Here is a 55,230-nt window from a genome sequence, read left to right on the forward strand (position 1 = left end):
GGTACTGCAGGGGGGACCCTGTGGGAGAGTAGGACGCCGCCGAACAATCATTGTGGGAAAGCCCCGCACCTCTGGTGCGGGGCTTTTCTGCGTTTAGGGTGACGTCATGCGCTATGACCTCGTCATCTTCGACAACGACGGTGTGCTCGTCGACAGCGAGTCGATTTCCAACACGATCCTGGCCGGCTACCTCACGGAGCTCGGGCACCCCACCACGTACGAGGAATCGATCCGCGACTACATGGGATCGGCCATGCACCGCGTGCACGAGCTGATCGAGGCCAGGACCGGCCGGCCGCTGCCCGACGACTTCGACGCGCGTTTCCACGAGCGCGTCTTCGCCGGTTTCCAGCGGGAGTTGGAGGCGGTCGAAGGCGTCGAGGACGTCCTCAAGAAGCTGCACGAGGCCGGAGTGCCGTACTGCGTCGCGTCGTCCGGGAGCCATGAGCGGATCCGGGTCGGGCACCGCAAGACCGGGCTCGACGTGTGGTTCCCGGAGGAGATCGTGTTCAGCGCGGAGGACGTCGGCCGCGGGAAGCCGGCGCCCGACCTCTTCCTGCATGCCGCCGCCCGCATGGGCGTGGCGCCCGAGCGGTGCGTGGTGGTCGAGGACAGCGTCCTCGGAGTCCAGGCGGCGATCGCGGCCGGCATGGACGTGTACGGCTTCACCGCCATGATGCCCAGGGAGCGGCTCGCGGGCGCGCGCGGCTACTTCGACCGGATGGACGCGCTGCCCGCCACATTGGGGATGTGATCCATCTACCGCTCGGTAGGTCCCGGCCCTACTGTGCCGCCATGACAGATGCGCGGTTGCGGCGTGGGCGGGGATCCCTGGCGGTCAGTTTCTTCGTGCAGGGCGTCACCTTCGCCCTGCTCGTGACCCGAATACCGGCGATCCAGGACCGGTACGGGATATCCGACGGGCTGCTGCCGGTCTTCCTGGCGGCCGTGCCCGTTCTCGCCGGCGTGTCCAGCGTGGTCACCGAGAAGCTGGTGGCCCGCGTGGGCCCGTCGGCGGTGCTGCGCTGGGCGCAGCCCGTGGTGCTGCTGGCGCTGCTGGGTGTCGGCGCCGGGTCGGAGCTGTGGGCGGCGGCCGTGGCGCTCGGCGTGTTCGGGCTCGCGGTCGGTGCGCTGGACGCGTCGATGAACATGCTGGGCGTGAGCCTCCAGCGGGCGTACGGCCGGAGCATCATGCTCGGTTTCCACGCCTCGTACAGCCTCGGCGGCATCGCCGGTGCCTCGCTCGCCTGGGCCGGGGCGCACTGGCATCTGCCGCTGTTCGTGTCGTACCTGCCGGTCGTCGCCGTGCTGCTGCCGGTCGCGTTCGCCGGGAGCCGCTGGTACGTGGACGGGCAGCCGCCACGGAGCCGGGCGGCGGACGCGGCCGAAGGAGCGCAGGAGGGCGGCGGGATCGCGTTCCGGTTGCTGCTGCCGCTGTGCCTGGTGATGACCTTCGCCTACATCGGCGACTCGACCGTCTCCAACTGGTCGGCGAAGTACCTCCAGGACGTGCTGCACAGCTCGGAGGAGCTGGCGACCGTGCCGTACAACGCGTACATGGTGACGACGCTGCTCGGCCGGTCGGTCGGGGACTTCGGCGTGCGGCGTTTCGGGGCGGTCCTGGTGGTGCGGTGCGGGGCGGTGCTCGCGGCGCTCGGGTTCGCGGTGGTGGCGGCGGCGCCGGGGGCCTGGGCGGGCATGGCCGGCTTCACGCTGCTTGGGTTCGGGCTGAGCGTGATCGTGCCGCAGACCTTCGCCGCGGCGGGCCGCCTCTTCCCCGGGGCGAGCGACGCGGCCGTGGCGCGGCTGAACGTCTTCAACTACGTGGGCTTCCTGATCGGCTCGCCGCTGGTCGGCGCGCTGGGTGACGCGTGGACGTATCGCGGGGCCATGCTGGTGCCGATGGTGCTGGTCCTGGTGACGGTGGTGTATGCCACGTCGTTCGGTTCTCGGCCGGCCCGATACGGTGGCGGGCATGAGCGGCCGCGCACTGTTGATGTGGGATGAAGCTGTCACGGGTTACGACTTCGGGTCCGAGCACCCGATGGATCCGGTGCGGCTCGCGCTGACCATGGGGCTGGTGCGGGCGTACGGGCTCGACCGGGCGGTGGACGTGGTGGCGGCGAAGCCGGCCGGGGACTCGACGCTCCGGCTCGTGCACCGCGAGGACTACGTGGCGGCGGTGCGGGCGGCGTCTGCGGATCCGCGGTCGGCGGACCAGGCGTACGGGCTCGGCACGGTCGACGATCCGGCGTTCGCGGGCATGCACGAGGTGTCGGCGCTGATCGCCGGGCAGTCGGTGGGCGCTGCGGAGGCGGTGTGGCGCGGGGACGCGGCGCACGCGGTGAACTTCGCGGGCGGGCTGCACCACGCGATGCCGGGCGCCGCGTCGGGCTTCTGCATCTACAACGACGCCTCTCTCGCGATCGCGCGGCTTCTGGAGCTGGGCGCGGAGCGGGTGGCGTACGTGGATGTGGACGTGCACCACGGCGACGGTGTGCAGGCGGCGTTCTGGGACGATCCGCGGGTCCTGACGATCTCGCTGCACGAGCATCCGCGGACGCTGTTCCCGCAGACGGGCTGGCCGGAGGAGACGGGCGCGGCCGGCGCGGGCGAGGGCGGGGCGGTCAATCTGGCGCTGCCGGCGGGGACCGGGGACGCGGGCTGGGTGCGGGCGTTCCACGCGGTGGTGCCGGAGCTGATCGCCGATTTCCGGCCGCAGGTGCTGGTGACGCAGCACGGCGCGGACACGCACTTCGAGGATCCGCTGGCGCATCTGGCGGTGTCGCTGGACGCGCAGCGGGCGGTGCAGGAGGCGTGTCACGAGCTGGCGCACGCCCATGTGGAGGGCGGCAGGTGGCTGGCGCTCGGCGGCGGTGGTTACGCGGTGGTGGACGTCGTACCGCGGTCGTGGACGCATCTGGTGGGCATCGCGGCGCACGCGCCGGTGGATCCGGAGTCGGTGATCCCGTCCTCGTGGCGGGACGAGGTGTACGCGCGGACGCGGCAGCTGGGGCCGGGCCGGATGACGGACGGGCGGTGGCCGGTGACCTGGCGGGACTGGGCGGAGGGCTACGACCCGGCCGACCGGCTCGACCAGGCGGTCCTGGCGACGCGGCGGGCGGTGTTCCCGCTGCGCGGGCTGCTGGCCTGAGCCCTGGCTTGAAGCGTTCGTACGGGCCGTGCGGCCGTTACGCCGACTGTGCGGTCCCCACCGGGTTTTGACTCCTCGTCGGGGGCCGTCGGGGAGCATCGGAGGGTGCTGAGTACCGGGGCGCTGCGGGCGCATCTGTTGGCGGCGGGGTTGGCCGGGACGGTGACGACCTCGCGCGAGGCGAGTCTGCGGAGCTACCGGCTGTTCGCCCTGCGCGACCCGCGGGTGACGCTGGGGCTCGACCCGGCCTGGGCCTGGGACGAGGGCGAACTGCTGCGTCTGATGGCGGACAAGTGCGGGGTCTCGGGTGATCCGGCGCACCGCTCGGGCCTCGACGTGATCGATCCGGAGCGGACGCTGAGCGGGCTCGCGGCGTTCGCGGAGCGGCTCGGGGCGGCGGCGGCGCGGCGGGCTCCGGTGCTCCTCGGGACGGGGCATCCGCACCGGCTGCTCGGTTTCTACGCCGCTCTCGCAGACGCTTTGTCGGCGGCGGGATGTCTTGTTCTCACCCCGGCGCAGGGGCGATGTGTCGACATAACGACCCGGTTCGGCGTACGCACGTACCTCCTGGACTACGTACGGGGTGTCGCGCTGGTGCGAGAACCGGACCTGCCGGCTGCGGGGCGCGAGCCCGGGGCGCACTCGCATTCGCCGCTGCCGGTCAGGGCGGCGCTCGAGAGCGCGGCGGAGGGCGGCTGGCCGCTTCCGGAGCTGGTGGTCGGGGACCACGGCTGGGTCTGCGGGGCAGGTCAGCTGGGTATCGAGGCGATCGGGCTCGCCGACACGGACGATCCTGCGCTGTTCGTCGGGGAGGCGGAGGGGCAGGTGTCGGTGGCCGTTCCGCTTGATGACGGCGTCCGGGCGGACTACTACCGTCCACTCACGCGCTATGTACTCAATCGAGCCCGTCTGTCACGGTAAACGGCCGATCGCAGCTCCTCTTCCCCACTCGTACCACCCGCCCCTACTCTGGGCGTGAGCGCTCAGCGACGAAGAGTCACCGGAGGGGAAGCCGGTGGGCGTCGCGTGCGGAAGGTACAGGTGGGTCATGGCTGCTGGCGACAGGCCTCTCAACGAGGTGAAGTTTCTGACCGTGGCGGAGGTCGCCTCGGTGATGCGCGTCTCGAAGATGACCGTGTACCGGCTGGTGCACAGCGGTCATCTGCCGGCGATCCGGGTGGGCAGGTCCTTCCGGGTGCCGGAACAGGCGGTTCACGAGTACCTGAAGGAGTCCTTCGTGGGGGTGGCGACCGCGTAGCGAGCGCGGAGCCGGGAGCCCGGGCCGCGTGCGGCCGGCCCTTCGCCCACCCTTCGCCGGAACCTTCGGTGGACCTCGGATTACAAGCGCGTCGCTCGGGGCGGTAGGCTAGCCCCTCGTAGGTCGTGTGGGCCCAGACGCCCCGCACCGATCCCCGCTGGCGCGGGGATGTTCCGAGAAGTGAGCGAGGGTAGTCGTGGGCTCTGTTATCAAGAAGCGGCGTAAGCGGATGGCGAAGAAGAAGCACCGCAAGCTGCTCAAGCGCACGCGCGTTCAGCGTCGCAACAAGAAGTAAGCGACGCCGGAACGACAGCGTTCCGCGTGAGGCGTGGCCCGTCACCGTTCTTTCGGTGGCGGGCCGCGCTTTTTGTTGCGCCGTCATGCGGAGGCGCTACGGTGGCGGGCAGCGGAACACCGATCGAAGACCGACGGACCGACGGAAGGCGCTTCTCTTGGGCAAGGTCGTGCTCGTCACCGGTGCGGCCCGGCATCTCGGTGCCCGTTTCGTGCGCCGCGTGCAGCGGGACCCGGACGTCGATCGGGTGATCGCCGTGGACGCGGTGGAGTCTCCGCATCCGCTCGGCGCGGCGGTGTTCGTCCGCGCGGACATCCGGCAGCCGGCGGTCGCCAAGATCCTGGCCCGGCACGACGTGGACACGGTCGTCCACATGGACGTCACCGGGACGGCGCTCGGCTCCGGCGGCCGCACGTCGGTCAAGGAGACCAACGTCATCGGCACCATGCAGCTGCTCGGCGCCTGCCAGAAGTCGCCGCGGATCAAGCGGCTCGTGGTGAAGTCCAGTACGAGCGTGTACGGCTCCGCGCCGCGCGACCCGGCCGTCTTCACCGAGACGACGCCCGCCAAGTCGCTGCCGAGCGGCGGCTTCGCGAAGGACGCGGTCGAGGTCGAGGGCTATGTACGGGGCTTCGCCCGGCGCCGGCCGGACGTGGCGGTGTGCGTGCTGCGCTTCGCGAACATCCTCGGGCCCCGCGTGGACTCCCCGCTCGCCGAGTACCTGGCGCTGCCGGTGCTGCCGACCGTCCTCGGCTACGACCCGCGGCTGCAGTTCGTCCACGAGGACGACGTGATGGACGTCCTGGAGCTCGCGGCGCGCGAGCCGCGCCGGGCCACCCTCAACAGCGGCACGTTCAACGTGGCCGGGGACGGGGTGCTGCTGCTGTCGCAGTGCGCGCGGCGGCTCGGGCGGCCGACGGTGCCGGTGCTGCTGCCGGCGGTCACCTGGGTGGGTCAGGCGCTGCGTACGGTCGGGGTGACGGACTTCGCGCCGGAGCAGATCCGGCTGCTGACCCACGGCCGGGTGGTGTCCACCGTGCAGATGCGCGAGACGCTCGGCTTCGAGCCCCGCTACACGACCGCGGAGGCCTTCGCGGACTTCGCGCGCAGCCAGGGCCCTGGGCTGCTGCCGCCGGAGCTGCTCGCGGGAGCCGTCGACCGGCTCGCCGGGCGGCTCGCTTCCTCATCGACCTCACAGCCGGCTGGATAGGAGCCCAGATCGCGATGGCGGACGCCAAGGTCATTCCGTTCGACGACGACCGGTCCCGGGCACGCCGCAGGCCCGCCGTGGACGGCCGTGAGGCCGCCGTACGGGCCCTGCCGGCCCAGCAGGCGCCCGAGGGGCCCGCCACGCCGCCCAGGCCCCCGGCCGAGGCGGCCGGCAACGGCAACTGGGAGCGGCGGCTGGCGGGCGGGCTGGCCTTCCTGCGGCGGCGGGTCACGGGCGACTACGAGGTCGACGAGTTCGGCTACGACGAGGAGCTCACCGACCAGGTCCTGATGTCGCTGCTCCGCCCGCTGTTCGAGAAGTACTTCCGGGTGGAGGTGAAGGGCGTCGACAACATCCCGAAGGAGGGCGGCGCCCTGGTGGTCGCCAACCACTCCGGGACGCTGCCGCTGGACGGCCTGATGATGCAGGTCGCGGTGCACGACCATCACCCGGCCGGTCGTCATCTGCGGCTGCTCGCCGCCGATCTGGTCTTCATGCTGCCGGTGGTCAACGAGCTGGCGCGCAAGGCGGGTCACACGCTGGCCTGCGCGGAGGACGCGGAGCGGCTGCTGCGGGCCGGTGAGATCGTCGGCGTGATGCCGGAGGGCTTCAAGGGCATCGGGAAGCCGTTCGCCGAGCGCTACAAGCTCCAGCGGTTCGGGCGCGGCGGTTTCGTGTCGACGGCGCTGCGGGCGGGAGTGCCGATCGTGCCGTGCTCGATCGTGGGCGCGGAGGAGATCTATCCGATGCTGGGCAACGCCAAGACGCTGGCCCGGGTCCTCGGTCTGCCGTACTTCCCGCTGACGCCGACCTTCCCGTGGCTGGGGCCGCTGGGCGCGCTGCCGCTGCCGACGAAGTGGACCATCCAGTTCGGCGAGCCGATCCCGACGGACGGCTATCCGCTGGAGGCGGCGGAGGACCCGATGCTGATGTTCAACCTGACCGATCAGGTCCGCGAGCAGATCCAGCACACGCTGTACAAGCTGCTGGTGCAGCGCCGGTCGGTGTTCTTCTGACGGCACGGGGCTTTCCGGCTGAACAGCGCTTTACGGCCGTACGGGACTTTCCGGCCGTACGGGAAGGGGGCGCCGCCCAGGCGGGTGGCGCCCCCTTCCCGTGACCGGGTCAGCTCGCGTCGCTGCTGTCGATGCCGAGGCCCGGCAGCAGGCCCGGGAGGATCGGCGGGATCGTGACGTCCGGGACCGGCGGGGCCGACTCGTCGCCGGACGGGCCGGTGCTCGGGCCCGTGTGGGGCGGGTTGAGCAGGTCGGCCGTGCCGCCGAGGAGGCCGTCGTCCTTCGGTGTGCCCGAGCCCGAGCCGGAGGGCCTGGGCTGGGTGGGATCGCCGCCCTGGGAAGGAGCGGCGGGCGGGGTGTGGGAGTGCTTCGGGTCGGCCGACGGGGTGTTTCGCGGCGTGCTCGGGCCGCCGGAACCGAGGGGGCCGCGCTCGGGGGTGCGCGGAAGCACGGACTGCAGCGGCTCGACCTCTTCGTCTATGGCGTCGAAGACGTCGTTCACCGCGTTGCCCACGTCGGACAGCTGGACCGGAAGCCGGCCGCGCAGTCCGTCCCAGGTGGCCCGGTGGGCCTGGGCGAACGAGTTCAGCCGGGCCATGGGGCCGATCTCGCCGTCCCGCTCGTAGGCCTGGCGGAGCAGCCGGTGGCCTTCGGCGGCGTCGTGCTTCATGCCGTCGAGGACGCGTCGGATCTCGCCGAGCGACTCGTGGTCGAGGTCGCCGGCCCGGCCGCGCTCCATCAGTCTGCGGGCCTCGCTCAGCCGGGTGGAGGCCTGGTCGAGATAGATCCCGCCCCGGTCGGCGTCGTCGTCCGCCATCCCGAGCTTGATGTCCTCCATGCCGCGCTTCAGCCCGTAGAGCGAGTCACCGGGCAGGGCGTCGGAGCTGGCAGCGGCCACGCCGCTGAACGCTCCGGCGGCCACACCGACGGTCAGACCGCCGGCGGCGAGGCCCTTGGTCCAGCGGGAGCGCGGCCGCAACTTCCTCAGCGGGGAGGCCCGGTGGGCCCCCTTGCCGCCGGAGGCCCGTTGCTCCGGCACGGTAGGGCCCGCTCCGGCGCTCCCCTCCGCGAGCATCGCTTCCATGGCGGCGACGAGCTGTGCCCGCTGCACCACCTTGACCTCGGGGTCCATCTGCGGCTTCGGCAGTTCGCCGAGACCGTTCGCCAGGGCCAACAGCCGTGTCTGATCGGCTGGTTCGGCCGACGCCTCGGGCTGCTCGGCCGCCGCGCCCTCGGACGTCCGATCCTCCAGGGCCTGGGCGAAGGCGTTCGCCCGCCGGTGCGCCGAAACGTTCGCGATCACTGGCGGCACCTCCTCTCGTCATGACGGTCGACTCCCCGGGGGGTTCGGAAGGTTGCACACCTTGAACGCATCCACACGAAAGAGTGAGTGGAAGTGGACATGGCGTGACCACAGGGAGCCTGCATTTCGCACAACGAGCGGCGCGGCACTTGGGTTACGCGCGAAAGATGATCGGACCAGTGCGTCATCGAGGCGTCACCGACTGTGAGTTGGACTGATGTGGTGGGGACGTGGGGGGAGAGGGGGAACGGGGAGCGCGGGAGGCGAGCGGATCGCGGGGACGGCGTGGACGGCGGGACGGTCGGCGGCGGCGCGTGTGGGGGGCGCGGAGCGCTCAGCGGGCGTCGTCCGGGAGGAGCCGGGCCAAGGTGCGGACGGCCCGGTACTGGAGGGTCTTGATCGCACCCTCGTTCTTGCCCATGACCCGGGCGGTCTCGGCGACCGACAGGCCCTGCAGGAAGCGCAGGGTCACGCACTCCTGCTGCTGGGGGTTGAGGCGGCGGACGGCGTCGAGGAGGGCGGCGTTGGAGAGCGACTCGAGGACGGAGTCCTCGGGGCTGCGCTCGACCTCGTTGGCGTCGAGCATCTCGCCGGTGGTGACCTCGAGGCGGAAGCGGCTGGACTTGAAGTGGTCGGCGACCAGGTTGCGCGCGATCGTCACGAGCCAGGCGCCGAAGTCGCGGCCCTGCCAGGTGAAGGTGGAGATGCGGCGCAGGGCGCGCAGGAAGGTCTCGCTGGTGAGGTCCTCCGCGGTCGCCTTCCCGCCCACCCGGTAGTAGATGTAGCGGTAGACCGTGTCGCTGTACTGGTCGTAGAGGCGGCCGAAGGCCTCGGCCTCCCCGGCCTGGGCGCGTTCGACCAGGTCCATCATGCGGGCGCTGTCGCTGTCGGCGGTGGGCCGGCGGGCGGCGGCGGTCGAGGTCCCGGCGCCGCCCCGAGTGCCGCGTCTGCCGACGGCGGCACCGCTCTCGGCAAGGGCGTAGCAGGGACCGGCGGGTGCCGGTCCGGCGAAGGCGGGTGCGAGGCCGGCGTACGCGGTGGGGACGAAGCCGCGCAAGTGGTCGAGGACCGTTGCGCGCAGCGTAGCCAGGCCCGAGGCGTCAACCCCGACGTGTGGGTACACGGGACTCCCAGAGGCAGAGCTTCCATCACGTGCAGTGCGGGACCGTTCACTCATGGTGGCGAAGTGTGGGTCCGTTGTGCGTCTGAGGAGAATAACGCTTCGTACAGGCAGCGCTACACCCAGTTGCTCAAATCATCGATTCCGTCGCATCTGTTACCGCTTGCGGGCGGAACAAGTCGCACTTCGTGACCGATTGCTGATCGGTTTACTTCCGAGTGTGATCAGCGGCAGGCTGGGTTGTGCTCAAGTGCGGGGCGGGGGAGTGATCGGGGCCGCTGTCGGGTAGGGAGTGCGGAATGCCCGTGAGTCGTGGTCCGCGAGGTGTTCGACCACGTAAGGGTGAGGGCCGCCGGTCCCGGGTTGTCGCAGACGGTCGCGGCCGAAACGTATCGCCATGATCCGCGCACGGCGTGCGGCCTGCGGCTGCGGCGTGCGCCGACGCCCCGGCGCCGCCCGGCCGGGAGAGGTCAGCGGCGGCGGCGGTGCAGGGCGAGCGCGGCGGCGGTGCCGCCGGCCAGCGCGCCGACGCCCGCGGCGGCCGGGATGCCGACCTTGGCCGCCTTGCGGCCGGTCCGGTAGTCGCGCAGCCGCCACTCGCGTTCCCTGGCGTGCTTGCGCAGCTTGGCGTCCGGGTTCACCGCGTAGGGATGCCCGACCAGCGAGAGCATCGGGATGTCGTTGTGCGAGTCGCTGTAGGCGGCGCAGCGCGCGAGGTCGAGGCCCTCGGCGGCGGCCAGCGCGCGCACCGCCTCGGCCTTGGCCGGCCCGTGCAGCAGCTCGCCGACCAGCTTGCCGGTGTAGACGCCGTCGACGGACTCGGCGACCGTGCCGAGCGCGCCCGTCAGGCCCAGGCGCCGGGCGATGATCGTGGCGGTCTCGACCGGGGCCGCGGTCACCAGCCACACCTTCTGCCCGGCGTCCAGGTGCGCCTGGGCGAGCGCGCGGGTGCCGGGCCAGATCCGGTCGGCCATGTACTCGTCGTAGATCTCCTCGCCGATCGACATCAGCTCGGAGACGCGGTGGCCCTTGACGATGGACAGGGCGCTGTCGCGGGCGTCCTGCATGTGCTCGGGGTCCTCGACGCCGGCGAGCCGGAACCAGATCTGGGCCCAGGCGAAGCGGGCCAGTTCGCGGCGCTGGAAGAACTTCCGCTTGTACAGGCCGCGGCCGAAGTGGAAGATCGCGGCGCCCTGCATCACGGTGTTGTCGAGGTCGAAGAAGGCGGCGGCCTCGGTGTCGCCGTGGACGGGGAAGTCCGGTTCCGCGGGCTCCGCCTCGACGGCGGCCTCCTCCCGCTCCCGTTCGAGCTGTCGCGAGGTCTTGCGCGCCGCCTCGGCGGCGGCCTCGCCTGCCAGGACGCTGCGCGCGGTGGCGGAGCGCCTACGGGTGGTGAGCCATCCCAGAGCGGCCATGTGGTGAGCATAGCCAGTCTGTTCGGTCCTTCCCGACGGCGTGAGGATGCCGTGGTGTGAACAGCGGGCGACGCACTCGTGGCCGGCCCTGCCGCGCGGGCCGCGCAGAATGGACGGCATGTTCGGACGTACGAGGAAGAAGAGCGGCCCGCGCACGGTCACGCTGATCGGCAGGCCGGGGTGTCATCTGTGCGACGACGCCAGGGCGGTGATCGAGTCCGTGTGCGCCGAGACCGGGGCGGTGTGGGAGGAGAAGGACATCACCCGGGACGAGGAGCTGTACCGCGCCTACTGGGAGCAGATCCCGGTCGTCCTGGTCGACGGAGAGCAGCACACCTTCTGGCGGGTGGACGCCGGGCGGCTGCGGCGCGAACTGGGTGCGTGACCGAAAGACGGCTACCATCGTCGACGTTTTGTTGGGTTTCGGGGGCGAAGCGACGAGGAGTGTGTGCGGCTTTGCCCCCTTCGGGTTTTCAACGCGTCGACGCGCTCCGCGGTTCCGTTCCGGTGCGAACCAGCCGCGTGACCCCGGTCACTTTGGCCAGACAAAACGGACACCATCTTTGTGCACGCGTTCACAAAGACATAGCCTGCATTCGACGGGGCGGTCCTGGGACACACGGCCGCCTGCAGCCCCGCTCATCCCGCAGGAGCACCGTGGCAACTGGCCGAACTCACCGACCGGCGACCCGTAGCCGAGGAATTCCCGAGGCCACCGTCGCCCGACTTCCGCTGTATCTGCGTGCCCTCACGGCACTCTCGGAGCGGTCCGTTCCCACGGTCTCCTCCGAAGAGCTCGCGGCCGCCGCGGGAGTCAACTCCGCGAAGCTGCGCAAGGACTTCAGCTACCTCGGCTCCTACGGCACGCGCGGCGTCGGCTACGACGTCGAGTACCTCGTCTACCAGATCTCCCGCGAACTCGGCCTGACCCAGGACTGGCCGGTCGTGATCGTCGGTATCGGTAACCTCGGCGCCGCACTCGCCGGCTACGGCGGCTTCGCCTCCCGAGGCTTCCGCGTCGCCGCGCTGATCGACGCCGACCCCGCCGTGACCGGCAAGCCGGTCGCCGGGATCCCCGTCCAGCACAGCGACGACCTCGAGAAGATCATCAACGAGGACGGCGTCTCCATCGGCGTCATCGCCACCCCGGCCGGCGTCGCCCAGCAGGTCTGCGACCGCCTCGTGGCCGCCGGCGTCACCTCGATCCTGAACTTCGCCCCGACCGTGCTCTCCGTGCCCGACGGCGTGGACGTGCGCAAGGTCGACCTCTCCATCGAGCTGCAGATCCTCGCCTTCCACGAGCAGCGCAAGGCCGGCGAGGAGCCGGGCGCCGAGACCGCCGCCGACACCGGCGCGGCCACCGCCGCCCTCGCCGCCGACCGGGCCGCCGGCGCCGAGCCGGGCGCCGACAGCGCCGTCGTACCCTCCGCCTCCCGAGGCGTCGAGGACGGCGGCCGCAAGGGACCTGACGGGGACATGCCCGCCGTGATGCCCGCATGAGCCTCCTCGTCGTCGGCCTCAGCCACCGCAGCGCCCCCGTCAGCGTCCTGGAGCGGGCCTCCCTCTCCGCCGACGCCCGCACCAAGCTGCTCCACGACACCCTCGCCGCCGAACCGGCCGCCGAGGGCGCCGTCCTGGCCACCTGCAACCGCATCGAGCTCTACGCCGACGTGGACAAGTTCCACGCCGGCGTTGCCGAGCTGTCCACGCTGCTCGCCCAGCACAGCGGCGTCGGCCTGGAGGAGCTCACCCCTTATCTCTACGTGCACTACGAGGACCGCGCCGTCCACCACCTCTTCTCGGTGGCCTGCGGCCTGGACTCCATGGTCGTCGGCGAGGGCCAGATCCTCGGCCAGATCAAGGACGCCCTCGCGCTCGGCCAGGACCTGCACACCGCGGGACGCCTCCTGAACGACCTGTTCCAGCAGGCCCTGCGGGTCGGCAAGCGCGCCCACAGCGAGACCGGCATCGACCGGGCCGGACAGTCGCTCGTCACCTTCGGCCTCGAGCAGCTGGCCGACGGCACGCCCGTCGACGACTGGGCCCGCGGCAAGCGCGCCCTCGTCATCGGCGCCGGCTCCATGTCCTCGCTCGCCGCCGCCACCCTCGCACGGGCCGGCGTCACCGAGATCGTCATCGCCAACCGCACCGCCGCCCGCGCCGAACGGCTCGCGGAGATCCTCACCGAGCCCGGCAGCACCGGCGTGACCGCACGCGCGGTCGAAATGGTTGCCGTCGGCGACGAACTGACACGTGCCGACGTCGTCGTCTCCTGCACCGGCGCCACCGGACTCGTCCTCACCGGCGAAGCCGTCGACACCGCCCTGCAGGGCCGCGACACGCCCCTCCACCTCCTCGACCTCGCCATGCCCCGCGACATCGACGCCGCCGCCCACCGCATGCCGGGCGTCCGCCTCGTCGACATCGAATCGCTCGCCGAGGCCTCCGCCGACGCGCCCATGGCCGCCGACGTCGACCAGGTCCGCACCATCGTCGCCGACGAGGTCGCCGCCTTCGGCGCCGCCCAGCGCGCCGCCCACATCACCCCGACCGTCGTCGCCCTGCGCGCCATGGCCGCCGACGTGGTGGCCGGCGAGGTCGCCCGCCTGGAAGGCCGGCTGCCCGGCCTCGACGACAAGCAGCGCGCCGAGATCACCCAGACCGTGCGCCGCGTGGTCGACAAGCTCCTGCACGCGCCCACCGTGCGCGTCAAGCAGCTCGCCAGCGAGCCCGGCGGCGCCGGGTACGCCGACGCACTGCGGACACTCTTCGACCTCGACCCGGAGACGGTTGCCTCTGTCAGCCGGGCCGACCTGAACGACGGCGACGTCAAGAACCGAGGGCGAGTATGACCGAGAGGGCACTGAGGCTCGGGACCAGGCGCAGCAAGCTCGCCATGGCCCAGTCCGGCCATGTGGCCGAGGCCGTCCGGCAGTTGACCGGCCGGCCCGTCGAACTCGTGGAGATCACGACGTACGGGGACACCTCCCGCGAGCACCTCGCGCAGATCGGCGGCACCGGCGTGTTCGTCGCCGCGCTGCGCGACGCCCTGCTCGCCGGCGAGGTCGACTTCGCCGTGCACTCCCTCAAGGACCTGCCGACCGCCCAGCACCCCGACCTGGTGCTGGCGGCGATCCCGCGACGCGAGGACCCGCGCGACGTCCTCGTCGCCCGGGCGGGCCTCACGCTGGAGACGCTGCCGGCCGGCGCCCGCGTCGGCACCGGCTCGCCGCGCCGCATGGCCCAGCTCAACGCGTACGCGCGCAGCCACGGCCTGACCATCGAGACCGTTCCGATCCGGGGCAACATCGACACCCGCGTCGGCTACGTACGCGACGGAGAACTGGACGCGGTGGTCCTCGCCGCGGCCGGACTCAACCGCATCGGCGGAACCGAGGAGCTCACCGGCTCCCTGTCGGTCGACCACCTGTCGGTCGACACGGTCCTGCCCGCCCCCGGCCAGGGGGCCCTGGCCGTCGAGTGCCCGGCGTCGAACGCCGCACTCGTCGCCGCGCTCGCCGGACTCGACGACCCGCACACCCGGGCCGCCGTGACCGCCGAGCGATCCCTGCTCGCCGCCCTGGAGGCCGGCTGCTCCGCACCCGTGGGTGCGCTGGCCGACCTGCTGGCCGACGGCCCCGGTCACGGGCAGGTTGTCACCGAAATGCGCCTGCGCGGAATCGTCGGCACCACCGACGGCGCCACGCTGGTGCAGCTGTCCACCACCGGTCCCGTACCCACCTCCTACGACGAGGCGGTGGCCCTCGGACGCGAACTCGCGGACGAGATGCTCGCCAAGGGTGCGGCCGGTCTTATGGGGGAGCGAGCACTTTGAGCCCCACCAGCCCGACCACCAGCCCCGCGTCCGCCGCCTTCCCCGGCCACGGTCACGTCACCTTCCTCGGCGCCGGACCGGGCGACCCCGGACTGCTGACGCTCCGGGCCGTCGAGGCCCTGGCCGGAGCGGACGTCCTGATCGCCGAGCCGGAGGTGCTCGAAGTCGTTCGCGGCCATGCGCGCGCGGGCGTGAGCACGCCTGAGCTGACGGTTGTCGACGAGGCGTCAACAACCGCCGGTGTCCCCGTGTTGAGGGATGCGACCAATCTTGTCATGGAGGCCGCGAGGGGCGGCAAGCGGGTCGTCCGTGCGGTGACCGGCGACCCCGGCCTCGACGGCAACGCCGGCAGCGAGATGCTCGCCTGCGCCGCCGAGGGCATCCCCTTCGAGGTCGTCCCCGGCGTCGCCACCGCCGTCGGCGTGCCCGCGTACGCCGGCGTACCGCTGCGCGACGCCCAGGGCACGGACGTCCGCTTCGTCGACGCCCGGACCGCCGACGACCGCTGCTGGGCCGAGGTCGGCGCCTCCGACGGGACCGTCGTCGTCTCCACGTCCCTCGACTCGGTCGCCGCCGCGGCCGGTGAACTGGTGGCGGCTGGCCGTAAGCCGGACACCCCGCTCACCGTGACCGTCGCCGGCACCACCACCCGCCAGCGCACCTGGACCGCGACGCTCGGCACCATCGCCCAGGTCTTCAAGCAGGGCAAGGTGCTCCCCTCGCCCGAAGGCCACCGGCCGGCGATAGCCGTGGTCGGCGAGCGCAGCGCCCCGGCGCAGCGCGACCAGCTCGCGTGGTTCGAGTCCAAGCCGCTCTTCGGCTGGCGGGTGCTCGTACCGCGCACCAAGGAGCAGGCCGCGTCGCTCTCCGACCAGCTGCGTTCCTACGGCGCGGTGCCGCACGAGGTGCCGACCATCGCCGTCGAGCCGCCGCGCACCCCGCAGCAGATGGAGCGGGCGGTCAAGGGCCTGGTGACGGGCCGCTACGAATGGATCGCCTTCACCTCCGTCAACGCCGTCAAGGCCGTACGGGAGAAGTTCGAGGAGTACGGGCTCGACGCCCGCGCCTTCGCCGGGATCAAGGTCGCGGCGGTGGGCGAGCAGACGGCCGCCGCGCTCGTCGACTTCGGCGTGAAGCCGGACCTGGTGCCGAGCGGCGAGCAGTCCGCCGCCGGCCTCCTCGAGGACTGGCCGCCCTACGACCCGGTCTTCGACCCGATCGACCGCGTCTTCCTGCCGCGGGCCGACATCGCGACCGAGACGCTGGTCGCGGGCCTCATCGAGCTCGGCTGGGAGGTCGACGACGTCACCGCCTACCGGACCGTGCGCGCCTCGCCGCCGCCGGCGGACACCCGCGAGGCCATCAAGGGCGGCGGCTTCGACGCGGTCCTGTTCACCTCGTCGAGCACCGTGCGCAACCTGGTCGGCATCGCCGGCAAGCCGCACAACGTGACCGTCATCGCCTGCATCGGCCCCGCGACCGCGAAGACCGCGGAGGAGCACGGCCTGCGCGTCGACGTCCTGTCGCCGGAGCCCTCGGTCCACAAGCTGGCCGAGGCCCTCGCGGAGTTCGGCCTGCGGCGCCGGGCCGCGGCGCTGGAGGCGGGCGACCCGGTCACGCGGCCGAGCGAACGCAGACCGGGCGCGCGGCGCCGCCGGACGACGTGAGCTGACCTGTGACGCGCGGGGCGCGGGTTCCTCGGGGAACCCGCGCCCCGCGCGTGTATGGGCGTGTGTGCGGGCGGGCGGTGGGAGGCCCGGGTACGGGCGGGCGGCGGGCCCATGGGCGGGTCCGTGGGCGGGTCGGCCGGTGTTCGTCTGCCTCCGTGCCGGGGGCCGGGACGGCGACAAGGTGTCTGTAAGTGGAGGGCGCGGGCGGGCGTAGCCTCGGGGACATGAACTCGTACGGAAGCTTTCCGGGGGCGCGGCCGCGGCGGCTGCGGACGACGCCCGCCATGCGGCGGATGGTGGCCGAGACGCGGCTGCACCCCTCCGACCTGATCCTTCCCGCGTTCGTGCGGGAGGGCGTGACCGAGCCCGTGCCGATCGCCACGATGCCCGGCGTCGTCCAGCACTCGCGGGACACCCTGCGCAAGGCCGCCGTGGAGGCGGTGGAGGCCGGCGTCTCCGGGATCATGCTGTTCGGCGTGCCCGAGGACGCCAAGAAGGACGCGGCCGGCACGGCGGGCACCGACCCGGACGGCATCCTCCAGGTCGCGATCCGCGACGTCCGGGCCGAGGTCGGCGACGACCTCGTGATCATGTCGGACCTGTGCCTCGACGAGTACACCGATCACGGCCACTGCGGCGTCCTGGACGCCGACGGCCGGATCGACAACGACGCCACCCTCGAGCGCTACGCCGAGATGGCCCAGGTCCAGGCCGACGCCGGCGTCCACGTGGTCGGACCCTCCGGAATGATGGACGGCCAGGTCGGCGTCATCCGCGACGCCCTGGACACCATCGGCAAGGAGGACGTCTCCATCCTCGCCTACACCGTGAAGTACTCCTCCGCCTTCTACGGCCCCTTCCGCGAGGCCGTCGCCTCCTCCCTGACCGGCGACCGCAAGACCTACCAGCAGGACCCGGCCAACGTGCGCGAGTCCCTGCGGGAGCTGGCGCTCGACCTCGAAGAGGGCGCCGACATGGTGATGGTGAAGCCGGCGGGCCCGTACCTGGACGTCCTCGCCAAGGTCGCCGAGGCGGTGCACGTGCCCGTCGCCGCGTACCAGATCAGCGGCGAGTTCGCGATGGTCGAGGCCGCGGCGGAGAAGGGCTGGATCGACCGGGACAAGGCGATCTTCGAGACCCTGACCGGCATCCGGCGCGCCGGCGCGCACATGATCCTGACCTACTGGGCGACGGAGGTCGCGCAGAAGCTCGCACGCGGGCTCTGAGCACGCCGGGGCTCTGGTCGGCGCCGGGCCCGCGAGCGCGCCGGCCTTTGAGCCTGCCGGGCCTGTGAGCCGGCTTTTGAGCCTGCCGGGCCTTCGAGCGCGCCCCGCCTTTGAGCGCGCGGACCGGGCGCCCGCGGATGCACCCTGGAGAGGTACCCGACAGGTACCTCCGTGGAGGTGGTCCTCATGATGAACACGCTGGTCGGCTGGCACGTCGAGATGGAGTTCAAGGAGGAGGGCGACCGGACACGGGCGGCGGCGATGGTGCGGCTCAGCGACGGTACGGAATGCCGCGCCCACGGCAACGCCATGCGCCACCCCTCCGACCCGGAGCAGCTGCGGGTCGGCGAGGAGATCGCCGGCGCCCGCGCGCTCATGGACCTCGCCTCGCAGCTGCTCCAGAAGGCCCACACCGAGATCGACGAGGCCTCGGGGCGGACGTCCCACCCGATCCGCCGCTGAGTCGGGGCAGGTCAGTAGGTGAGGGCGTCCTGCAGGTCCCGCTGCCAGTACGACACGGCGGCGCCGTCGTCGGCGAACGTTCCGCTCGGCGCCGTCACCGTCGTACCGCTCTCGCCGGTGAGATAGACCTTGATCGTCCGCACCGTCCGCGTGCCGGCGCCCGGCTCACCGGTGAGGATCAGGGACGCGTAGCCCGACTCCCCGGGCAGCAGCGTGACGACGGCCTGCGGCTTGCTGTCCTCGACGACCCTGACGGTGGCCTGGGCGTCGTCGAAGCCGACGAACGGGGCGCCCAGCGCGTCGCACGGGCGGCTGCCGACATTGGTGACGGTGAGCAGCAGGTGGTTGACCGGGCGGCTCACCTTGCTCGCCACGACCTTGCTGTTGGCCGCCGTGCAGGGAGTGCTCCCGGCCGACGCCGGGGCGGGACGGGCCGCGCCCGGCTTCGCGGCGCCGGGGTTGGCGGCGCCGGGGTTCGCGGCGCCCGGCCTGGCCGTGGGCCGGGCCGTCCCCTTGCCCCCGGGCGCGGCCGTCGGTGCGGCGCCCGGAGCGGTGCTCCCGGCCGCGCTCGGGGCCGTGCTCGGCCCGCCGGGCGGAGCCGTGGTGGGAGCGACGGGCTGAACGGACGCCGTGGCCGACTCCTCGGGCGCGACGGCGGACGCGGGGCCGTCGTGCGACTGGCAGGCGGTCAGGGCGAGGGCCGCCGAGACGACGGCGGCGGGCAGGGCGAGGCGGCGGACGACGGTACGCATGGCGGATTCCCCCGTGGTGCGGTCAGTGGTGGTCGAGCAGAACGATCACGGCCACGGTGCAGACGACGAGCACCACGAAGGCCAGGGCGTCGGTGACGCGGCTGTTCGGCATGACTCAAAGCCTGCGGGTCGGCGTGATCCACCGGCAATCGGCACGGGACAATGAGGGACGGTGGAACGCATTCACGCCGCTGACCTGCGACAACGCGGCGCCCTGGAATGCGTTTCCGGAACACGGGACGGGGAGAGGCGGGGATGGGCTTGACCACGGGGGACGGTTTCCCGGCACGCATGCGCGCCCTGAAGGAACGGTCCGGGCTCAGTTACGGAGCCCTCGCGAACCGGCTCCACGTCAGCACCTCCACCCTCCACCGCTACTGCAACGGTGACGCCGTACCGACCGAGTTCGCACCCGTGGAGCGCCTCGGGCGGCTGTGCGGCGCCTCCCGCGAGGAACTCGTCGAACTGCACCGCGCCTGGATCGTCGCCGACGAGGCGCGCCGACGGGGCCCCGCGAGCCGGGCACCCGAGCCGGCGCCGGCGCCGGACGCGCCCGCGGGCCACCGATCCCACGAGCCCGGACCCGCTGATGAGGCCGATCCCGCTGCCGAGGCCGGTCCCGAGGCCGGTCCCGCTGCCGGGCGCGAGCCCGCGCCGGGACCTACGCCCGCGCCCCAGGACCCGCCCCTGCTCCTCGCCGGCCCGCCGGCGGCGAAAACACCCGCCGCGCCCTCCCGCAAACCACTGCGCGGCGCACTCGCCGCCGCCGCCGTCGTGGCCCTCGCCGTGCCCACCGCCTACGTCGTGGGCTGCATCGGCGACGGCCCGGCCGACAGCCGCGACGACGGCCGGGGCCCGGCCACCGAGACCGCCTCGCCCGCACCCTTCAACGCCGGCATCAGCTCCTACAACTGGGCCGAACCCTGCGGCCAGTACTACCTCCTGGACCAGGACCCCAGCCACGTCCCGCCGCCGCCCCCGCCACAGGACACCCGCGGCTGGGCCCGGGCGCTCGACGGCATCGACGGCGGCCACATGCAGCTCCAGATCACCGTCACCGGCCGCACCCGCGAACCCGTCGTCCTCACCGCCCTCCACGTCCGGATGGTGGAGCGCAACAAGCCCCTGAACCGGGCCGCGTACTCCATGGGCGACGGCTGCGGCAGCGGAATCACCCCGCAGACCTTCGACATCGACCTCGACGCGCCCCGGCCCTACGTGAAGCCGGTCGCCGGACAGGACGGAGACCGCGTGGTGCCCGCGAAGAACTTCCCGTACAAGGTCGCCACCGGCGATCCGCAGGTCTTCAACCTCGACGTGCACACCGAGGAACACGTCGCCTCCTGGTACCTGGAGCTCGACTGGAGCAGCGGCACGCAGAAGGGCCGGGTCCGCGTGGACGACGGCGGCCAGCCCTTCCGTACCAGCGCGATCGAAGGCCGGCCGACGTACGGCTACTGGCCCGACAAGGGCACCTGGGTCACACAGTGACGGCCACACCCGTGGGCATGGCCGTCACCGTCACCGTCCGCGGCTGAGCGTCAGAGACGCTCGGGCGTCCGGATCCCCAGCAGGGCCATGCCCTGGTGCAGGGTCCGGGCGGTCAGGTCGCAGAGGAAGAGCCGGTTCTCGACCTGCTCCGGAGTGTCGGCCTTGAGGACCGGGCACTCCGAGTAGAACGTCGTGTAGAGCGACGCCAGCTGATACAGATACGCGGCCAGCTTGTGCGGCGCGTACTCCGCGGCGGTCTCCTGAAGGAGCTCGCCGAACGAGTCCAGGTGCAGGCCGAGCGCCCGCTCCGACACCGCGAGCGTCAGCTCCGGATGAGCCGCCGGCTTCGCGTCGCCCGCCTTGCGCAGGATCGACTGGATACGCGCGTACGCGTACTGCAGATACACCGAGGTGTCGCCGTTCAGCGAGACCATCTGGTCCAGGTCGAACTTGTAGTCCCGCGCCGCCGACGTCGACAGGTCCGCGTACTTCACCGCGCCGATGCCCACCTGGGTGCCGCGCTCGGCGATCTCCTCCTCGGAGAGGTCCTGCGCCTTCTCGCGGACCACCGCGGAGGCCCGCTCGATCGCCTCGTCCAGCAGGTCCACCAGCCGCACCGTCTCGCCCTCACGGGTCTTGAACGGCTTGCCGTCCTTGCCCAGGACCGTGCCGAAGGCCAGCTGGACGGCCTTCACCTCGTCGTTCAGCCAGCCCGCCCGGCGGGCCGTCTCGAAGACCATCTTGAAGTGCAGCGACTGGCGCGCGTCCACCACGTACAGCAGGGTCGACGCCTTCAGGTTCCGCACCCGGTCGCGGATCGCCGACAGGTCCGTCGCCGCGTAGCCGAAGCCGCCGTCCGACTTCTGCACGATCAGCGGCGTCGGGTTGCCGTCCGGGCCCTTCACGTCGTCGAAGAACACGCACAGCGCGCCCTCGGAACGCACCGCCACGCCCGACTCCTCGAGCAGCCGGCAGGTCTCCTGCAGCATGTCGTTGTAGCCGGACTCGCCGACGATGTCGGGGTCACGGATGTCCATGTCGAGCTTCTCGAAGACCGAGTAGAAGTAGATCTTCGACTCGTCGACGAACCGCTGCCACAGGGCCAGCGTCTCCTCGTCGCCCGCCTGCAGCTCGACCACCCGCGCCCGCGCCCGCGTCTTGAACTCCTCGTCGGAGTCGAACAGCGCACGCGAGGCCTTGTAGAGCCGGTTCAGGTTGGACATGGCCTCCTCGCCGGAGACCTCCGCGTCCGCGCCCTCGCTCTTGTGGTCCAGCTCGTGCGGGTGCTCGATCAGATACTGGATGAGCATGCCGAACTGGGTGCCCCAGTCGCCGATGTGATGGCGCCGGACCACCTTCTCGCCCGTGAACTCCAGGATCTCGACCATCGCCGCGCCGATGACCGCCGACCGCAGGTGACCGACGTGCATCTCCTTCGCCACGTTCGGCTGGGCGTAGTCGATCACGGTCGTGCCGGCCGCCGGGTTGAACGGCACACCGAGCCGGTCGTCGGCGGCGCGCGCCGCCAGCGTGTCGATGATCGCCGCGTCCGACACGGTGATGTTCAGGAAGCCGGGGCCGGAGACCTCGATCTCCTTCAGGACGTCGTTCGCCGGAATCGACTCCACGACCTTCGTCGCCAGCTCACGCGGATTGCCCTTGAGCCGCTTGGCGAGCGCCAGGATGCCGTTGGCCTGGAAGTCGGCCCGGTCGCTTCGTCGCAGCAGCGGATCGGCGGAACCGGCCTCCGGCAGGGCTGCCGAGAGGCCTTCCGCGAGGCGCTGCTGCACGGTCGAAGCGAGGGAAGGGACCGAGGCCATGAGCTTCCGTTCCTGTTGTGTCGAGTCCGGGTGTCCCGGTGGTCTATTTCGCTTGTCAAGTGTCCCATGGGCGGGCAACGTGTTTTCGCCGCCTGTGGACGAAGCCCGACCTGTGGACAACCTCGGACCGCGTCGTTCCGTCTGGGAGAATGACTCACGTAGACCTGTCAGGCCTTCGAGGCTTCGAGGAAACAAGGAAGAAGGACGAACCGACCGTGGCTCAGAGCAGCACCGAGACCGACTGGGTCTCCCGTTTCGCGGACGAGGTCATCGCCGAGTCGGAGCGACGTGCGCCTGGCAAACCGGTCGTCGTCGCCTCCGGCCTCTCCCCGTCCGGCCCCATCCACCTCGGCAACCTGCGCGAGGTCATGACCCCGCACCTCGTCGCCGACGAGATCCGCCGCCGCGGCCACGAGGTCCGCCACCTGATCTCCTGGGACGACTACGACCGCTACCGCAAGGTGCCCAACGGCGTCGCGGGCATCGACGAGTCCTGGGCCGAGCACATCGGCAAGCCGCTGACCTCCGTCCCCGCGCCCGCCGGCTCGCCCCACCCCAACTGGGCCGAGCACTTCAAGGCCGCCATGGTCGAAGCCCTCGCCGAGCTCGGCGTCGAGTACGACCCGATCAGCCAGACCGAGCAGTACACCTCCGGCGTCTACCGCGAGCAGATCCTGCACGCCATGCGCCACCGCGGCGACATCGACGCCATCCTCGACCAGTACCGCACCAAGAAGGCGCCCAAGAAGCAGTCCCAGAAGCCCGTCGACGAGGCCGAGCTCGAGGCCGCCGAGGGCTCCGGCGCCGCCGGCGAGGACGACGGCTCCGGATCCGGCGCCGGCTACTTCCCGTACAAGCCGTACTGCGGCCGCTGCGAGAAGGACCTCACCACCGTCACCTCCTACGACGACGACACCACCGAACTCGCCTACACCTGCACCGCCTGCGGCTTCGCCGAGACCGTCAAGCTGAGCGAGTTCAACCGCGGCAAGCTGGTCTGGAAGGTCGACTGGCCCATGCGCTGGGCCTACGAAGGCGTGATCTTCGAGCCCTCCGGCGTCGACCACTCCTCGCCCGGCTCCTCCTTCCAGGTCGGCGGCCAGATCGTCGGCATCTTCGACGGCGTCCAGCCCATCGGCCCCATGTACGCCTTCGTCGGCATCAGCGGCATGGCCAAGATGTCCTCCTCCCGCGGCGGCGTCCCCACCCCGGCCGACGCCCTGCAGATCATGGAGCCCCAGATCCTGCGCTGGCTCTACGCCCGCCGCCGCCCCAACCAGTCCTTCAAGATCGCCTTCGACCAGGAGATCCAGCGGCTCTACGACGAGTGGGACAAGCTCGAGGCCAAGGTCGCCGACGGCACCGTCCTGCCCGCCGACGCCGCCGCCCACACCCGCGCCGTCCGCACCGCCGCCGGCGAGCTGCCCCGCACGCCCCGCCCGCTGCCCTACCGGACGCTCGCCTCCGTCGTGGACATCACCGCCGGCCACGACGAGCAGACCCTGCGCATCCTCGCCGACCTCGACCCGGACAACCCGGTCACCGACCTCGACGAGGTCCGGCCCCGCCTCGACCGCGCCGAGAACTGGATCACCACCCAGGTCCCGGCCGACCAGCGCACCATCGTCCGCGACGAGCCCGACACCGAACTCCTCGCCTCCCTCGACGACGAAGGCCGCGAATCCCTGCGCCTGCTCCTCGAGGGCCTCGACACCCACTGGTCCCTCGACGGCCTGACCACCCTCGTCTACGGCGTCCCCAAGGTCATGGCCGGCCTCACGCCCGACGCCAAGCCCACCCCCGAGCTGAAGCTGGCCCAGCGCTCCTTCTTCGCCCTGCTCTACAAGCTCCTCGTCAGCCGCGAGACCGGCCCCCGCCTGCCCACCCTGCTCCTCGCGGTCGGCGCCGGCCGGGTGCGCAAGCTGCTCGGCGCCTGACCGGCACCCACGACGGAAACCGCCCTCCTCTGCATCGTTCGGAGGAGGGCGGTTTCCGTCGTGGGCACGACGAAACGACGCGCCCCGCGGGAGACCGTGGAGACATGAAGAACCACGCCCTCACCCACGAAGCGGTCACCGTCATCGGCTGGATCGCCCTCGTCCAAGGCGGCCTCGGCGCCGGCGGACGCCTCTTCGGAGACGGCCCCTGGGGCCTCCTGCAGAAATGGTGGGACATCCCCACCGCCGGCTACCTCGCCCTCTTCGCCGTAGGCATCGCGCTCGCCGCCTGGGGCGAGACCGCCAAGAAGAAGGCGAAGGCCTGACCACCTGCCCGCGCCGCACCTACGGCGTCTGGCTCTCCGCCAGCTCCTGCTCGATCTGCTGCCGCAGCCGCGGCGTCAGCTCACGAAGCACCGAAGCACTGCGCGGGTGATGAATCGCGTACCGGTCACTCAGCCATATGTCGAGCTGCTCCGAGGTCGGAAAGACCTGGTTCTCCTCGACGTACTCCCACATCGCCTTGTACGCGGAGTCCGCGAACGCGTCGATCGACGGATCCGGCTCCACGTACTCCGGATACTCCACGAACTCCTCAGGACCCGGCGGAGGAACATCCTCCGGGCCCTGCGGAATCGGCACCGGCGTCGGCTCCAGACCCTCCACGATCTGCGGGGCGTACGTGCCCTGATACGCCTCGGGCGAGACCTGCTGGGCCACGAACCACGGATTCCCCTCGCCCGGAACCTCACCCGGACCCTGACTCTGACCCGGACCCTGACTCTGACCCGGACCCTGGCCCTGACCGGCCGCCTGGCCCTGGCCCGGGCCCTGCCCCTGGCCCTCCGCCGAGGCCTGCGGCCCCGCCTGAACCCCCGCCGGGCCCTGCTGCGGCACCCCGGCCCCCTGAACCGGCACCGCACCCCGCACCGCCTGAGCATGCGACTGCTCCAGCTCCGCCACCACCGGCGCCGCCGGCAACAACACCGGCTCCACACCCGCAGCCGCCAGCCCCGCCGCAGCCGTCTCCGCCAACGGCACGCCGTACTTCGCCAGCCGCAGCGGCATCAACGCCTCCACCGGCGCCTTACGACGCCACGCACGCCCGAAACGAGCCTGAAGCCGCGCCTGATAGATCAGCCGGTCCTGCTCCAGCTTGATCACCTGCTCGTACGACCGCAGCTCCCACAGCTTCATCCGCCGCCACAACCGGAACGTCGGCACCGGCGACAGCAGCCAACGCGTCAGACGCACACCCTCCATGTGCTTGTCCGCCGTGATGTCCGCGATCCGGCCCACCGCATGCCGCGCCGCCTCGACCGCCACCACGAACAGCACCGGAATGACCGCGTGCATCCCCACACCCAGCGGGTCCGGCCACGCCGCCGCACCGTTGAAGGCGATCGTCGCCGCCGTCAGCAGCCACGCCGTCTGCCGCAGCAACGGGAACGGGATACGGATCCACGTCAGGAGCAGATCGAGCGCGAGCAGCACACAGATACCCGCGTCGATACCGATCGGAAAGAAGTACGAGAAGGTGCCGAAGCCCTTGTTGACGGCGAGCTCCCGCACCGCCGCGTACGAACCGGCGAAGCCGATCCCGGCGATGATCACCGCACCGGCGACGACCAGCCCGATGAGTATGCGGTGCGTACGTGTCAGCTGCATCGCGGCCACCCGCGATCCCTCCCGTCGATCGACATCTCGCGGGCACAGACTGGCACATGTGCGCGAAGCCCGGCCCCCTGGGGAGGGCCGGGCTCCGAACAAACCGGTGCAAACGCCTACTTGTTGGCCGCCGCCACCGCCGCGACCGCCTCCTTGGCCGCCTTCACCGCACCCTCCGCGATCGCCTTCTCCGACGGAGTGTCCGCACCCGCGTAACCGGCCCCGTTGTACGACAGCAGCACCACGACATTGCCCGTACGCGCCACGACCGACGCGTACTGGAAGTCCTCGTCCGTCTTGCGCACCCCGTACGTCACCGTGTCCGCCTGATCACCGACACCCGACGCCCGCACCGTCCGCAGCTTCTTCGCACCCTGCGTCGCCTGGACCTTCGCCAGCTCCTTGGCGTAGTTGTCCGCGGCACGCTCCTGCCCGCTGCCGAGCGTGGCGTCCGACTCGTAACGGTAGAAGGACACATCCAGCCAGCGATAGTTCGAGCCCTTGACGCCCTTGTCCTCCAGACCGTTCCAGGAGCAGCCGCCCCGGCTCGTCAGATCGCTGGACGCGGCCGCCGTACCGTTCTTGTTCTTCACCTTCGGCACCAGGCTCTCGACCGTCTTCGTCGAGACCGCCTTGCACACGTCCGGCAGCTTGGCGAACCGCGCGGGCTCGACCGTCTTCGTCGACTGCGAAGGCTTCGGGGACGCCGACGCCGACGACGACGCCTGGTCCGGCGAGCCGGAGCCCTTGTCACCGGAATCCGATCCGGAGGAGCAGCCGGCGGCGACGAGCATCACCGGGACGACGGCGGCGCAGGCGAGTATGCGGGAGAGTCGCGGAGCTGATCGGTGCATGGTTCCTTCAGTCGCTTGGGCGGTCGCTTGGCGGTCGCTCGGGCGGCCGGCGGCCGGGCGGCCGGGGTACGCCGACACGTTACGTGGTCCCGCGGCGCTCACCGAGCGGATCACGCAGCGGGACCCGACGGCTACTCCTCCAGCCGGTCGGCCAGCAGCCGGGCCAGATTCCTGGCCTTTTCCTGCAGTTCCTTGCTGTCCGGCGCCTCGGCGGAGGTGCCCGTCTGCTCCTCGTACTCCACCGTGACGATCACGTTCGATGTGCGGAACACCACGCTCACGAGGCGCTTCGCACCCGACGGACCGGTGGTCACGAGCGTGTCGTCGAGGAAGGCGACCTCACCGAGGCCTTCCAGCACGCGCGGCTCCAGACCGGTGGCCGCGGCACCACCGGGCGGCGGCGTCGCGGCGCCGGTGGGGCCGGTGCCGGCCTGGGGCGCGTGAGCCGGCCGGCCGCCGGCCGGCGGAGAGGCGGCGCCGCCGGAAGCCGAGGCCGCGTGCGAGGCGGGGCCGGTCGGGGCGGTCGGGGTGGCCGGGACGCCGCCCGTTGTGCCAGACGTCCCCGTCGTCCCCGGTGTGCCCGAGGGCGCGGACGGGTTCGCGGGCGCGGTGGACGGCGGCGGCGCGATACCGGCGGCCGCCTGCTTGCGGCCGTACACCTCTTGCGCCCGGTCGTCGTCGCTGACCACCGGGTCGTAGGAGACCACCCGCTCGATGTCCAGCGTCAGCCGGTGCGCGGTGTCCGGGGCGTCGGCCTTCCAGCTGCAGCCCACCCGCCGGTCGGTGTCGAAGGTGGCGGCGGAGGTGCCGCGGTAGGCCCGGTCCCGCTCCGCCTCGGGCAGCTCGGCCGCGCCGGGCAGCAGATCCTTCAGGGTCGCCTGCGGAATGGCGCCGCAGGGCTCGAAGAGCGTGCGGTAGCGGCCGGGAGGCGCGGCGGGAGCGGCCGGACCCGCCTTGGAGTCCACGGCCTCGGTCTGCGGGTCGGCGCCGGCGGAGCAGCCTGTCAGGCCGATGCCGAGACCGAGGGCGAGCGCGACCGCGGAGAGCACCGCGGGCCCGGATCGTCCGGGTGTGTTCGCCTTGCGCTGCACCATCCCAGGCTCCCTTCTCCCGGAGGCATCCCCCGAAAATTCGTTACCGCCCCGCAGGGCGCGGTGAACACAATGTGTATCGCACGCACAGCCGTTGATGCCGGTCCGCAGTCACCTGTACGGGCTTTGGCGCCGGTTTTTGCGTTATCGGACTTTTTGGGGGAATCGAGGAAGTATGTCGTACGTAGAGGTGCCGGGTGCGAAGGTACCCATCCGCATGTGGGCGGATCCGGCGTCCGTCGAGGGCGGCGCGATGCAGCAGCTGCAGAACGTGGCCACACTGCCGTGGATCAAGGGCCTGGCCGTGATGCCCGACGTGCACTACGGCAAGGGTGCGACGGTCGGCTCGGTGATCGCGATGCGCGGCGCGGTCTGCCCGGCGGCGGTCGGCGTCGACATCGGCTGCGGCATGTCGGCCGTCAAGACCTCCCTGACCGCGAACGACCTCCCGGGTGACCTCTCGCGACTGCGCTCCAAGATCGAGCAGGCGATTCCGGTGGGGCGGGGGATGCACCGCGAGATGGTGGATCCCGGCCGGCTGTTCCAGTTCGCCACGGCGGGGTTCGGGGACCTGTGGTCGCGGTTCGACACGGTCGCCGAACCGGTCAAATTCCGTCGTGAACGAGCCGAGAAGCAAATGGGAACGCTCGGCTCAGGAAACCACCTGATCGAAGTCTGTCTCGATGAGGCAGGGGCGGTCTGGCTGATGCTGCACTCCGGCTCGCGCAACATCGGCAAGGAGCTCGCCGAGTACCACATCGGCGAGGCGCAGAAGCTTCCCCACAACCAGGGTCTGGTCGACCGCGACCTCGCGGTGTTCGTCGCGGACACCCCGCAGATGGCGGCCTACCGGAGTGACCTGTACTGGGCACAGGAATACGCGAAGTACAACCGCGCGGTCATGATGGCACTCCTGCAGGAGGTCATGCGCCGCGAGTTCCGCAAGGCGAAGGTCACCTTCGACCCGGTCATTTCCTGCCACCACAACTACGTGGCGGAGGAGCGGTACGAGGGGATGGACCTGCTCATCACGCGGAAGGGGGCGATCCGGGCGGGAGCCGGAGACCTTGGGATCATTCCGGGCTCGATGGGCACCAGCTCGTACATCGTGAAGGGGCTCGGCAACGAGGCCGCGTTCAATTCGGCGTCCCACGGAGCCGGCCGGCGGATGAGCCGGAGCGCGGCGAAGCGGCGATTCACGGTCCGGGACCTGGAGGAGCAGACGCGGGGCGTGGAGTGCCGTAAGGACGCCGGCGTGCTCGATGAGATCCCCGGCGCCTACAAGCCGATCGAGCAGGTCATGGAGCAGCAGCAGGACTTGGTCGAGGTGGTCGCGAAGCTGAAGCAGGTCGTCAATGTGAAGGGCTGAGCATGGAGGGGGTGGCGGTGCGGGCCACCCCCTCGGGATGGTCAGTCCGGCAGCGCGACCAGCCCGTGCGTCAGCTTCCATCGGCGGACCTGGCACGCGCTCTGGGACAGCTGCAGCGTCGCGGCGGCGTCTGCAAGGGTCGGCGCGGCGAGCAGGATGCGGTCCTTCTCTGCCGTCCATGCGATGCGTGGCGGTGCTTTCCGCATTCCTGCCGGTCGCTTCCACGTCTGGATCGCCGTCGCATTGGCCTTCTTGTGGTCCAGCGCGAGGCAGCCGGGGTAGTACAGGTGCGCGGCGAGCTGCTGCGCCTGTTCCAAGACGTAGGTGATCACGTAGACCTTGTCGCGGGTGTTGCGGCGGGCGATGCGTTCCGCGCCCGTGATCTTTTTCGCGTAGTGGCACAGGTACGCCGCCAAGGCGGTGCTGGCGGACGTGAACGAGAGGAACGGGATGCCGTCGGCGGTCCAGCCGAGTGATCCGTCGGCGTCGATGACGCCACGGAGGTAGTCCGGCCGGGAGAACGCGACTCGGGGCGGCTGGATGATGCGGGACTTCTTGCCGTAGGGGATCCCGCGTCTTCCTGGTGGTGAGGCCCTCGGCGGGGAGTGGAGTCCCGGCCGGGGGCCGTTCTGTATGGAGTTGTGTCGACCGTAGGTCGAAGGTTCGGGTAGCGGTGGGGTGTTCGGGGTGGTTCACCCGAACGGGTGCCCGAGGTGGGGTGGGGTCAGAGCTCGCGGTGGACCTTGGTGTTGGAGGCCTGGGCGCGGGGGCGGACGACGAGGAGGTCGATGTTGACGTGCGGGGGGCGGGTGCAGGCCCAGGTGATGGTGTCGGCGACGTCGTCGGCGGTCAGGGGTTCGGCGACGCCGGCGTAGACCTTGGCGGCCTTCTCGGTGTCGCCGCGGAAGCGGGTGGTGGCGAATTCGTCGGTCTTGACCATGCCGGGGGCGATCTCGATGACGCGGACGGGCGTGCCGACGATCTCCAGGCGGAGGGTTTCGGCGAGGACGCGGGAGCCGTTCTTGGCGGCGACGTAGCCGGCGCCGCCTTCGTAGGTGGCGTGGGCGGCGGTGGAGGAGACGATGACGACGGTGCCGTCGCCGCCGGCGGTGAGGGCGGGCAGCAGGGCCTGGGTGACGTTGAGGGTGCCGATGACGTTGACCTCGTACATCGTGCGCCAGTCGGCGGGGTCGCCGGTGGCGACGGGGTCGGCGCCGAGTGCGCCGCCGGCGTTGTTGACGAGGACGGCGAGGGTGCGGAAGGCGGTGGCGAACTCGTCGACGGCGGCGCGGTCGGTGACGTCGAGGGCGTAGGCGGTGGCCTGGTGGCCGGCTTCGTTGATCTCGGCGGCGAGGGCTTCGATGCGGTCCTTGCGGCGGGCGGTGAGGACCACGCGGTAGCCGGCGGCGGCGAGCTGCCGGGCGGTGGCGGCGCCGATGCCGCTGCTCGCTCCGGTGACGACGGCGATGGGGGTACCGGCGGCAGTCATGACGTGCTCCTCGCGCATGTGGTCGATTGTGTCGATCGCACGGTCAGGATAGGGCGGGGTGTGCGGGCGGGGGTCAGCGGCCGCCGCGCGGGCCGTACATGATCACGGCCATGCCGGCGAGGCAGATCAGGGCGCCGGTGACGTCCCAGCGGTCGGGGCGGTAGCCGTCGGCGATCATGCCCCAGGCGAGGGAGCCGGCGACGAAGACGCCGCCGTAGGCGGCGAGGATGCGGCCGAATTCGGCGTCGGGCTGGAGGGTGGCGACGAAGCCGTAGACGCCGAGGGCGAGGACGCCGGTGCCGATCCAGATCCAGCCGCGGTGTTCTCGTACGCCTTGCCAGACGAGCCAGGCGCCGCCGATCTCGAAGAGGGCGGCGACGGCGAAGAGGGCGGCGGAGCGGGCGATCGGCATGGTGGAGAGGGTGCCATGGGACACGCGACTGACGAGTAGTCAGAATATATGGGTATCAATCGGTATCTTCGGTGCATGAGTGTGATGCGCAAGGCGCTGCTCGGCGCGGCCCTGGCCGCCGTCCTGGTGACCGGTACGGGTGCGGGCGCGCGGGCCGCCGCCGCGCCCGAGGCGGATCTGGCCCACCACGGCCATGTCTCGCTCTGGGACGGGCGGCTCGGGGTCTGGCTGGTCAGCGAGAACCACGGCCCGGCGGACGTGTCCCAGGCGACCGTGCGGCTCACCTTCTCCCAGCCGCTGGCGGCCGGTCAGGAGCTGCCGTCGGCGTGTCTGTGGAGCAGTGACCGGGTGATCTCCTGTCGTACGGGTGAGCTGCGGGCGGCCGGAGCGGTCGGTGAGCTCGCGCTGGACCTGCGGACGGCGGGCCGGCCGGACGAGCTGACCGTGGAGATCCGTACGGTCTGGCGTGACGGTGTGGTCGACGGCAACCCTCGCAACGACCGCCATCGTGTCCTGGTCCTGGCGACGGGCGATCCGTACGTCTTCTGACGCGGGGCGGGTCTCGGGGCGTGCTTCGGGCTGGGGGCTCACAGTGGGAGCGTGTAGCCGTCGGGGCGGACGAGGAGCGTGTCGCGGCGGGCCGGGTTCGCCCAGGTGGCCCGTATGACGCGGGCGGCGTCGGCCGGTGCGGTGCGGGGCAGGGCCGGGGTGGCCCCGTCGGGCGCGACCAGCACGAACTCGCCCGCGCGGAGGAGCTCGTAGAGCCGGCCCTCGCGCAGCTTCAGGTCGGGGACGCGGCGGGTGTCGGAGCCGTAGGAGATGCCGATGCCGGTGATCTGGCCCATGGCGCGGTCGGCGGCGGGGCGGACGGTGCCGAGCAGCCGGGCGGCGAGGCCGCGGGCGGCGCGCTGGAGCGGGGTGCGGGCCATGGCGAGCCGGACGAGGGCGCCGCTGCTGCGCAGCACGCGGGCACCGACGGGATGCCGCTCGGACTGGTAGCTGTCGAGCAGGGTCTCGGGGTCGGGTGCGTCGCCGCGCAGGACGGCGGCGAGCTTCCAGGACAGGTTGGCGGCGTCCTGGAGGCCGGTGTTCATGCCCTGGCCGCCGGCCGGGGAGTGGACGTGGGCGGCGTCTCCGGCGAGGAAGACCCGGCCGGAGCGGTAGGCGGGCGCCTGGCGCTCGTCGCTGTGGAAGCGGGAGACCCAGCGGGCGTCGTGCATGCCGTGGTCGGTGCCGAGGGCGCGGCGGGCCAGGGTGCGGACCTCTTCGAGGTCGACGGGATCGCTGTCGGGGACCTGGCGGGTGCGGTCCCAGCCCATGACCCGGTACCAGCCGTCGCCGAACGGCGCGATGAAGGCGAAGGCGTCGCCGGTGGCGGCGACGGTGAGCAGCCGGCCGGGCTCCTCGGTGAGGCGGACGTCCGCGAGGACGAGGGAGCGGATCACGGAGGCGCCGGGGAAGGGCAGGCCGATGGCGTCGCGCACGGTGCTGCGCACGCCGTCGGCGCCGACCAGGTAGGAGGCGCGCAGGGTGACGGGTCCGTCGGGGCCGGTCAGCTCGGCGGTGACAGTGTCGGCGTCCTGGCGCAGGCCGCGCAGGCGGGTCCCGTACCGGAATTCCACACCTGTGGACAGCGCGCGGCGTTCGAGGAGCCGCTCGACCTCGTACTGCGGGGTGATGAGCAGGAAGGGGAAGCGGGTGCGCAGCCGGGACAGGTCGAGGGAGAGCCGGCCGAAGAGGCGCAGCGAGGTGAGCGGGGTGCCGGTGGCGACGAGTTCGTCAGCAAGGCCGCGGGCGTCGAGCTGTTCGAGGGTGCGGGCGTGGACGGCGAACGCGCGGGTCAGGTTGCCGATGCCGCCGTCGCGGCGCTCGACGAGCGTGACGCGCAGGCCGGCGGCGGCGAGGTCGCCGGCGAGGAGGAGTCCGGTGGGTCCGGCGCCGACGACGAGGACGTCGGTGTCGAGGGTGGTGCCGGCGGTGCCGGCGGGGTCGGTGGTGCCCGGGGTGCTCATGACTGCCTCCAGGGATGCCTACGCTCGTTGGCCAACGGCTGTGGGTCAACGCTCGTTGGCAAATGTAGAGCAGGCGGCGATGGCGTGTCAACGCCTGTTGGCCTACAGTTGTTGGCATGACGACCGCACGGCGCTCCGACGCCACCCGTAGCGCCATCCTCGAAGCCGCCCGCGAGCGCTTCGCCGCCGACGGCTACGAGCGCGCGACCATCCGCGCCATCGCCCGCGACGCCGGCATCGACCCGTCGATGGTCATGCGCTACTACGGCAACAAGGAGGGACTCTTCACCGCGGCCACCGCCGTCGAGCTGGACCTTCCGGAGCTGGGCGCGCTGCCCGCGCGGCACGTCGGCGCCTCGCTCGTCACGCACTTCCTCGACCGCTGGGAGCGGGACGACGTCCTGACCGGCCTGCTGCGGGTCGGCGTCACCAACGAAGCAGGGGCCGAGCGGATGCAGGCGATCTTCGCCGGGCAGATCGGGCCGCTCGCGGCCGGCGTCTGCCCCGACCCCGCCGACGCGCCGCGCCGGGCCGGCCTGGTCGCCTCGCAGATCCTCGGCATGGCGCTCGCCCGCTACGTGCTGCGCCTCGGGCCGCTCGTCGAGATGTCCCGCGAGGACGTGGTGGCCTGGCTCGGGCCGACGGTGCAGCGCTATCTGACCGCGGAGGCGCCGTAGCCGGCCCCGTGGCCGCCGCGCGGGCGCGTAGGACTCGAGAGGCGCGCGGAGCCCGCAGGGCGCGCAGGGCGCGCGGGCCTGGAGAGCGAGGGCGCCGGGCGCGGCCCGTCGTCGGCTCAGTGGGCGGTCGCGCCGCCGAACTCGCGTACCGCGTCGGCGACGATCGTCTCCAGACGCGCGTGATGGGCGCCCCGCCAGTACACCCGGCCGCAGGCCGTGCACTGGGCGAAGACGTCGTACGTGTTCTCCGTGCCCTTCTCGATCCGCTCGCGCACCGCGTCCTTGTCGGCCTCGGCCAGCTCCCCGTTGCACGCCGTGCAGCGGGTCCACGGCGCGAGCGTCGGCGCGAACCGTTCGAGGACGTCCCGCAGCTGGTCGTCCGGCCGGTCGCTGTAGACGTACGCGCCCGCCCACAGCTCACGGCGCCGCAGCAGCCCGCGGTCCCGGGAGAGCATCACGCGCCGCTCCTTCGCGGACAGCGCGGCGAGCGCCGGATCGCCGATGTCCTCGCTCTCGTACGCCGCGTCGACGCCGAGCAGCCGCAGCCGCCGTGCCAGCGTCCCGAGGTGCACGTCGAGCAGGAAGCGCAGCGGGGCGCCGGGCACCTGCTGGGGCCGCGCGACCCCTTCCACGTCGACCGTCTCGCCGGCCGTGGGCACGTGCGAGGGCGGCACGGGGCGGCCGTCGACGAGCAGCCGGCCGGCCTCGGTGAGCGGAACGCCCAGCGACTCCACCACATGGCCGAGCGACGAGGCGCCGTCGGTGGCCACGGCCGTGTGTCCCGACCGCCGTTCGGCCGAGACGAAGAGCCGCAGGCCGGGGGCGAAGCTGATCTGGATCTCCGGTCCGTTCACGCAGCCAGGATGGCATCGGGAGCGGCTCACGGGCCAGGGAATTCCGGCCGGGTGGTGGTGGCGGTGGCGGCGGTGGATCGGGGCCGGGGCCGCGGGCCGGGGCCGGGCCCGCGCCCCGGGGCTTGAAACCTCCGCAGGCCGGCGCGGGCGGATTCCGGCGGCCTCAGGCCCTACGAGCGCTCACGGCCGCACGGTACGGTCCCGGTATGAAGATCATCGACCTCGAGCCCGGCGACCCGCGCCTGGAGACCGAACTCCTGCCGGTCCTGCGGGAGCTGCGCCCGCACCTCACTCCCGAGCTCTTCCGTGCCGTCTACGAGGACGGCCACGCCCAGGGCCTGCGCTTCACCGCCGCGTACGCCGACGACGGCGCCTGCGTCGGCGCGGCCGGCTGGCGGATCGTCATCAACACCAGCTCCGTGAAGAAGCTGTACGTGGACGACCTGGTGACCCGGGAGACCGCCCGCTCCACCGGCGTCGGCCACGCGCTGATCGCCCACCTGGAGCGCCACGCCCGCGACGCCGGCTGCTACGAGCTCAATCTGGACTCCGGCACCCACCGCACCGGAGCCCACCGCTTCTACCTGCGTGAACGCTTCGACATCGTCGCCTTCCACTTCACCCGGGAACTCAAGCGCCTGGGCGAGTAGCCAGATCCGGCGACGCGGTATCCGCGAGGTCGAGCCGCCAGGCGTTGCAGCGCATCGGCCGGCCCGGCGGGTACTCGAAGTCCCGCTCGCCGAGGAGGCGGAAACCGGCCTTGCGGCACACCGCGTTCGACGGGCCGTTGTCCGTCGACGGGAAGGCGAGCAGCGCGCCGAACCGGTCCTCGGCCCGGGCCCGTTCCACCACCGCGCGCGTGGCGGCGGTCGCCACGCCCCGGCCCTGGAACCCGGGCAGCACCGTCCAGCCCGTCTCGTACACCGGCTCGCCCTCGAAGGACGTCTCCCAGAAGCCGATGGAACCCGCCGCCACCTCTTCCGGCAGCAGCACGATCCGGAACATGCCGCCGGGACGGGCGGCGTCGGCGGTCAGCTCCACGTACCGCCGCTGGCGTGCGACGAGCTGTTCCTCGCTCTCCGGGCCACCCAGGTGGGCCATCAACTCCGGTGCGTTCACGGCGCGGAGCAGTCCGGCGTCCCCGTCCGACCACGGTTCGAGCCGCACCGGTGAGCTGTTCGCCGTGCCGTCCGCCGTGCCGCCCGCCGGGCCGTTCGCCGTGCCGCCCGCCGGGCTGCCTGCCGTGCTGCCTGTCGCGCTGTCGATGTCCATGGCCGCACCCTAGATCAGGGCACTGACAGCACCGCCCGGGCGTACGCGGTCGGTGGCACGCCGACCGTCGCCGTGAAGTCCCGTACGAGATGGGCCTGATCGCTGTAGCCCAGGTCGGCGGCGAGTTCCGCCCAGTCCGGGAGCGAGGCGACGGAGCCGGATTCGGCGCGTTCCAGGGCCTCGTGGATGCGGTAGCGCAGGATGACCCACTTGGGTCCGACACCGACGTACGAGGCGAAGAGGCGTTGCAGCGAGCGCGGTGAGAGCCCGGCCGCGCGGGCGAGGGCCGAGACCCGGCGTACGGACCGGTCGCCGCGGACCAGGTCCACCAGGGCCATCGCCTCCTCGGCGGCCGGATCGGGCACCGGTCCGCCGCGGCCGAGCAGGAACGCGTCGAGCGCCGCCACGCGCGCGTGGTCCTCGTCGGGAGCGAGCACCCGCGGCGGATCCTGCGGGCCGGTGCCGGCGAACGCCTCGGCGAGCGGCGCGATCCGGCCCGTCCAGTGCGCCACCGGCCACGCGGGTGCGAAGGGCCGGAAGCCGCCCGGCCGGAACTGCACGCCGCAGACCCGGCCCCGGCCGGTCAGCTCCTTGGCGAAGAGCTCCAGGCCGATGCCGGAGACCACCGCCGAGTCCCCGCCGTTCCTTCCTTCGTTCCGTTCGAAGACGACGTTCACGGACGGGTGCGGGACGACCTGGGACACGTACGGCTCGGTCAGGTCCCAGTCGATCAGCCAGTAGTGCTCCAGATACGGGCGGAGTGCGGGCGCCGGCGCGTACCGGCGGAAGCGGACGCGGGCGAGCAGCTCCGCCGCGTCCACGATGCCCCGGGTGTCGCGGCGTGGGCCGGGTCCTGAGGCGGTCATGTGCTGCATGGTTTCCACTGTGGCGCGTTTCTTCAAGACGCGGCGGGGCCGCCTTTCCTAGCGTCGGCCGTATGACCGACCGCACGCCCCGCGAGCCCCACACGCCCCGCGAGTCCCGCAGGCTCGCCGACCTGCTCGGCATCGCCGCCGCGTACGCCGTTCCGCTCGTGCGCGACACCACCGACGACCGCCTGGACGCGCCGACGCCGTGCGCCGACTACGACGTACGCGGGCTGCTGAACCACCTCTTCCACGTCGTCGTGAACTTCCAGCTGCTCGCCGCCCGGCAGCAGCCCGACTTCTCCGTCACTCCGGACTACCTGGCGGAGCCGGACTGGCGGGCCCGCTTCGAGAAGGAGACCGCGCGGCTGGTCGCCGCCTGGGCCGAGCCCGGCGCGGACGAGGGCACGGCCGGGGCGATGAATCTTCCGGCCCGGACGGTGGGCGCGATGGTGCTGCTCGACCTGACCGTGCACGCCTGGGACCTGGCGCGGGCGACGGGCCGGGCCTTCGAGCCGGACCCGGTGGTGGTGGCCGAGCTGGCCGGTGAGGTGGCGGGGATGGCGCCGATGGCGCGGAAGATGAACGTCTTCGGGGAGGCGGTGGAGCTGCCCGCCGACGCGCCGGCGTTCGCGCGGCTGCTCGCGGCGACGGGGCGGGACCCGAGGGAGTGGGCGGCGGCTTGAGGGAGGCCGGGCGGGTGGCCGTGGCGGGTTTCGGGGCCGAGGTCCCGCCGCCGTGGAGGCCCGCGGAGGCCCTCTTGTGCGGGCCCGGGATGCGCCCCAAGGTGGCGGGGACGGAGATTTCCGGCCGGGGAGGGAGCAGCCGCCATGTCGGACGCGACGGGTGTGTGGGGATTCACCGACGACCGGGGTACGGCCCTGACGGCGGCGGCGGCGCGCGGCCGGCCGGAACGGGTCGTGGCCTACGTACGGGCCGGGGCGGCGCTGCTCGACCTCGGTGTACGGCCCGTCGCCGTCTACGGCTCCGGGCACGACGGCGATGTGCTCGACCCGGTCAAGGCGGGCGGGCTCGCGGAGGCCGGCGTGCCGTACCTGGGGCCGGGGCGGGCCCTGGACGAGGCGCGGATACGGGAGCTGGGCGGCGCGGACCTCGTCGTGGACGTCACGTATGACGGCAAGAGCCCCTACGCGCTGGACGAGGCGCTCGCCGAGCGGATCGGGGCGCCGCTCGTCGCGCTGTCCGTCGGCAGCGAGGTGACGCCGGCGGTGATCGTGCGGCGCTTCGGGGAGCTGGCGGGCGCGTTGGGCGGGGGCGGGACGGTGGACGCGGGGGCCGGGCGGATGGCTGACGCGGAGGCGGAGGTGCGGGCCGCCGCGGGTGCGGGTTCGGGTGCGGGGGAGGGGCCGGCGGTGCTCGCGCTGTCCGGCGCCGGACCGGAGCAGGTGCACCTCGCGCGCCCGCAGGCCTGGCCGGAGCTGGCGCGGCTCGCTGAGCTGGGCGTGCGGTTCGTGGACCCGGGGCCGGGGCCGGGGGCGAGCTGGCTGACCACGGGCTGGGAGTACGCGGTGGGGCTCGGGGCGGAGCTGGTGCTGTTCGACAGCCGGGCGAACGCGGTGGTGCCGGGGGTGGTGCCGGTGGGGGCGCGGTTGGTGCCTTGGAATCCGGAGACGCCGCCGAGTGCGGGTGCGTTCGCCCGCTTCTTCCAGGACGTCGCCTCCGCCCTCACCCACCCGCCCGCCTAACCCTCCGGCCCCTTTCCCTCCCGGGCCGCCGCCCGAGCCCCCGCGCCTGCTTGCGCCGCGCGTCTCGGCCCTCCACCCCGTGTGGGCTTCGCCCGCTTCCGTGTGGGCATTCGTCCCGCTGGGGCGGGACGGGTGGGCACACGGGACGGCGCCCTTGCGGGCGCGTTCCGCACCTGCGCCTGTGCCCGCAGCCCCAGGGACGCCGCACTCCGGGTGCGGGTCAAGGCCCGGGGAGCCTAGGCCCGGCAAGGGGCGCCGTCCGTTGTGCCCACCCGTTCCGCCCCAGCGGAACGAATGCCCACAACACGGTGGGGCGCAGGCCCACAACGGTGGGCGCCCGGGCCCGGCCCCCGCAACCTCCGTCAGGGGAGGCGGGCGCGCAAGGAGGTGGCGAATTCTTCGGCGCGGGAGAGTTGGGTGCGCAGTTCCGCCACGCGTTCCGTCGCCGCGCGCTCGTACGCCCGTACGCGCGAGACGAGGACCGCCCGGTACGCGGGGTCGAGTTCGCCCGGCGTGTCGGGGACGTCCGCGGCGAGGCGGTCGACGGCGTTGAGGAGTTCGCGGGTCTCGTCCAGCGTGAAGCCGAGCGGCTTCATGCGGCGGATCACCATCAGGCGGGCCACGTCGGCGTCGGTGTAGAGCGGGAAGCCGCCCTCCGAGGACGCGGACGGGACGACCAGGCCGCTGTCCTCGTACTGGCGGATGGTGCGCAGGGGCAGCTCCGTCCGGGCCGCGACCTCGCCGATCTGCATGGGGTCGTCGGTCATGCGTGCGGTGCGCACTGTGCTCACGGCCATCGGGTCCTTCCTCCTCCGGGGCGCCGGCAGGCGCGGCATCCGCGTATGACTTCCGATTCGTCCTAACTTCAGCACTTATGAGAGCTGGAAGTGTGGCGAAACGCCTGTTGGTCGGGCGTCCGTTGGACAGCGCACGTCTGGGTGAGACCCTGCTGCCCAAGCGCCTCGCCCTGCCGATCTTCTGCAGCGACCCGCTCTCCTCCGTCGCCTACGCCACGGAGGAGATCCTGCTGATCCTCGCCCTCGGCGGTATCGCCGTGCTCCATCTGACCTGGTACGCGGCGGTCGGCATCGTCGTGCTGCTGCTCGTGGTCGTCGCCTCCTACCGGCAGACCTGCTACGCCTATCCGGGCGGCGGCGGGGCCTATGTCGTCTCCGCCGAGAACCTCGGCACCACCGCGGCCCTCACCGCCGCGAGCGCGCTGCTGATCGACTACGTGATGACCGTGGCCGTCTCCGTCGTCTCCGGCGTCGCCGCGCTCACCTCCGCCGCGCCGGCGCTCGACGGGCACGCGACCCTCCTGTCGGTGGTCTTCGTGGCGCTGCTCGCCTGGCTGAACCTGCGCGGTGTGCGGGAGTCGGGCCGCTGGTTCGCCCTGCCCACGTACGCCTTCATCGCGGTGATCTACCTGATGTTCGCGGTCGCGGCGGTGCGGATGGCGACCGGCGACACGATCCGCGCCGAGTCCGCCGACCTGCCGGTCCAGGAGGTCTCCACGTACTCGGGGATCGCGCTCGTCCTGCTCGGCCTGCGTGCCTTCGCCTCCGGCTGCACGGCGCTCACCGGCGTCGAGGCGATCAGCAACGGCGTGCCGGCCTTCGAGAGGCCCAAGAGCCGCAACGCCGCCATGACCCTGACGATCATGGGCTTCTTCTCGGCGACCATGTTCTTCGGGATCACGGTGCTCGCCATGGTCTACCACGTGCACGTCGCCGAGGACCCGACCCAGCTCGGGCTGCCGCCGGGCACGGCGACCTCCACCGCGCTCGCCCAGATCGGCCGGGCCACCTTCGGCGACTGGCACGTCCTCTTCTACGCCCTGCAGGCCGTCACCGCGGGCGTCCTCGTCCTGGCGGCCAACACCGCCTTCAACGGTTTCCCGATGCTCGCCTCCGTCCTCGGGCGCGACCGCTTCGCGCCCCGTCAGCTCTTCCACCGCGGCGACCGGCTCGTCCACTCCAACGGCATCGTGCTCCTCGCCCTGGCCGCCATCGCGCTCATCGTCGCCTTCGACGCCAACCTCACCCGCCTCATCCAGCTCTACATCCTGGGCGTCTTCGTCTCCTTCACCCTGTCCCAGGCGGGCATGGTCAAGCACTGGCGGCGAGAACTCGCCAACCCGAGCACCCCTGCCGCCCCGTCCGACGGGCTCGGTACGGGCGAACGCCGCCGGATCCGGCGGCGGATGGCGATCAACGCCTTCGGCGCCTGCCTCACGGCCGTCGTCCTCGTCATCGTCCTCGTCACCAAGTTCACCCACGGTGCCTGGATCGTGGTGATCGCGATGCCGCTGCTCTTCGCCGGGATGAAGGGCGTGCGCCGCCACTACGACACCGTCGCCGCCGAGGTGGCCGTCGCGCCCGGCGCCACCCGCGCCCGCTCGCCGAGAACCACGTCCTCGTCCTCGTCGCCTCCGTCAACGCGCCGAGCCTGCGCGCCCTGGCGTACGCGAAGACCCTGAAGCCCGCCTCGCTGACCGCCCTCACGGTCGCCGAGGACCCGGCGGACGCGGCGCTGATGCGCGCCGCCTGGGAGGCCCACGGCGTCGACGTGCCGCTCCGGGTCCTCGACTCGCCCTACCGCTCCGTCGTCCAGCCGCTGCTCCGGCACATCCGCGACGCGCCCGAACGCGGCGCCGACTCGGTCGTCTCCGTCGTCATCCCGGAGTACGTGGTGGGCCGCTGGTGGGAGCAGCCCCTGCACAACCAGAGCGCGCTGCGCCTCAAGACCCGGCTGCTGTTCATGAAGAACGTCGTCGTGATCGACGTGCCCTACCGTCTCGCCTCCGCCCGCGAACTCGCGGCGGAGCGTGCGAAGGAAGCGGACCGGTCAGCATGAGGCGACGGGCGTGGCACCGACCGCGCGCGTGCCCCGGCGGAACGGCAGCGGCTACGGCCACACCAGGCAGTACGGCTGGTGGCCCGCCTCGTGGAGGCGGTGGCTGAAGTCCTGCCATTCGTGCAGGAGCTGGTAGACGTTGAAGGCGTCCTGGGGGCCGCCGCGGTCGGGGACCGTGGACCAGATGAAGGCGGCGGCGCCGACGGATTCCTCGCCGACGCCGCGCAGCGGGTCGACGACGGTCATCGGGAGCTTGACGACGGCGTAGTCGGGGTGGAGGACGACCAGTTCCAGCGGAGGGACCTTGTGCAGGGGCATGCCCTGGATGCCGGTGAGGACCATCGCGGCTATGGTCTCCGGCTTGATCTTGGTGAACATGCCGCCCATGCCGAGCTCGTCGCCGCCGAGTTCCTCGGGGCGCATGGAGATCGGGACGCGGGCGGCCGTCGCGCCGTCGGGCGCGCCGAAGTACTTGTACGTGACCCCCAACCGGCCGCTCCCGCCACTTCCGCCGCTTCCGGTGCCCGTTCCGCCTCCGAGCACCGTTCCGCCTCCGAGCACCGTGCCGTCGACCGGCATCGGCCCGTCGTCGGGGCCGGCCTCCCGGGCGGCGCGGGCGCGCCGGGCCCGGGACCTGGCGACCCGGGACTCGTCCTGGGCCGGTTCGCCGCCGTGCGGGCCGGTCTGGGCCGGCCGGGCGTCGGGGCCCGTCGGCTCGTTCTTCGGCTCGGCAGGCCGCGACTGATCCCCGGTCCTCGGGTCGTTCGCCCTCGGTTCTTCCGTCCTCCGGCGCCGGTGCCTCCCCCGCCGGACAGGCTCGGGACCCAGGTCGTCAGTCCCCTCGCCCGGTCCGCCACCGCGATGCATATCTCCACCCGACTGCTGTTCCGGACCGCGCGTCTGCGCCGCGCGGCCCGATCATCGTGACAGTGACCTCCCCCAGGGTCCTGCGGTGAAACACCTGTCCGCAAGATCGCCGTGGCCTCTGACACCATGGATTCCGTGAGCCATCCCTATGACGCCCCAGTTTCGCAGACGCCGCGGGCGGCCGCCCCGGCATAACGCACGGGATGCCCACACCGTCCGCCCGTCCGCCCTCGCTTCCGCCCTCCGTACCCGAACGCCGTTCTCGCAGGTCAGGATCACAGTGCCGTATTCATACGAAGCCCCAGTCTCACAGACGCTTTTCGACCGCGCCTCCCTTGTGACGCCCGGCGGCGTGAACTCACCGGTACGAGCCTTCCGGGCCGTGGGCGGTACGCCCCGGTTCATGGTGTCCGGCACCGGTCCGTACCTCACCGACGCGGACGGTCGCGAGTACGTCGACCTGGTGTGCTCGTGGGGACCGATGATCCTCGGCCACGCGCACCCCGAGGTGACGGCCGCGGTGCAGGCGGCGGTGGCGCGCGGCACCTCCTTCGGCACGCCGGGCGAGGGCGAGGTCGCGCTCGCCGAGGAGATCGTGGCGCGGATCGAGCCGGTCGAGCAGGTGCGTCTGGTGTCGTCCGGGACCGAGGCGACGATGTCGGCGATCCGGCTGGCCCGCGGCTTCACCGGCCGCGCCAAGGTGATCAAGTTCGCCGGCTGCTACCACGGTCACGTGGACGCGCTGCTGGCCGCGGCCGGCTCGGGCGTGGCCACCTTCGGTCTGCCCGACACGCCCGGAGTGACGGGCGCGCAGGCCGGCGACACGATCGTGCTGCCGTACAACGACCTGGAGGCCGTGCAGGAGGCCTTCCACCGTCACCCGGGCGAGATCGCCTGTGTGATCACCGAGGCCTCCCCGGGCAACATGGGCGTCGTCCCGCCGAAGCCCGGCTTCAACCAGGGCCTGAAGGACGCGTGCGCGAAGAACGGCGCGCTGTTCATCTCCGACGAGGTCATGACCGGTTTCCGCACCTCGCGGGCCGGCTGGTACGGCGTGGACGGCGTGAAGCCGGACCTGATGACCTTCGGCAAGGTCATGGGCGGCGGCTTCCCGGCCGCGGCCTTCGGTGGCCGCGCCGACGTCATGGGCCACCTCGCCCCGGCCGGCCCCGTCTACCAGGCCGGCACCCTGTCCGGGAACCCGATCGCGACCGCCGCCGGCCTCGCGCAGCTCCGGCTGCTCGACGACGCCGCGTACGAGAAGGTCAACGCGGTCTCGAAGGAGATCCAGGGCCTGGTCACCGAGGCGCTCGCCAAGGAGGGCGTGGCGCACCGGCTGCAGACCGCGTCCAACATGTTCTCGGTGTTCTTCACCTCGACCGAGGTGCGCGACTACGACGACGCGAAGAAACAGGAGGCGTTCCGCTTCAACGCGTTCTTCCACTCGATGCTGGCCGACGGCGTGTACCTGCCGCCGTCCGCCTTCGAGTCCTGGTTCGTGTCGGCCGCCCACGACGAGCGCGCCGTCGAGCGGATCGCCGCCGCCCTGCCGGCCGCCGCCCGCGCCGCCGCGGAGGCGACCGCATGAGCGCGAACCACACCGGGAACCACACCGCGAACGAGACCGCGGCCGACACCGCGAAGGACGTCACCGTCGTCCACCTGGTGCGGCACGGCGAGGTGCACAACCCCGACGGTGTCCTCTACGGGCGCCGCGCCGGCTACCACCTGTCCGAGCTGGGCCGGCGGATGGCCGACCGGGTCGCCGAGCACCTGGCCGACCGGGACATCACCCATGTCGTCTCCTCCCCGCTGGAGCGGGCCCAGGAGACGGCCGCCCCGATCGCCAAGACGCACGGTCTGGACCTGGCCACGGACGAGCGGCTCCTGGAGGCGGCGAACGTCTTCGAGGGCAAGACCTTCGGCGTCGGTGACGGCGCGCTGCGCAAGCCGGGCAACTGGAAGCACCTCACCAACCCGTTCAAGCCGTCCTGGGGCGAGCCGTACATCGAGCAGGTGGTCCGGATGATGGCCGCGCTCGACGCGGCGAAGGACGCGGCGCGCGGGCACGAGGCGGTCTGCGTGAGCCACCAGCTGCCGATCTGGATCGTGCGCAGCTTCGTGGAGAAGCGCCGCCTGTGGCACGACCCGCGGCGCCGGCAGTGCACGCTGGCCTCGCTGACCTCGTTCACGTACCAGGGCGACCGGATCGTGTCGGTGGGCTACAGCGAGCCGGCCCTGGACCTCGTGCCGGCGCATCTGCGGGCCGGGGCGAAGCCGGTGAAGGGCAAGGCCAAGGCGTTCGGGGCGTAGACACCGGGCCCGGCCGGGAGTAGACCCTCGGCGAGGAGCGGACCACCCTCAGGGCGGTCGGACGACGATCTGTCGTTCGGCCGCCCTGAAATTCTTGTGCGAATTTCCGGAACCTCCGTGTTCCTCCCGGCATCTCACTCATTGTCGGTTTGGATGACGTTCAGGTCTTACGTCTTACGTCAGCGCGAATGGGGATGTCATGCGCGGGATCAATCGAAGGAGTCTGCTCGGGGCGGGGGTCGGTGCCGCCGCGGCGCTGGGCATGGCGGCCTGCACCAGTAACGGTCAGGACGAGCCGGGACGTTCCGGGCCGGGCCGGGGCGGCGACGTCTCCGGCCGGCCGGAGACCTCCGCCACTCCCACCCAGGACGACGGCCGCCCCATCGGTGACGGTTCCACCTCCGACACCGGAAAGCAGCCGAACCAGCCCGACGCGCCCGTGCCGCTGGAGCCCGGACAGACCCCGCCGCAGTTCGTGATCTTCTCCTGGGACGGTGCCGGCGAGGTCGGCAACGGCCTCTTCCCGCGCTTCTTGGAGCTGGCCAAGAACCACGACGCCGCGATGACCTTCTTCCTCTCCGGGCTCTACCTCCTGCCCGAGTCGAAGAAGGACCTCTACCGCCCGCCGAACAACCGCGTCGGCGCCTCCGACATCGGCTACCTCACCGACGACCACATCAAGCAGACGCTGAAGTACGTCCGCCAGGCCTGGCTCGAGGGCCACGAGATCGGCACCCACTTCAACGGCCACTTCTGCGGCGGCTCCGGCTCCGTCGCCAACTGGACGCCGGCCCAGTGGCAGAGCGAGATCGACCAGGCCGTCGGCTTCGTCACCAAGTGGCGGACGAACACCGGCTGGACCGACGTCGACCCGCTGCCCTTCGACTACACCAAGGAGCTCGTCGGCGGCCGCACGCCCTGCCTGCTCGGCCAGGACAACCTGCTGCCCACCGCCAAGCGCCTCGGCTGGCGCTACGACGCCAGCTCGCCCGGCGGCCGCCAGATGTGGCCGGTCAAGCGCGGCGGCGTCTGGGACCTGCCGCTGCAGGCCGTGCCGTTCCCCGGCCACTCCTTCGAGGTCCTGTCCATGGACTACAACATGCTGGCCAACCAGTCGAAGAACTCCACCAAGGGCATGCCCTCGCGTTATCCCGGCTGGCGCAAGCAGGCCGCCGAGGCCTATCTGTCCGGATTCCGCCGCGCTTACGAGTCCAACCGCGCGCCCTTCTACATCGGCAACCACTTCGAGCAGTGGAACGGCGGCATCTACATGGACGCCGTCGAGGAGGCCCTGAAGGGAATGGCCGGCAAGAAGGACGTCAGGCTGGTCTCCTTCAAGCAGTTCGTCGACTGGCTGGACGTCCAGGACCCGAAGATCCTCGCCAAGCTCCGTACACTCGAAGTCGGCCAGTCCCCGGCGGGCGGCTGGAACGCATTCCTCCGGCCCGCTTAAGAGATCTTGACAAGGGGCTTTACGGGCACGTAGGGGGGTGCCCAAGATCCCCGAATCGCCCATGCGAAACTTTTCACATGAGCCATGACCGTGCCCCTCGCCGCCGCACCCCGCGTCGCACCCTGCTGGCGGCCGGAACCCTGGCCGCCGCGCTCGCGCTGACCGCCTGCAGCTCCGACTCCAACGGCAAGTCCGGCGGCGGGGGCGACACCAACTTCGTCACCAACACCGGCGGCATCTCCACCGTCGCCAAGGGCGAGCGCAAGCCGATCCACACGCTCGCCGGGCAGACCCTCGACGGCAAGCGGCTCGACGTCGCCGACCTCAAGGGCAAGGTCGTGGTCCTCAACGTCTGGGGCTCCTGGTGCCCGCCGTGCCGCGCCGAGGCACCGCATTTCGCCAAGGTCGCCGCCGACATGAAGGCCAAGGGCGTGGAGTTCGTCGGACTCAACACCCGCGACTCCGACACCTCGAAGGGACTCGCCTTCGAGGACGAGTTCGGCGTCCCGTATCCCAGCCTCTTCGACCCGACCGGAAAGCTCATTCTCTCCGGATTCCCGAAGGGCTCGATGAATCCGCAGGCCATTCCGTCCACCATCGTTCTCGACAAGGACGGAAAGATCGCCGCGCGCTCGCTCATGGCGCTCGACGAGGCCAAACTGCGCTCCATGATCGAGCCCCTGGTCGCGGAGAAGTGACGTGAACGACACGGTATTCAGCGGGGCCCTCGTCCTCGCCCTGCCCGTCGCCGTGCTCGGAGGACTCGTCTCCTTCTTCTCGCCCTGCGTGCTGCCGCTCGTCCCCGGCTACCTCAGTTACGTGACCGGCGTCACCGGCACTGACCTCGCCGAGGCCCGGCGCGGCCGGATGACCGCGGGCGCCGCCCTCTTCGTCCTCGGCTTCTCCGCCGTCTACGTCTCCGGCGGCGCCCTCTTCGGCGGCTTCGGCTGGACCCTCCAGCAGCACAAGGACACCCTCCGGATCGTCCTCGGCGTCTTCATGATCGCCCTGGGCGTCTTCTTCATGGGCCTCATGCCCTGGTTCACCCAGCGCGAGTTCCGCTTCCGCAAGAAGCCCACCGCCGGCCTCGTCGGCGCCCCCGTGCTCGGCGCGCTGTTCGGCATCGGCTGGACCCCGTGCATCGGCCCCACGCTCGCCTCCGTCAACGCCCTCGCCCTCGAGCAGGCCAGCGCCGGCCGCGGCGCCGTCCTCGCCCTCGCCTACTGCCTCGGCCTCGGACTGCCCTTCGTCCTCACCGCCGTCGCCTTCCGCAAGGCGCTCGGCGCGTTCGGCTGGGTCAAGAAGCACTACGCGTGGGTCATGCGGATCGGCGGCGGCATGATGATCCTCACCGGCGTCCTGCTCCTCACAGGAGCGTGGGACAGCATGGTCTCCACGATGCAGAGCTGGTCCGACGGTTTCACGGTGGGGATCTGAGAGTTCCGAGATGAGCAAGACAGACACCAAAGAGCAGGACGGCAGCCTCGGCGAGGCCGGGGCCCAGCTGTCCACCGCACCCGCCGAGGACACCGCCGTCGGCGGCCCCACCCTCGGCGTCATCGGCTGGATCCGCTGGTTCTGGCGGCAGCTCACCTCCATGCGGGTCGCGCTGATCCTCCTCTTCCTGCTGTCCCTCGGCGCCATCCCCGGCTCCCTCATCCCGCAGACCAGCGCGGACGAGCTGAAGGTCGAGCAGTTCAAGCGGGCCCACGAGACCCTCACCCCGCTCTACGAGAAGCTCCAGCTCTTCGACGTCTACAGCTCGGTGTGGTTCTCCGCGATCTACATCCTGCTGTTCGTCTCGCTCATCGGCTGCATCGTGCCCCGCACCTGGCAGTTCGTCGGCCAGCTCCGCGGCCGCCCGCCGGGCGCGCCCAAGCGGCTGACCCGCCTGCCCGCCTACACCACCTGGCGCACCGAGGCCGATCCCGAGCAGGTCCGCGAGGCCGCGCTCGGCATCCTCAAGGGACGCCGCTTCCGCGCCCACACCGTCGGCGACGCCGTCGCCGCCGAGAAGGGCTATCTGCGCGAGACCGGCAACCTCCTCTTCCACCTCGCGCTCATCGTCATGCTGGTGGCCTTCGCCTGGGGCCAGCTGCTGAAGTCCGAGGGCGGCAAGCTGATCGTCGAGGGCGACGGCTTCGCCAACACCCTCACCCAGTACGACGACTTCAAGTCGGGCTCCTGGTTCGGCGTCGAGGACCTGCCCGCGTTCGGTTTCAAGCTGAACGAGTTCACCGGCACGTACGAGCAGAACGGCCCGCAGCGCGGCACCCCGCGCACCTTCGAGGCCGGCGTCACCTATTACGAGGACGGCGGCCCCGAGAAGAAGGCCGTCATCCGGGTCAACGAGCCGCTGAAGGTCGGCGGCTCCAAGGTCTATCTGATCGCCCACGGCTACGCGCCCGTGGTCACCGTCCGCGACGGCCGCGGCAAGGTCGTCCTGCGCGACGCCGTGCCGCTGCTGCCGATCGACAACAACATCACCTCGACCGGCGCGATCAAGGTCATGGACGGCTACCGCGACAAGGACGGCAAGAAGGAGCAGCTGGGCTTCCAGGCCTTCTTCGTGCCGACGTTCGCGGGCGCCGGCAAGGGAACGATGTTCTCCCAGTTCCCCGCGCTCGACTTCCCCGTCATGGCGCTCACCGGCTTCCACGGCGACCTGCGCGTCAACTCCGGCCTGCCGCAGAACGTGTACCAGCTCGACACCTCGAAGATGAAGCAGTTCGCGGTCGACGGCGGCACCGGCAAGGCCAACCGGCTGCTGCCGGGCGAGACCATGACGCTGCCGAACGGCGCCGGCTCGATCACCTTCGAGAAGGAGATCAAGGAGTGGGCGAGCTTCCAGATCTCCCAGCAGCCCGGCAACGGCCTCGCCCTCGCGGGCGCGGTCGCCGCCATCGCCGGACTCGCCGGCTCCCTGTTCATCCAGCGCCGCCGCGTCTGGGTCCGGGCCGTGCGGGGCAAGGACGGTGTCACCGTCGTGGAGATGGCCGGCCTCGGCCGGAGCGAGTCCGCCAAGCTGCCCGAGGAACTGGCCGACCTCGCGGTCACGCTCAACGGCCGGGCGCCGACCGCGCCCGAGCCCGAACCTGCAGAAGAACCCGCCGGCGAACCTGCCGCGAAGTCCGAAGGGGCTGAGAAGTGATCCTCGCCGCCGAGACCAACCAGAGCCTGGCGCAGCTGAGCGACCTGCTCGTCTACTCGTCGATGGCCGTCTACACCCTGGCCTTCTTCGCCCATATCGCCGAGTGGGTGTTCGGCAGCCGCAGCAAGGTCGGCCGCACCGCCGCCGCGCTGACCGCCCGGCAGCCCGCGGCCCCGGCCGTGACCGTGCGGACCAAGGCCGCCGGCGGCACCGCCGTGCTCGACAAGCCGAAGGTCGTCACCCGCGCCGCGGCCGGCGCCCGGGACGTCCCGGACGGCCCCGGCGCGGCCGGCGGCACGGTCAAGGGCGACCTGTACGGCCGGATCGCGATCTCGCTGACCGCGCTCGCCTTCCTCGTCGAGGCGGCCGGCGTGGTCAGCCGCGCGCTGTCCGTGCAGCGGGCGCCGTGGGGCAACATGTACGAGTTCTCCACCACCTTCTCCACGGTGGCGGTCGGCGCGTACCTCGGCTTCCTCGTCGCGAAGAAGAACGTCCGCTGGATCGGACTGCCGCTGGTCACCACCGTCCTGCTGGACCTCGGCATGGCCGTCACCTGGCTGAAGACGCCCAGCGACCAGCTGGTCCCGGCGCTCGACTCGTACTGGCTGTGGATCCACGTCTCCACCGCCATCTTCTGCGGCGCCGTCTTCTACCTGGGCGCCGTCGCCACCCTGCTCTACCTCTTCCGCGACGCGTACGAGAACAAGCTCGCGACCGGCGGCAACCCGGGCTCCTTCGCCCGCTCCGTCCTGGAGCGCCTGCCGGCCGCCGCCTCGCTCGACAAGTTCGCCTACCGGGTCAACGCGGCGATCTTCCCGCTGTGGACCTTCACGATCATCGCGGGCGCGATCTGGGCCGGTGACGCGTGGGGCCGCTACTGGGGCTGGGACGCCAAGGAGGTCTGGTCCTTCATCACCTGGGTCGGTTACGCCGCGTATCTGCACGCCCGCGCCACCGCCGGCTGGAAGGGCCGCAAGGCCGCGTACATCGCGCTCATCGCCTTCGGCTGCTTCCTCTTCAACTACTACGGCGTCAACATCTTCGTCAGCAGCAAGCACTCCTACGCCGGCGTCTGACCGGCTGGGCTCGCGACCGAAGGGCCCCGGGGCCACGCTGGAGACATGAGCGACATCCCCCGGGGCAGGAGCGAGACCCACGAGGACGGCACGCACCTGCTGCGCTACACCGTCGAGATCCCGCACCCGCCGATCGCGGTGTGGGCCGCCGTCGCCACGCCCGAGGGCCTGCCGTCCTGGCTCTGCGCCGCGGACCCGCTGGAGCCGCACCTGGGCGGAAAGGTCACCCTGCGCTGGCTCAACAGCGACACGGTCGTCTCCGGCCGGGTGACCGCCTGGGACCCCGAGTACGTCGCCGAGTACACGGTCGAGCCGCCGCACGGCCGGATCCGTTTCCATCTGGAACCGGGCCCGGACCACGACGAGTCGACCGTGCTGCGTTTCACGGCGGAGTTCGGCGGCACCCGCGAGGCCAAGCTGGACATGCTGGCGGGCTGGCACGACCACCTGGAGCGGCTGCGCGCCGCGCTGGACGGGCGCCCCACCGACTGGCGCGACTGGACGCCCGAACGCTGGCGCGCACTGCGCGAGCTGTACGAGCGGGACGACGCGCCCTGGCCCAAATGGGTGCCGTAAACACCGGATGGCGCCCCGAGCGCCGGGCGCGCGCCCCGCTCGCGTGCCCGGCTCGCGTGTTCAGCTCCTCCTCGGCGGCAGGCAGCTCGCGGCCGGCGGCGCGCCCTCCGGCCAGGCGATGGCGACGAAACGCTGGGAGCCGTCCTGGGCCAGCTCCACGATCGGCACCGCCTTGTTGTACGGGTTGCCGAAGTTGTCCAGGCAGATCCAGCCGCTCGCGCCCTGTACCCGCAGCGAGCCCTTGACCTGCGGCCACTGGGTGGGCACGTCGGCGAGCTCCGGGTAGGCGGAGCCGTCCGGAGTGGCCTGGCGGATGGCGTGGACGGCCGTCGCCATCGCGTCGTACGCGACGATCGCCTGCCCGTCGGCGAGCGCCACCGGCTGCTTCGCCGCGCGGGCGATGTCCGTCACGAACGTCTCGTACGCCACCGTCGAACCGCCCGTCGCCGGCAGCTGCCGCCCGGCCGCCGGCCGCCAGGCGTCCGGGTGGGCGAGTGAGGCGTAGCGGACGGTCAGCCGCGCCTTGAGCGCCTGCCGGTTGAGCTTGCGGTCGGCGCCCAGGTAGGAGCCCTCGTCGCCGGTGAGGACGGTGAAGGAGCGCTCCGCGCAGCCGCGCGCGCCGAGCGCGTTGATGAACTGGCGCAGCTGGGTGTGGCGGCCGGCGAAGAACACCGTCTCGGCCCGGGTGTCGCAGATCAGGTGGGTGATCTGCCGGAAGGTGTTGGCGGTGGTGCCCTCGTCGGTGGGATCGGCGGGCGAGGTGAACAGCTGCGGCTCGTAGGGCGCGCCCTTGAGCGAGGCGGCGAAGGCCGACTTGAGGGTGTCGGTGTAGTGGTCGCCGGTGCGGGTGTCCTGGACGAGCAGCGCCTTGGCGGCGTCGACCCGGCCGAAGTGGGCGAGCGCCTTGGCCTCGTCGCCGTTGGTGGGCGAGACCCGGGCCAGGCCGGGGAAGCGGTTGTGGCCGGGGCCCGGCCCGTTGGCGATGTCGTCGGCGGTGATGGTGGTGCCGACCACGGCGATGCCCGCGCCGGTGAGGGCGGCCACCGCCCGCCGTATCTCGGCGGAGGAGGTGGCGACGCCGGTGACCGCGCGCAGCCGGTGCGGGGCGGCGGTCATCGCCTTGAGCTGTTCGACGGTGGTCTGCCAGAAGGCGTTGTTCCGGCCGGTGTTGGCGAGCACGAGCCGGATCTTCGGGGTCTCGCTGTTGGACTCGTGGTTGGCCCGGTACTGGCGGGCGTAGGCGCCCTGCACCTCGTGCAGCACCTTGACCCGCATGCCGGGATCGGGCGAGGTGAGCGGCAGCAGCACGGCGACGGTGGTGTACTCGTCGGGCTTCAGCGTGGCGTTCTCGCGGCCGATCAGACCGGCGACCTCGGCGAGTTCGGGCACGCCGAAGGCGTAGCCGTCGTCGCCGTTGACGCCGACGCACTCCTCGGAGCCCTGCGGGCGGGTGACGCCCGGCGCGCAGGAACGGTCCTCCGGAGTGGTCCACCGCTTCACCGCCCAGCCGAGCGGCACCCCGACGACGAGAAGGGCGAGGACGGCGGCGATGAACTTCTGTCTCGGGGTGTAGAGGTAGCGGTTGCGCAGCCGGTTGGCCATCGGCTCAGACTCCGTCCTCGCGGCCCGGCGGCAGCGACGGCCGCCGCCAGGCGTGAATGTCCCTCGGCCAGTGGGTGGCCGCGTCCCACAGCGGGCTGTTGCCCGTCAGATGGCGCCCGGACAGCTGCCGCAGCTCGTGCGCCAGCTTCTCGGTCACCTCGTCGTCGGGCAGGGCCAGTGGATCGGTCAGCAGCCATACGGCGTGCAGCAGGCGCCGTACGGACAGGTGCAGCGCGGTCGACTCGGCGTCGAGCCCGTCCGGCAGCCGGCCGGGCGCCTGCTGCCCGAGCGCGACGGCCCGCCGCGGATCGGGCCCGGCGGCGTGCGGGTCGCGCGGGTAGGGTGCGGAGGCCACGAACCGGAGCCGGCCCAGCCAGCCCACCACGTCCGGCTCGGGGAACGTGGCGCGCAGATGGCTCACGGCCCCTTCGACGCGGCCCAGGGCGAGTTCGTGGAACAGCCGGTAGGGCAGGTCCGCGTCCCGCCGGTAGTGCGCGTGCAGCGTCTCGTGCACGGCGCGCCAGGCGGCGTGGTGCGGGTGGTCGGCGTCCCCGAAGCGCAGCCGGTGCAGCAGCAGGGCGCGCAGCAGCGGGTCGGCGACGAAGTGTTCCGGGCCCTCCGGCCAGTCCTCGGCGCGCAGCCGGTCGCGGACCTGCAGCGCCATGTCGCCGTCGCGGGACTCGGTGTGCAGCCGGGTGCGGGCGAGCAGCCGCGCCGACTCCTCGTCGTGGGCGGCGGCGAGCACGGTGAACGGCTCGGTGCGGGGCTGCGGGAGCAGCGCGCCGAGCAGCGCGGGCGCGACGGCCACCGGCGGGGCGTCCTCGCGCAGCTCCACCGTCAGGTCGAGCAGCGCGCCGGGCGTGAGCCGCGGCCGTACGGCGCGCGGGGCCTCGGCGGCGGCCTGCCCGAGCAGCATCACGCCGAGCGGCCGGCCGCCGGTGAGCCGGTGCACACCGCGCGCCAGGTCGGGCGGGGTGAGCCCGGACGGGTCGAGCCGGTCGAAGGCGGCCTGGGTCTGGGCCGGGGACAGCGGCGTCAGGTCGACGGCGAGGATGCCGGAGGTGACGTCGCCGCCGCGCGGGGCGGCGGCCCGGTGCGCGGTCTCCGGCAGCCTGAGCCGGTGGGCGTGGCGCAGGCCCTCGTGCTCGCGCAGCCGGGAGGCGGCGAACACCACGACCTTGTCGCGGCGGCCGTCGTGACGGGCCCGCAGGATCGGTTCGACCAGGCGCCGGCCCAGCTCGCCGTGCGCGTTGTCCAGGAGCAGCACGGGCCGGCCGCGCCGGGTGCCGACCCGGGTGAGGCCCTTGTAGGCCTGTCCCAGGTCCTCGACGAGCGCGGCCACGAGGAAGTCCTCGGCCTCCCGGCGGCGCCGGCCGCCCTGCTCGAAGTCGACGGCGAGCTGCTGGAGGCCGGCCTTGCCGCGGCCGCCCGCGTTGCGGTAGGCCCCGTACCAGCTCTCGGACCGCTGCTGGACCCGGCCGAAGACCTCCTCGAGGACGGTCTCGACCGTCGCCTCCGCGAGGAGCCCGGCGAGCGGGGCGGCGGCGTCGGCGAAGGTCGCGGCCAGTTTGGTGAGGACCTTGGTGACCCAGTTCGTCGCCGCGCCCTTGGTGGCGTCGACGGTGGAGAGCACCGGGCCGAGCCGCTGCAGGTCCCGCTGGGCCCGCTCCTCGTCCTCCTGCGTCCAGCCGGTCGAGGCGACGGCGACCAGACCGAGCGAGAGCCGCGGGAACTGTACGGGCTTGGCGCCGGTGACCCGCGGCGACAGCTGGACGGCCAGCTCGGCGAGCGCGCCGGTCACCTCGGTCCAGCCGGGCCCGTGGTCGGCGGGCGGCTCGATGCGCGCGCAGTCGACGAGCGCCAGCGGAGTGGCCAACTTGTAGGTGGTGCGGAGCTGTTTGAGCAGGGCGGTCTTGCCCATGCCGCGGCCGCCGGTGAAGACCACGACCGGCGGGTCGTCGCCGTGCTCGTACGGCACGCGGGCGAAGCCCTCGCCGCCGAGCCCGATCAGCCGCGCGGCGAGCCCCGTGCGCTGGAGCACCGCCTCGCGGCCATAGAGGACCCTGTCCACCCCGCCACCCCCCGTATCCCCACGAGACGTGCCCCGTCACATCATCAAGTCTGAATTATCAACGGGTAGTTGTGCTTCGGCCAGGTTTTTCGGGAGCTCGGCGGGACACTCCTGAGGGGCGGCGGAGTTCACCCGGCGGTGATCGCGTCGAGCTGGGCGCGCAGATACGCGTGGGACTCGATGCCGCCGATCGTGGTGCCGGGGTCACACTCGTAGAAGTAGACCAGCGACATCAGCTCCTCGGCGGGTGCGTCGGCGGGCGGCGGCAGCACCCGGTGCCGGCCCGAGCGCCAGCGGCCGCCGGTCCAGCTCGCCATCAGGTCACCGATGTTGACGGTGAAGGCGGCCGGGTCGTACGGGGCGTCCTGCCAGCCGCCCGCGTCCGTGTACAGCTGCAGCCCGCCCTTGCCGTGCTCGCGGTCGAGGATCGTGACGGTGCCGAAGTCGGTGTGCGGGCCGATCCGGAACTGGCCCGGCTCGGGCTCGCCGGTCCGCTCCCGGCCCGGGTACCAGTTGACGTTGAAGCCGAAGGTCGGGTGCCCGGTGTGCCGGGTGAAGAAGTCCGCGCCTTCTCCGAGGGCGAGCCCGAGCAGGTCGAGCACGTGGTCCGACAGGGCCCGCATCCGCTCCAGGTAGGCGGTCACCAGCGGCTTCAGCTCCGGTGTCTCGGCGGGCCAGGTGTTCGGCAGGAACCACTCGGCGTCGACGGCCGGGTCGCCGGTCGGCTCCTCCGCCGCGAACGACAGCGACTCCTTCAGGTCGGGCGGTGTCGCGGTGCCCTCCGCGTAGCCGTTGGCCTCGGCGCCCGGCCCGAGCCAGCCGCGTCCGCCGACCTTCACGGCGTAGCGCTCCTTCACCTCGGGCGGCAGGTGGAAGAACGCCCGGGCGCTCCTGCGGATCGCCGCCCGCAGCTCGGGCTCCACGCCGTGCCCGCTGACCAGCAGGAACCCGGCTTCGCGCAGGGCGCGGTCGACGGCGGGCAGCTGCCCGGCCGGGTCGCGCCCGAGGTCGATCACCGGAAGTCTCGCCTC

Annotated in this window: 55 protein-coding genes (2 of these 55 cut by a window edge); 34 read left to right on the forward strand and 21 right to left on the reverse strand. The window is 72.0% G+C overall.

Going from position 1 to position 55,230, the window contains the following annotated elements:
- Positions 1–106 precede the first annotated feature (106 nt).
- The 8 genes from ACIGO8_RS31870 to ACIGO8_RS31905 all read left to right on the forward strand — a co-directional run bounded on the left by ACIGO8_RS31870 (position 107) and on the right by ACIGO8_RS31905 (position 6,933).
- Positions 107–754, forward strand: coding sequence for an HAD family hydrolase (locus ACIGO8_RS31870; RefSeq protein WP_399737912.1), 648 nt, complete (start codon positions 107–109; stop codon positions 752–754).
- Positions 755–795: 41 nt separating this feature from the next.
- Entirely contained in the window at positions 796–2,007 is a 1,212-nt protein-coding gene (locus ACIGO8_RS31875; protein WP_399737915.1) for an MFS transporter, read from the forward strand.
- On the forward strand, positions 1,976–3,154 hold the full coding sequence (locus tag ACIGO8_RS31880) for an acetoin utilization protein AcuC (protein ID WP_399737917.1): 1,179 nt from the start codon (positions 1,976–1,978) through the stop codon (positions 3,152–3,154). The genes ACIGO8_RS31875 and ACIGO8_RS31880 overlap by 32 nt, the downstream gene beginning before the upstream one ends.
- A gap of 105 nt (positions 3,155–3,259) precedes the next feature.
- A complete protein-coding gene (locus tag ACIGO8_RS31885; RefSeq protein WP_399737918.1) occupies positions 3,260–4,075 on the forward strand; it encodes a phosphatase in 816 nt (271 codons plus the stop codon).
- Between the two features lie 127 nt (positions 4,076–4,202).
- Positions 4,203–4,412 carry a helix-turn-helix domain-containing protein gene (locus tag ACIGO8_RS31890; RefSeq protein WP_365348487.1) on the forward strand — a complete coding sequence of 70 codons (210 nt, stop codon included), beginning with the start codon at positions 4,203–4,205 and terminating at the stop codon, positions 4,410–4,412.
- 196 nt (positions 4,413–4,608) lie between these two features.
- Positions 4,609–4,707, forward strand: a complete 99-nt coding sequence (locus ACIGO8_RS31895) for a 30S ribosomal protein bS22 (RefSeq protein WP_003948845.1) — start codon at positions 4,609–4,611, stop codon at positions 4,705–4,707.
- A gap of 157 nt (positions 4,708–4,864) precedes the next feature.
- Positions 4,865–5,917 carry an NAD-dependent epimerase/dehydratase family protein gene (locus tag ACIGO8_RS31900; RefSeq protein WP_399737921.1) on the forward strand — a complete coding sequence of 351 codons (1,053 nt, stop codon included), beginning with the start codon at positions 4,865–4,867 and terminating at the stop codon, positions 5,915–5,917.
- 14 nt (positions 5,918–5,931) lie between these two features.
- Positions 5,932–6,933 (forward strand): lysophospholipid acyltransferase family protein, encoded by a 1,002-nt coding sequence (locus ACIGO8_RS31905; RefSeq protein ID WP_399737923.1) that lies wholly within the window; start codon positions 5,932–5,934, stop codon positions 6,931–6,933.
- Between the two features lie 109 nt (positions 6,934–7,042).
- On the opposite strand, the gene ACIGO8_RS31910 is transcribed toward ACIGO8_RS31905, so the two are convergent.
- The 3 genes from ACIGO8_RS31910 to ACIGO8_RS31920 all read right to left on the reverse strand — a co-directional run bounded on the left by ACIGO8_RS31910 (position 7,043) and on the right by ACIGO8_RS31920 (position 10,771).
- On the reverse strand, positions 7,043–8,236 hold the full coding sequence (locus ACIGO8_RS31910) for a DUF5667 domain-containing protein (RefSeq protein WP_399737925.1): 1,194 nt from the start codon (positions 8,234–8,236) through the stop codon (positions 7,043–7,045).
- A 334-nt stretch (positions 8,237–8,570) separates the two neighbouring features.
- Entirely contained in the window at positions 8,571–9,359 is a 789-nt protein-coding gene (locus ACIGO8_RS31915; RefSeq protein ID WP_399737928.1) for an ECF subfamily RNA polymerase sigma factor, BldN family, read from the reverse strand.
- A gap of 467 nt (positions 9,360–9,826) precedes the next feature.
- Positions 9,827–10,771: an HAD family hydrolase gene (locus tag ACIGO8_RS31920; RefSeq protein WP_399737930.1), complete on the reverse strand. Its 945-nt coding sequence runs from the start codon at positions 10,769–10,771 to the stop codon at positions 9,827–9,829.
- Between the two features lie 109 nt (positions 10,772–10,880).
- Between ACIGO8_RS31920 and ACIGO8_RS31925 the strand changes: the two genes are divergently transcribed.
- From ACIGO8_RS31925 to ACIGO8_RS31955, 7 genes are all read left to right on the forward strand, one after another.
- Positions 10,881–11,156, forward strand: coding sequence for a glutaredoxin family protein (locus tag ACIGO8_RS31925; RefSeq protein ID WP_399738051.1), 276 nt, complete (start codon positions 10,881–10,883; stop codon positions 11,154–11,156).
- A 272-nt stretch (positions 11,157–11,428) separates the two neighbouring features.
- Positions 11,429–12,271, forward strand: a complete 843-nt coding sequence (locus tag ACIGO8_RS31930; protein WP_399737932.1) for a redox-sensing transcriptional repressor Rex — start codon at positions 11,429–11,431, stop codon at positions 12,269–12,271.
- Positions 12,268–13,623, forward strand: a complete 1,356-nt coding sequence (locus ACIGO8_RS31935) for a glutamyl-tRNA reductase (RefSeq protein ID WP_399737934.1) — start codon at positions 12,268–12,270, stop codon at positions 13,621–13,623. Before ACIGO8_RS31930 ends, ACIGO8_RS31935 begins: the two co-directional genes overlap by 4 nt.
- Positions 13,620–14,606, forward strand: a complete 987-nt coding sequence (gene hemC, locus ACIGO8_RS31940; RefSeq protein WP_399737936.1) for a hydroxymethylbilane synthase — start codon at positions 13,620–13,622, stop codon at positions 14,604–14,606. Before ACIGO8_RS31935 ends, hemC begins: the two co-directional genes overlap by 4 nt.
- Positions 14,603–16,273, forward strand: coding sequence for a uroporphyrinogen-III synthase (locus ACIGO8_RS31945; RefSeq protein WP_399737938.1), 1,671 nt, complete (start codon positions 14,603–14,605; stop codon positions 16,271–16,273). The genes hemC and ACIGO8_RS31945 overlap by 4 nt, the downstream gene beginning before the upstream one ends.
- Before the next feature lie 227 nt (positions 16,274–16,500).
- Positions 16,501–17,502, forward strand: a complete 1,002-nt coding sequence (gene hemB, locus ACIGO8_RS31950) for a porphobilinogen synthase (RefSeq protein WP_399737940.1) — start codon at positions 16,501–16,503, stop codon at positions 17,500–17,502.
- 189 nt (positions 17,503–17,691) lie between these two features.
- Positions 17,692–17,964, forward strand: coding sequence for a DUF1876 domain-containing protein (locus ACIGO8_RS31955; protein ID WP_399738054.1), 273 nt, complete (start codon positions 17,692–17,694; stop codon positions 17,962–17,964).
- A gap of 11 nt (positions 17,965–17,975) precedes the next feature.
- On the opposite strand, the gene ACIGO8_RS31960 is transcribed toward ACIGO8_RS31955, so the two are convergent.
- Positions 17,976–18,716: a DUF4232 domain-containing protein gene (locus ACIGO8_RS31960; RefSeq protein WP_399737942.1), complete on the reverse strand. Its 741-nt coding sequence runs from the start codon at positions 18,714–18,716 to the stop codon at positions 17,976–17,978.
- A gap of 255 nt (positions 18,717–18,971) precedes the next feature.
- On the opposite strand from ACIGO8_RS31960, the gene ACIGO8_RS31965 reads away from it, so the two are divergent.
- Positions 18,972–20,207, forward strand: coding sequence for a helix-turn-helix domain-containing protein (locus ACIGO8_RS31965; RefSeq protein ID WP_399737944.1), 1,236 nt, complete (start codon positions 18,972–18,974; stop codon positions 20,205–20,207).
- Between the two features lie 50 nt (positions 20,208–20,257).
- On the opposite strand, the gene argS is transcribed toward ACIGO8_RS31965, so the two are convergent.
- Complete coding sequence (gene argS / locus ACIGO8_RS31970) at positions 20,258–22,027, reverse strand: arginine--tRNA ligase (protein WP_399737946.1); 1,770 nt, start codon at positions 22,025–22,027, stop codon at positions 20,258–20,260.
- A 215-nt stretch (positions 22,028–22,242) separates the two neighbouring features.
- Between argS and lysS the strand changes: the two genes are divergently transcribed.
- Both lysS and ACIGO8_RS31980 read left to right on the forward strand, forming a co-directional pair.
- Entirely contained in the window at positions 22,243–23,964 is a 1,722-nt protein-coding gene (lysS, locus tag ACIGO8_RS31975) for a lysine--tRNA ligase (RefSeq protein WP_399737948.1), read from the forward strand.
- Between the two features lie 104 nt (positions 23,965–24,068).
- Positions 24,069–24,290, forward strand: a complete 222-nt coding sequence (locus tag ACIGO8_RS31980) for a hypothetical protein (RefSeq protein ID WP_399737950.1) — start codon at positions 24,069–24,071, stop codon at positions 24,288–24,290.
- A gap of 19 nt (positions 24,291–24,309) precedes the next feature.
- Here the strand turns inward: ACIGO8_RS31980 and ACIGO8_RS31985 are convergent, their stop codons facing one another.
- From ACIGO8_RS31985 to ACIGO8_RS31995, 3 genes are all read right to left on the reverse strand, one after another.
- Entirely contained in the window at positions 24,310–25,641 is a 1,332-nt protein-coding gene (locus tag ACIGO8_RS31985; protein ID WP_399737952.1) for a DUF2637 domain-containing protein, read from the reverse strand.
- Between the two features lie 107 nt (positions 25,642–25,748).
- Entirely contained in the window at positions 25,749–26,486 is a 738-nt protein-coding gene (locus ACIGO8_RS31990; protein ID WP_399737954.1) for a DUF3558 domain-containing protein, read from the reverse strand.
- Positions 26,487–26,617: 131 nt separating this feature from the next.
- Entirely contained in the window at positions 26,618–27,577 is a 960-nt protein-coding gene (locus ACIGO8_RS31995) for a DUF3558 domain-containing protein (RefSeq protein ID WP_399738056.1), read from the reverse strand.
- A 175-nt stretch (positions 27,578–27,752) separates the two neighbouring features.
- Here ACIGO8_RS31995 and ACIGO8_RS32000 point away from each other — a divergent pair, with 175 nt between their 5' ends.
- Positions 27,753–28,946, forward strand: coding sequence for an RtcB family protein (locus tag ACIGO8_RS32000; protein WP_399737956.1), 1,194 nt, complete (start codon positions 27,753–27,755; stop codon positions 28,944–28,946).
- 41 nt (positions 28,947–28,987) lie between these two features.
- Here ACIGO8_RS32000 and ACIGO8_RS32005 read toward each other — a convergent pair whose 3' ends face one another.
- The 3 genes from ACIGO8_RS32005 to ACIGO8_RS32015 form a co-directional block, all read right to left on the reverse strand.
- Entirely contained in the window at positions 28,988–29,362 is a 375-nt protein-coding gene (locus ACIGO8_RS32005; RefSeq protein WP_399737958.1) for a hypothetical protein, read from the reverse strand.
- 308 nt (positions 29,363–29,670) lie between these two features.
- A complete protein-coding gene (locus ACIGO8_RS32010; RefSeq protein WP_399737961.1) occupies positions 29,671–30,435 on the reverse strand; it encodes an SDR family NAD(P)-dependent oxidoreductase in 765 nt (254 codons plus the stop codon).
- Between the two features lie 73 nt (positions 30,436–30,508).
- Positions 30,509–30,847, reverse strand: a complete 339-nt coding sequence (locus tag ACIGO8_RS32015; RefSeq protein WP_399737963.1) for a YnfA family protein — start codon at positions 30,845–30,847, stop codon at positions 30,509–30,511.
- A 75-nt stretch (positions 30,848–30,922) separates the two neighbouring features.
- Here ACIGO8_RS32015 and ACIGO8_RS32020 point away from each other — a divergent pair, with 75 nt between their 5' ends.
- Positions 30,923–31,396: a hypothetical protein gene (locus ACIGO8_RS32020; RefSeq protein WP_399737965.1), complete on the forward strand. Its 474-nt coding sequence runs from the start codon at positions 30,923–30,925 to the stop codon at positions 31,394–31,396.
- A gap of 38 nt (positions 31,397–31,434) precedes the next feature.
- On the opposite strand, the gene ACIGO8_RS32025 is transcribed toward ACIGO8_RS32020, so the two are convergent.
- A complete protein-coding gene (locus ACIGO8_RS32025) occupies positions 31,435–32,859 on the reverse strand; it encodes an FAD-dependent oxidoreductase (protein WP_399737967.1) in 1,425 nt (474 codons plus the stop codon).
- 116 nt (positions 32,860–32,975) lie between these two features.
- Between ACIGO8_RS32025 and ACIGO8_RS32030 the strand changes: the two genes are divergently transcribed.
- Positions 32,976–33,536, forward strand: coding sequence for a TetR family transcriptional regulator (locus ACIGO8_RS32030; protein ID WP_399737969.1), 561 nt, complete (start codon positions 32,976–32,978; stop codon positions 33,534–33,536).
- Positions 33,537–33,652: 116 nt separating this feature from the next.
- Here ACIGO8_RS32030 and ACIGO8_RS32035 read toward each other — a convergent pair whose 3' ends face one another.
- On the reverse strand, positions 33,653–34,390 hold the full coding sequence (locus ACIGO8_RS32035) for a Mut7-C RNAse domain-containing protein (protein ID WP_399737971.1): 738 nt from the start codon (positions 34,388–34,390) through the stop codon (positions 33,653–33,655).
- Positions 34,391–34,596: 206 nt separating this feature from the next.
- On the opposite strand from ACIGO8_RS32035, the gene ACIGO8_RS32040 reads away from it, so the two are divergent.
- A complete protein-coding gene (locus ACIGO8_RS32040) occupies positions 34,597–35,040 on the forward strand; it encodes a GNAT family N-acetyltransferase (RefSeq protein ID WP_399737973.1) in 444 nt (147 codons plus the stop codon).
- Here the strand turns inward: ACIGO8_RS32040 and ACIGO8_RS32045 are convergent.
- Together ACIGO8_RS32045 and ACIGO8_RS32050 are read right to left on the reverse strand one after the other, a co-directional pair.
- Positions 35,021–35,662, reverse strand: coding sequence for a GNAT family N-acetyltransferase (locus tag ACIGO8_RS32045; protein WP_399737975.1), 642 nt, complete (start codon positions 35,660–35,662; stop codon positions 35,021–35,023). The genes ACIGO8_RS32040 and ACIGO8_RS32045 overlap by 20 nt on opposite strands.
- 14 nt (positions 35,663–35,676) lie before the next feature.
- On the reverse strand, positions 35,677–36,537 hold the full coding sequence (locus ACIGO8_RS32050; protein ID WP_399737977.1) for a DUF6597 domain-containing transcriptional factor: 861 nt from the start codon (positions 36,535–36,537) through the stop codon (positions 35,677–35,679).
- Positions 36,538–36,599: 62 nt separating this feature from the next.
- Here ACIGO8_RS32050 and ACIGO8_RS32055 point away from each other — a divergent pair, with 62 nt between their 5' ends.
- Both ACIGO8_RS32055 and ACIGO8_RS32060 read left to right on the forward strand, forming a co-directional pair.
- Positions 36,600–37,214, forward strand: a complete 615-nt coding sequence (locus tag ACIGO8_RS32055) for a TIGR03086 family metal-binding protein (RefSeq protein WP_399737979.1) — start codon at positions 36,600–36,602, stop codon at positions 37,212–37,214.
- Between the two features lie 144 nt (positions 37,215–37,358).
- A complete protein-coding gene (locus ACIGO8_RS32060) occupies positions 37,359–38,234 on the forward strand; it encodes an ABC transporter substrate-binding protein (RefSeq protein ID WP_399737981.1) in 876 nt (291 codons plus the stop codon).
- A gap of 362 nt (positions 38,235–38,596) precedes the next feature.
- Here ACIGO8_RS32060 and ACIGO8_RS32065 read toward each other — a convergent pair whose 3' ends face one another.
- Positions 38,597–39,001 carry a MerR family transcriptional regulator gene (locus tag ACIGO8_RS32065; protein WP_399738058.1) on the reverse strand — a complete coding sequence of 135 codons (405 nt, stop codon included), beginning with the start codon at positions 38,999–39,001 and terminating at the stop codon, positions 38,597–38,599.
- A gap of 152 nt (positions 39,002–39,153) precedes the next feature.
- Here ACIGO8_RS32065 and ACIGO8_RS32070 point away from each other — a divergent pair, with 152 nt between their 5' ends.
- Positions 39,154–40,713, forward strand: a complete 1,560-nt coding sequence (locus ACIGO8_RS32070) for an APC family permease (protein WP_399737983.1) — start codon at positions 39,154–39,156, stop codon at positions 40,711–40,713.
- Positions 40,714–40,769: 56 nt separating this feature from the next.
- Positions 40,770–41,090, forward strand: a complete 321-nt coding sequence (locus ACIGO8_RS32075; protein WP_399737985.1) for a hypothetical protein — start codon at positions 40,770–40,772, stop codon at positions 41,088–41,090.
- A gap of 51 nt (positions 41,091–41,141) precedes the next feature.
- Here ACIGO8_RS32075 and ACIGO8_RS32080 read toward each other — a convergent pair whose 3' ends face one another.
- Positions 41,142–41,669, reverse strand: a complete 528-nt coding sequence (locus tag ACIGO8_RS32080) for a hypothetical protein (protein WP_399737987.1) — start codon at positions 41,667–41,669, stop codon at positions 41,142–41,144.
- Between the two features lie 568 nt (positions 41,670–42,237).
- Between ACIGO8_RS32080 and hemL the strand changes: the two genes are divergently transcribed.
- The 8 genes from hemL to ACIGO8_RS32120 all read left to right on the forward strand — a co-directional run bounded on the left by hemL (position 42,238) and on the right by ACIGO8_RS32120 (position 50,526).
- Complete coding sequence (hemL, locus tag ACIGO8_RS32085) at positions 42,238–43,545, forward strand: glutamate-1-semialdehyde 2,1-aminomutase (RefSeq protein ID WP_399737990.1); 1,308 nt, start codon at positions 42,238–42,240, stop codon at positions 43,543–43,545.
- Entirely contained in the window at positions 43,542–44,270 is a 729-nt protein-coding gene (locus tag ACIGO8_RS32090; RefSeq protein WP_399737992.1) for a histidine phosphatase family protein, read from the forward strand. The genes hemL and ACIGO8_RS32090 overlap by 4 nt, the downstream gene beginning before the upstream one ends.
- A gap of 199 nt (positions 44,271–44,469) precedes the next feature.
- Positions 44,470–45,723: a hypothetical protein gene (locus ACIGO8_RS32095; protein ID WP_399737994.1), complete on the forward strand. Its 1,254-nt coding sequence runs from the start codon at positions 44,470–44,472 to the stop codon at positions 45,721–45,723.
- Between the two features lie 77 nt (positions 45,724–45,800).
- The gene (locus ACIGO8_RS32100) at positions 45,801–46,421 is read left to right on the forward strand and encodes a TlpA family protein disulfide reductase (protein ID WP_399737996.1); all 621 of its coding nucleotides are present in this window, start codon (positions 45,801–45,803) and stop codon (positions 46,419–46,421) included.
- A 1-nt stretch (position 46,422) separates the two neighbouring features.
- Positions 46,423–47,160: a cytochrome c biogenesis CcdA family protein gene (locus tag ACIGO8_RS32105; protein ID WP_399737998.1), complete on the forward strand. Its 738-nt coding sequence runs from the start codon at positions 46,423–46,425 to the stop codon at positions 47,158–47,160.
- Positions 47,161–47,170: 10 nt separating this feature from the next.
- Positions 47,171–48,874 (forward strand): cytochrome c biogenesis protein ResB, encoded by a 1,704-nt coding sequence (locus tag ACIGO8_RS32110; RefSeq protein ID WP_399738000.1) that lies wholly within the window; start codon positions 47,171–47,173, stop codon positions 48,872–48,874.
- Complete coding sequence (ccsB, locus tag ACIGO8_RS32115) at positions 48,871–49,950, forward strand: c-type cytochrome biogenesis protein CcsB (protein ID WP_399738002.1); 1,080 nt, start codon at positions 48,871–48,873, stop codon at positions 49,948–49,950. Before ACIGO8_RS32110 ends, ccsB begins: the two co-directional genes overlap by 4 nt.
- Positions 49,951–49,995: 45 nt before the next feature.
- Positions 49,996–50,526: an SRPBCC domain-containing protein gene (locus ACIGO8_RS32120; RefSeq protein WP_399738004.1), complete on the forward strand. Its 531-nt coding sequence runs from the start codon at positions 49,996–49,998 to the stop codon at positions 50,524–50,526.
- A 60-nt stretch (positions 50,527–50,586) separates the two neighbouring features.
- Here the strand turns inward: ACIGO8_RS32120 and ACIGO8_RS32125 are convergent, their stop codons facing one another.
- On the reverse strand, positions 50,587–52,128 hold the full coding sequence (locus ACIGO8_RS32125; RefSeq protein ID WP_399738006.1) for an ABC transporter substrate-binding protein: 1,542 nt from the start codon (positions 52,126–52,128) through the stop codon (positions 50,587–50,589).
- Between the two features lie 4 nt (positions 52,129–52,132).
- Positions 52,133–54,199, reverse strand: a complete 2,067-nt coding sequence (locus ACIGO8_RS32130) for a hypothetical protein (protein WP_399738008.1) — start codon at positions 54,197–54,199, stop codon at positions 52,133–52,135.
- Between the two features lie 128 nt (positions 54,200–54,327).
- On the reverse strand, positions 54,328–55,230 hold the 3' portion of the coding sequence (locus ACIGO8_RS32135) for an isopenicillin N synthase family dioxygenase (RefSeq protein ID WP_399738010.1). 6 nt of this gene lie beyond the right edge of the window; only the last 903 of its 909 coding nucleotides appear in the window; the start codon falls outside the window, past its right edge; the stop codon is at positions 54,328–54,330.
- On the reverse strand, positions 55,229–55,230 hold a 2-nt sliver of the coding sequence (locus ACIGO8_RS32140; RefSeq protein WP_399738012.1) for a nucleoside deaminase. Its footprint extends 445 nt past the window's final position; a 2-nt sliver of its 447-nt coding sequence is all that appears in the window; the start codon falls outside the window, past its right edge; the stop codon is cut by the window's right edge — 2 of its three bases fall inside, at positions 55,229–55,230. Before ACIGO8_RS32140 ends, ACIGO8_RS32135 begins: the two co-directional genes overlap by 8 nt.

Origin of the sequence: Streptomyces sp. NPDC053493, from assembly GCF_044544825.1 — a bacterium.
GTDB lineage: Bacteria > Actinomycetota > Actinomycetes > Streptomycetales > Streptomycetaceae > Streptomyces.

Excerpts from the sequence above, each read along its gene's own strand:
- ACIGO8_RS32110 (WP_399738000.1), top strand. The coding sequence starts at position 47,171 with ATGAGCAAGACAGACACCAAAGAGCAGGACGGCAGCCTCGGCGAGGCC.
- ACIGO8_RS32125 (WP_399738006.1), bottom strand. The coding sequence starts at position 52,128 with ATGGCCAACCGGCTGCGCAACCGCTACCTCTACACCCCGAGACAGAAG.
- ACIGO8_RS32095 (WP_399737994.1), top strand. The coding sequence starts at position 44,470 with ATGCGCGGGATCAATCGAAGGAGTCTGCTCGGGGCGGGGGTCGGTGCC.
- ACIGO8_RS32065 (WP_399738058.1), bottom strand. The coding sequence starts at position 39,001 with ATGACCGACGACCCCATGCAGATCGGCGAGGTCGCGGCCCGGACGGAG.
- ACIGO8_RS32030 (WP_399737969.1), top strand. The coding sequence starts at position 32,976 with ATGACGACCGCACGGCGCTCCGACGCCACCCGTAGCGCCATCCTCGAA.
- ACIGO8_RS32000 (WP_399737956.1), top strand. The coding sequence starts at position 27,753 with ATGTCGTACGTAGAGGTGCCGGGTGCGAAGGTACCCATCCGCATGTGG.
- ACIGO8_RS32060 (WP_399737981.1), top strand. The coding sequence starts at position 37,359 with ATGTCGGACGCGACGGGTGTGTGGGGATTCACCGACGACCGGGGTACG.
- ACIGO8_RS31935 (WP_399737934.1), top strand. The coding sequence starts at position 12,268 with ATGAGCCTCCTCGTCGTCGGCCTCAGCCACCGCAGCGCCCCCGTCAGC.
- ACIGO8_RS31960 (WP_399737942.1), bottom strand. The coding sequence starts at position 18,716 with ATGCGTACCGTCGTCCGCCGCCTCGCCCTGCCCGCCGCCGTCGTCTCG.
- ACIGO8_RS31980 (WP_399737950.1), top strand. The coding sequence starts at position 24,069 with ATGAAGAACCACGCCCTCACCCACGAAGCGGTCACCGTCATCGGCTGG.
- ACIGO8_RS32075 (WP_399737985.1), top strand. The coding sequence starts at position 40,770 with ATGCGCGCCGCCTGGGAGGCCCACGGCGTCGACGTGCCGCTCCGGGTC.
- ACIGO8_RS31990 (WP_399737954.1), bottom strand. The coding sequence starts at position 26,486 with ATGCACCGATCAGCTCCGCGACTCTCCCGCATACTCGCCTGCGCCGCC.
- ACIGO8_RS31925 (WP_399738051.1), top strand. The coding sequence starts at position 10,881 with ATGGACGGCATGTTCGGACGTACGAGGAAGAAGAGCGGCCCGCGCACG.
- ACIGO8_RS32090 (WP_399737992.1), top strand. The coding sequence starts at position 43,542 with ATGAGCGCGAACCACACCGGGAACCACACCGCGAACGAGACCGCGGCC.
- argS (WP_399737946.1), bottom strand. The coding sequence starts at position 22,027 with ATGGCCTCGGTCCCTTCCCTCGCTTCGACCGTGCAGCAGCGCCTCGCG.
- ACIGO8_RS31920 (WP_399737930.1), bottom strand. The coding sequence starts at position 10,771 with ATGGCCGCTCTGGGATGGCTCACCACCCGTAGGCGCTCCGCCACCGCG.
- ACIGO8_RS32045 (WP_399737975.1), bottom strand. The coding sequence starts at position 35,662 with ATGGACATCGACAGCGCGACAGGCAGCACGGCAGGCAGCCCGGCGGGC.
- ACIGO8_RS31965 (WP_399737944.1), top strand. The coding sequence starts at position 18,972 with ATGGGCTTGACCACGGGGGACGGTTTCCCGGCACGCATGCGCGCCCTG.
- ACIGO8_RS31905 (WP_399737923.1), top strand. The coding sequence starts at position 5,932 with ATGGCGGACGCCAAGGTCATTCCGTTCGACGACGACCGGTCCCGGGCA.
- ACIGO8_RS31875 (WP_399737915.1), top strand. The coding sequence starts at position 796 with ATGACAGATGCGCGGTTGCGGCGTGGGCGGGGATCCCTGGCGGTCAGT.
- ACIGO8_RS32120 (WP_399738004.1), top strand. The coding sequence starts at position 49,996 with ATGAGCGACATCCCCCGGGGCAGGAGCGAGACCCACGAGGACGGCACG.
- ACIGO8_RS32100 (WP_399737996.1), top strand. The coding sequence starts at position 45,801 with ATGAGCCATGACCGTGCCCCTCGCCGCCGCACCCCGCGTCGCACCCTG.
- ACIGO8_RS32025 (WP_399737967.1), bottom strand. The coding sequence starts at position 32,859 with ATGAGCACCCCGGGCACCACCGACCCCGCCGGCACCGCCGGCACCACC.
- hemB (WP_399737940.1), top strand. The coding sequence starts at position 16,501 with ATGAACTCGTACGGAAGCTTTCCGGGGGCGCGGCCGCGGCGGCTGCGG.
- ACIGO8_RS31870 (WP_399737912.1), top strand. The coding sequence starts at position 107 with ATGCGCTATGACCTCGTCATCTTCGACAACGACGGTGTGCTCGTCGAC.
- ACIGO8_RS31955 (WP_399738054.1), top strand. The coding sequence starts at position 17,692 with ATGAACACGCTGGTCGGCTGGCACGTCGAGATGGAGTTCAAGGAGGAG.
- hemC (WP_399737936.1), top strand. The coding sequence starts at position 13,620 with ATGACCGAGAGGGCACTGAGGCTCGGGACCAGGCGCAGCAAGCTCGCC.
- ACIGO8_RS32020 (WP_399737965.1), top strand. The coding sequence starts at position 30,923 with ATGAGTGTGATGCGCAAGGCGCTGCTCGGCGCGGCCCTGGCCGCCGTC.
- ACIGO8_RS32050 (WP_399737977.1), bottom strand. The coding sequence starts at position 36,537 with ATGCAGCACATGACCGCCTCAGGACCCGGCCCACGCCGCGACACCCGG.
- ACIGO8_RS31890 (WP_365348487.1), top strand. The coding sequence starts at position 4,203 with ATGGCTGCTGGCGACAGGCCTCTCAACGAGGTGAAGTTTCTGACCGTG.
- ACIGO8_RS32015 (WP_399737963.1), bottom strand. The coding sequence starts at position 30,847 with ATGCCGATCGCCCGCTCCGCCGCCCTCTTCGCCGTCGCCGCCCTCTTC.
- ACIGO8_RS31880 (WP_399737917.1), top strand. The coding sequence starts at position 1,976 with ATGAGCGGCCGCGCACTGTTGATGTGGGATGAAGCTGTCACGGGTTAC.
- ACIGO8_RS32010 (WP_399737961.1), bottom strand. The coding sequence starts at position 30,435 with ATGACTGCCGCCGGTACCCCCATCGCCGTCGTCACCGGAGCGAGCAGC.
- ACIGO8_RS32080 (WP_399737987.1), bottom strand. The coding sequence starts at position 41,669 with ATGCCGGTCGACGGCACGGTGCTCGGAGGCGGAACGGTGCTCGGAGGC.
- ACIGO8_RS32040 (WP_399737973.1), top strand. The coding sequence starts at position 34,597 with ATGAAGATCATCGACCTCGAGCCCGGCGACCCGCGCCTGGAGACCGAA.
- ACIGO8_RS32055 (WP_399737979.1), top strand. The coding sequence starts at position 36,600 with ATGACCGACCGCACGCCCCGCGAGCCCCACACGCCCCGCGAGTCCCGC.